The sequence below is a fragment of the Pseudomonas ceruminis genome (assembly GCF_021602025.1).
Lineage (GTDB): Bacteria > Pseudomonadota > Gammaproteobacteria > Pseudomonadales > Pseudomonadaceae > Aquipseudomonas > Aquipseudomonas ceruminis.
On record NZ_BQHW01000005.1, the window covers coordinates 1 to 55,679 of the forward strand.

Sequence of the window (55,679 nt, forward strand, 5' to 3'; positions counted from 1 at the left end):
CGATTACATCGAAATGTTCTATAACCCTAAACGCCGACACAGCAGTGCTATGCAGCTGTCTCCAATAGAGTATGAGAAACGCTATTTCCTGAGCTTGGAGAGTGTCTAGGAAACCAGGGGCGATTCACCTCTTGAAAATTTTTAAGCGAGACGGAGTTCTTATATTTGAGAGCAAGATAAAAGCGGCAGTGGCCCAGGCACCGCTTTTCTCACAGGATCCCACTGGCTTTTACGTCTGATATTTACGGCTTCTAGATCACACGGTTTGAGGGTCTGGTGTGAAGCTGAGGTTGGAGTGGGTGGGCCGGGGGCCAAGGAGAAATCGCTTTCCTTTGCAGCCGCAGGCTGCTGCTTACGCTTTGACGTCAAACCAATAGGGCTTTTTTGCTGGGATCAGTCCGTCTGAAATTACACCCGTGTCAGACAACAGGCGTCTGCAAGCGTGTGTCGCCGTGACTTTCCGAGCGCAAGGCGAGTAACCTGACTTACCCTCCGACAATCGACCTGTAAACCATATTTTTACACTGTAAACCCTTGCCATTTACACGTAAAAAAATTGGTTTACAGGTTTCAGAGATGGCCTGGCTAGTACTGGCCTCCAGGACGCTCAGGTAGGCTGGCCTAGGAGGCAGCGAGAAGCTCGCATCTTTCACATCCCGGAGTTCTCAATTAGCGATTAGAAATGGCTGATCAGCTCTTACAAGATTCCTCACGCGCCGAAGCCATGCTCCAGTCGCCCAATGAGCGACAACGCTTCTTCGAGGGGAACATCTATCGGACGTTGTAGGCCCAGTGCTGGCATTGGTTTCGAAAGCCACTCAATAGCGGTCGATTTAGCGCCGAACAACCTAATCGCCGCATCCAGCAGTTGATGATCTAAGGCCTCCTTCGCCTCCATGGGGTTCATGGCATCCTTGATCGCAATTGCAAGCGTTTCCATTGCTTCGCTTAGGCGAGCGTCTTCTCGAAAGTCCCCGCAGTTTGGCCGGTGCTCACTGCAGTGGCGCAAAAGCGCTTCTGCGTCGTTGGTGTTTAAATCAAGTTCGATCAGCATTCAGATTCCTTACAGAGGTAGTGCAGCCTTACGGGAATGTTGGATGAAGGTGGCCGCGAGTTTCTACGTGGGTTTCTGCAGTCGAAGCAAGGCCTGCACCGGTTGCAGATACGGTGACCAGGGCCCGTGGATCCCACTCGGTCGAACGCCAGAGCCTGCTAGCCGCAAAGCTGGCATGGCATTATGATGGCTAGCTTTGCCGCCACCATTTGTTCTTGGGCGTTATACACGCGCCTTCAGGCCTACGTTGCTCTGAGATGTGTGCTCTACCAGGCCCGTCCGACCTCTCACGAAATCAAGTTTTGAGCTCGACTGCTGGTGCTCCGCTGCCCTACGTCCGGCGTGAAGAAAGCTGCGCCAGTCATACTCATCTACCTGCACGGCGTATGGCGCGAGCTACTGGCGACCTTTTCAAAAATGGGCTTCGCCACGTCCTTCAGTCATGCTATATGGTGCCATCCTGCCGGCAGGGTCGGCCTGGATAAGGCGGTAGCAAGGCCCATTACACAAGGATAGTTTTGGTCATGACCTACATTAACCTGCCCAGTAATCAGCAAGCTGCAATCAGCGACGTCGACGAGACGGTGCTTCGGGCAGCAGTGCGCAAGTGCCTGGATGAAGAGCGCATGGGGCCGATTCATGGCCTTGGGCTTAGTGATTGTGGCCCTTACGTGGGTGCCAAGCTTAATGCGTTTCAACAAGCGATCGCCGAGTACAGCAAGGCCAGGGCCCATGCCAAGCGCGAACGCACTCGGCAAGATGCGCTGTATGCCGGCAATGACCTCATTCACGCTTTGCAGCAGATGAAAGGGCGGCTCGAAACTGAGCGTAAAGAGGGTGAGTTGTTCTTTATTGATGATCAGATTAGGCCGCCTTTCCATCTCAGTAAGCGACTATCGGTGCAAGTGTCGTTTCGCTGGCGAGAGTCGCCGTCTGCGGACTGGAAGCACGGGCATCTGACATTCGTCTACGACTTCTCTCCTCAGCCCAGCTACACCTTGCCAGTGCCCAAGCGCAAACCCAGCGCCGCTCAGGTAGAGAGCGAACTTGAAGACAGTCGGTACCGAGAATGGGAGCGTTTGAAGGCCCAGGCGCTCTTTTCTATGAGAGAGTTCTTCCGCGATGGCGGCGATGGGGATGCTGTACCAGAAGTGTTCGCGGTGAGGCCTAGTCCCTACGGCGGTGGCTTGAATAACTTCAGCTGCAATTTCTGGCAGTCCGAAAGGCCGGCCCCATAAATTTGGCAAGCCATCAGATTCGAGCCGGTGGCTGATACAAACGATCGCCCGCCCGCCATGTCTGCGTGGGCGCCCCGCAGCGTCGTGAACCAAAGACCAACACGATGACGTCGAGCCTTTATTGACCCAGGGCCAAGTGTCGGTGGTGGCCGGGCGATGCCATTGGTCATTTCAGGAGTGGATGATGGAAAAGGAACAATCGGCTAGCAAGATCGCTGGCCCTAAGCCGCAAGACTTCCTGCGAGCGAGGCGTCCGGAACAGTTCTCAGATTCTGTGAAGTTACAAGAGTCGACCATCGACCGCTCCATGCTGGAGTACCATTTTGAGACTCTGAATAATCGAAGCCAAGAGCTTGAGTTCGAGATCTTCGTACGGAAACTGTGCGAACGGGAAATTTGTCCGAACCTGGTTGCTCAGACTGGCCCGACTGCGGGTGGAGACGGAAAAACCGATACCGAGACCTACCCTGTTTCCAGCCAGATCGCCTTTTTCTGGGGGCTAAACGAGACCCCGGAGTCCGAGCGATGGGCATTCGGTGTCAGCACCCAGAAAGATTGGAGGGCAAAATGCAGGAAGGACGTCGAGAGCGTCATGTCGACAGGGCGTGGCTACGTCCAGATCTTCTGTGTCACCAGCCGTTTCATCAAGAACAGCTCCAGAGCGGAGCTGCAAGACGAGCTTTCCAAAAAGTATGACGTCAAGGTCACTATCCTTGATCGAACCTGGCTGCTTGATAAAACGCTACAACCCAAGAATCAGCATCTTGCCATCGATTACTTAGGTCTCACAGGCAATATTGAGAGCAAGATTCAGATTGGCCCGTTCGATGCTGACAAGCAAATCCAGCTAACTGCGATCGAGCGCCAGATCGAGCAGATCGAAGACCCTGGTCATTTGACGCTCTCTCAGGTCGATCTCTACACCAAGCGCGCCATCATCTACAAAGAGCTGGAACGGGATGCGGTTGCCGTCGAGCATCAGTTCAATATCGCTGTGCGGACGGCGAAAAAGTTTGGTACCCAGAGGCAGCATTTCGATGCCCTTTACCAACTGACCTGGGCCGCGTACTGGTGGCTGGAAAATGCGGAACTCTTTGAGGAAACGTTTGAGAAAGCACTCGGCGTGGCTCAAGAGACCGAAAACGTGGAGGTGTGGGAGAAAGTCGTAACGTTGTTCAATTTGATGGTCACTAGTCATCGAGACGGTAAGTGCACGCTCGATGTGGACTCCCTAGAAACCACTATTAGAGAGAGATTGAACTCGATAGCCGCTAACGCGGATATGGTCAGCGGGGCATTGCAAGCCAAGACCTCTTTGGCGCTTCTAGATCTGCTGATTGCGGAAAATGAGGAGCAAGCCAACAACACCTTCCGGTCTTTGAGCGAAATCGCTGATAGTGCTCATAAGCTGATTGGCTACCCTATGGCTCGTTTCGTCAATTTGCTCGAAGCACTCGATGTGGCCTTCGGAGATCTCAAGGCCTACGAAGATCTCATGGATAAGCTCATTGATGATGCCGGTGCGCGGGAAAACAGCCGGATTAAGGCAGATAAGTACCTGAGGCGAGGAGCGCTGAGTAGCGATAAAAAGGACTACTACAGGGCGATCAAGTGCTTCGGATTATCCCTGTATGGGCTGTATAGCAGTGAAAGCAAGGCAGAAGTCTTCGCTGCCCTGTATATGTTGTCGCATGCATACGACAAGCAGGGCCTGCTTTGGGCTGCGCGAGGAGCAGCGTTGATGGCAGCCTACGTGGTAACCACTGACGCACTGAAGGAACAGCGAAGCAGTGCTAAGCAAGCTGCTATTTACCAACGACTCATGTGGATTGAAGGTCAGCTAGGTCGCGTGGGCCAGTCTTTGACCTGGTATCACTTAGCTCAACTGATCTCTCAAACGCTGGATGAAAGTCCGTGGACAGAAAATCAGAAAATGAATTATGAGGTTCTGATTGGTAAGCTATTTCTCAACGCCAATTTTACAGACGTTGAAAGAATCGCCTGGCTGCCGGACAAATTGAATCAACTGGATCTAGGGCTCAGTGCAGATGCGCTATTAGTTTGCTTAGGTCATGAAGATAAAGCGGGGCCTGAGGATGAGCCAATTGATCTTAACTTTATGAACATGTGGCGCAGTATTGATATGGGAGCCCCGGTGGCCCCACTCGACCTGTATCTGGATCGCTGGACGACCATAAGCTCATATATCCTCGGTTGTAAGGTGTCTGTGTCTTTTCCGGTGAAATCTCCATGCATTGAGTTAGCGCAGCAATTGCTGGCTGTACTGGAGAGCTTCTGCGCACCGATGATGGCAGACCATGCAGCGGCTACAGTGCCCGCCGTGAATATTGATGTCCTGCTGGAAGATGAGGACGACTTCATACTGCGGCACAGCTTCGACACCGCTGCGCAGGTAACCTCTGCAGAAATCCTCTGCTCGCCTTTCAGCATCGCCAATTTGACCGATGAACAACGAGGCACGATCCGGCAATTTTACAGTGAATTCTGCCTTCACTTTGTGTCCACCATCTGTCCTCAAATTGGCTGGTCGAAATTCGAAGAGATGCTTCGAGACGACAAAGCCCTGGAACGAGCAGTCGTCTTCAACTGCAATATTGGATTGGACAGCTATTTCATGGGGCGTGATGCCGTCCCTGGCATCGGGTCTCATCAGGAAGCTACCCTTGAATTGCACAAGCCAACACGGCGTGTGACTTGGTTTGAGCACCACAATATAGAGCCCATGGATTGGCGGCCTAAGTCTGATGTGCCTGAAGAGCGTCCAAAACATCCGTTTCAGTTTTCAACAATGAAGCATCGAGAGCTAAAAGTTGTTTCTCTCATCCAAGAGAGCCTGTGGAATCAAGCCGGCTGGAAGGGGCTGGGCTTTCAAACATGCGAAGGCGAAATTCCAGTGTTGATGTTCGGCTTCGAGAATGCCGCTGTTGGGCATAAGATATTCGAAAATATCGCGAAAACCATCGGGGATAAAGATCCCAATAATGCACTGCGCATCGCATTGATACGAGGCATTAGCAGGCAGAACCCAGCGCATTATCGCGTGGCCGTCACAAGTAATCTTGATCGTTCTGATGATGGGTCTTCGAGGATCCAAACGGCACTCTCTAGGCTTCATACTATGACCCCGAACTCTTCTGAGAATATTGAAAGATTTTTGAAAGATTACGAAGTGCACAAGAAGTGTCATATTGCTACGGTGAACACGAAAGGGAAGCTTGTTAGCCATCTAATAACTTCTGGCGTAATTGTCATTCATGCCTGGGAGATCGATGAAAACGACCAGGAGATTTCGGCAATTCAGCCTGAGGACGATATCTTTGTGCCGGCAGGCGTGGAAAACGCTCCAATCAGCCGTGCGCTGGCGAAGATTCGTTCATTTGAGACCCGGTAAAGGTTGGTCACACTTTGAGTGTGGGGCGGGGTGTCTTCTAGGGCGACGACGTATTTGGCTGCCCCTCCAATCTCTAATTGGGGCCTAGCCAAGCGTGAAACCAGCGCAGGTAAGACTAGGGGCGTTCAGCAGGAAGGGCTGCCCCGCTACCGAGATATCCTACGTCGATGGGTGCGGCAGCGACCTAGTCGAGCCACGTCTACCCGGCCAACCTAGCGCTGCAGAGACCTGGGCGACTACCATGCATTTTTGGAAGCTGCCAGGCCAAAAACCCTCACTAGGGATAGACACCCAACTCACACGTTGTGTACTATGAGGGTGTAGGCGCTTGGGCTTAATCGTCAGCAGGTTAAGAGCACCACTGAAGATCCAAGGGCAATGAAGTACGTGAAAAGGCCACCCCTAAAGGGTGGCCTTTTCCTTTCTCAGCTATCAAGAAAAGCCAAGGCTACCGCTGCGTCAGCGCTGACGCGTGAAGCTCCACTCTTTTGGCTTCAAACCACCGCCTGCAGTGCATTTCTCCCTGCCGCCCCATTCTCGGTTCAAGCACCCAGATTCGATCCTGGCGGTTGTTCTGTGTGCGGTTGTTCTGGGGGGGGCGGTGAGTAAGCAGGACGGCCACACGCCTGTGAGGCCTCAGTGAGTGGGATAGAAATTTCCAATCACTTTTTGCTGGTGCGAGATCTGGATTGGTTTGCCACCCTTGAGTACCAGTTTCATGCCCCAGGATTTGGTCATGCTGCTGAGCTTGACGTCCGAGTGGGTGTACCCGCGCTTGAAGCCGTCCAAGGCCTCCTGGGTCATCAGGTACAAGGTCTTTTGATGAAATTCTGACTGAACATGGTCACTGGCTCTGTCGCTCGAAAGCCAATGGAGCGTCTGGGTGATTCGGCGATAGAGCATGTTCAGTCTGGCCAGCACTTCGACCTCAGTAGTGGGCGCCGGATACTCGACATTGACCGTTACCCCCTTGGCTTCTTTCTTCTCTTCTTTGATGTCCGGGATTTTCCACAGCGGCTCGAAATGGGCGACCCGGTTGCGCAGCGACCTGACGGTCTCAAGGCGGGCGTAGACGGTGCCTACGTTCGTCTTGTTGTTCCAGTGACCAGCGTTACTCGCGTAGCGATGGTGAGGAAAGATCGTCGGGATGATCGTGTCCCAAGACAGGTTGAGATCCAGCAGTGGTGCCCAGAAGCCGAACGTCATATTCGCAATCACTTGATTGGGGCTGACCGGGTGGAGTTTCGGGGTGTAGGTGTGTCGCTTTTGAGCCTTGTTCCAGTACCTGTCGTGAGACGGCCTGCACCTTCTCCCAGCTTTTGCCGCTCAATCTCAATACTTCGTACCAATTGTTGGCATCAGCGCTGCCGATGATTCTGGAAGAATGCTGGGCCATCGCATACTGGCTAAGAGCGAGGTGGAAGCGATTTCTCAACGCTACTTCGACGATGCCTGTTAAGCGCATGAAATTCGTGGATAGAACCTCGTTCCAGCAATACAGGCCGTACAGTTCTGAGTCGGACGCCGGGATGAAAAAACGTCTGTAGGAGGACAGCCTGGCAGCTGAAATGGAATCCAGCGAGCTGAGTAGGTTGAACGGCGTCGGGTTGTACATGGTTGCTTCCACTGCGGTTTCAGCGCGAGCTTAGCCGGCGTGCATTGCGTTGAGCGCCGGTGGTTGGCCGATAGGATGACTTGGCTATGGGTTTAAATGGCGCTTCAATATCATATCATCGCTGGTGATGTGGGTTGGGCGGCTGTGAAACGGGGCCTCTCAAGTCGAGACCCTAAGCCCGGAGGACTCCATTAGTGCGACACACCATCGTCCGCTCACCGCGAATGCGCGGACGTCGCCTGCCTTGCGAATCGACCACCGTTAGGGTCTGAGGTCGGCCAGGGAGATCGGCCAGAGGCAAGCTGATCAAACCAGGAATGACCAGGCTCACGCCTGGCCTTGCGTCATCATCTCCACCCCTTGCCGGACAGGTATCACACACATGCGAGCCCTTGGTGATCGACGACTGGGCGCTTTTTTAGCGTGAGAAGCCTCAACTGTCTGTCTATAATCCGCGCATGTTGAATCCTACCGAAATCCGCCCAATCCTCAAGCAGTGGGTCGCGAAAGCGATGTCCCATGAAGAGAGTGACGTCTTCATCGAGGAGCTGTGCTTCATCGATAAGGCCAGACGCGCCGATCTCGTTCATGCCAACGGCAAGCTGACCGCTTTCGAAATCAAGTCCCATGCTGACACGTTGACTCGCTGGGAGGGCCAGCAGCAGGCCTATATGGCGTGCTTTGACGAAGTCTGGCTATGCTGCCATTCAAAGCACTTGGTGAAGGCTCTTGAGTCATGTCTGCCGCATGTTGGCGTACTCGTCGTCGATGACTATTCCGGCATGGCGATGATTCGAAAGGCGAAGCCCAACAAGCTCCAGGATAAATTCCACCTTACGGGATTTTTGTGGCGTAGTGAGTTGGATGCACTCGCTAACCAGCATGGGGTGCCAACGAAAAGTCGCGACCTCATAAAAGAAGTGCGCCGCCAGCTCAGCGACGCCCTTCCCATGAATGTGATCAGGTCACATGTATTGGTCAGCCTGAAACAACGTTATCGTTAGAGTAAGTCATCGGCGTCGAGGTCATCGAAGCCGTCAGTATCTACGATGGACTGGATCATGGCGCAGATATGCTGATTGATCCTGTATCCATTCCATGTTCCGTTGTTCCCGTAGCCGGTAGATGTGGCGACAATTCTGCTGTACTCACGAGTGGCCCAGCAGAAGTCGTCGCCGTGATAACCCGGTAAGCCTCTGATCTCTTGGGCGATTTCAATGTATCGCACAAATTCCTTATCCGAGCCTTTGCGTCGCTGCCACCATTCCGTTGGGGTGTAATAGCAGGCGAAAGGAAGTACAGGCATGCCTCGTATGTATTCCATTGAGGCGGTTGGGTTGGTGGCCGCATAATCCCCGTAGACGATATCTGACTCTATGCCGGTGGTGTCGACCCTTCCTTGCCATGCAACGTCGTAACAGGCGGAGGAACGGGAGGTATTTGAGGTTGGCTTATCGATAGGAAAGGAGGTGCTCATCAGAACCAGATTCCGTATCTGATAGCTGTTGAGTTGGCGCAGGGATACATTGAAATCCGACCCTGAGGCAGTATTGGCCGGAGTTGTGGCGCCGAAGTCCAAAATCACCGTCGCAGTGTCCGGGCTGTCAAGAGCATCCAGGATTGATAGCAATCTGTTCCACGAAGTCGCGGTGGGGTTTTCCGGACAGGTAACCCTGATGGCTATATGTGGGAAATCGCCCTGAAGAGCGAGAGCACTTTGGATGACTGCTCGTTGAGGGTCGTCATCAACCCAGGAGACCACCGGTATAACGTTCTGGTTGATGCCTGCCACATCGGAGAAGAAGCGCCGTTTGTTCTCAAACGCGCCATGAGGATTGTGCAGGTCATTGGTAGTAATGAATTCTTCACCAACGTCCTTCGTTATTCTTGAAGCGTCTAGGAAAAAAGGATGCTCAGTCCAACTCGCTAGGAATGTTTGAAGGTGTCTGTCGTCGTCACCTCGCATGTCCAACAGCGGAGCCACGACTTCCCGCCTGTGGTCTTCCAGATTTATCAGCGCCTTAACGTCATTCTGACCAACTCGTAAACAAGCCACGTACTGCATCTTGCACTCCTTGCATGGTGTGAAAACCGGTTTCGCCGTAATGCTGAAGGCATGGCGAGTCACAGGCCCCGGCAATCAGCGAGCGTCGACATACGGAACATGTCGGTTTTGCCCACTGCCACTGGCCGACGTCATGCTCCCAGTGAGACGGCAGGTCGAGATTGGTACGATAGCACTTGGCCACTCAATAGAAGCCTTAATGCGTTGTTTTTCGGATATGGGGTGCGCGTATGTCCGATTAGTCTGTGGGTTACTCATAATGGAGTTCACCAAACAGTCCGATCATGAGGTCACCATCCAGGATCTCAAAAGGGAGGGTGACATACTGGTCAGGGTGCCGGGGCAGCGCCTTACCATCGTGCGGTGCATTCTTCGTGTGCCCTTGAACCTTTTCTCCGTTCTCCTTGATATAGGGGAGCACGACGATGCGGCCATGGTTCTTGGATAGGATCGTGCCCTCGTGCCACAAAGTGTTCCCCTCTTCGCTGCTGGACTCGCCACCCGTGTTTTTCAGCACCCACCGTGGCACCCCGTCGTCCTCATACCAGAACACGAAGCCACCACAGACCAGTACCCTCTGGCCGCGCATCCTCGCCTCTGCGAGCATTTGCTTGACGCTTGCTAATTGCAGCAGCTGGTTCGCTCGGGGGAGTAAAAGTGCGCGTATCTGCGCTTTGGTTCTTCCCCAGTGGTCGGCTCCCGAAAGACCAAACCCTTTGGCTGTCACTTCGCGCAGACAGATCTGCGAGCGTTTGGGAGGCAGGGCTCCGATCTGCTCCCATGTCTGATCATCGACACGGCGAAGGCACGTGTTGAATCTCGGCAAGGCAACTATTTCTAGATAAGGCGCACGCTTAAGTTCCTCGTGGAGCGGTTGCCGCAAGCTCTCCATCGTATTGTGCAATTTCAGCTCTTGCGCGGAGAGCCGGGGCAGATGGGCGTTCCGCTTGATTGCCTCGCGCTCCATGAGCTCCTCTTCTCCCTGGATGCGGCGCGCCGCCGTCAGTGCTTTCTCGACTTTCAGGGTGGTTGAGTTTTGAAGCACAGGATCCGGTACCGCCTGAGCCACCAGTTCATTGGTGCGGCTGTTGAATTCGTCTGCAGCTTCCATGGCCTCCTCGTAGGAGGTGAAAACAGCCGCCCTCGCATGGCCACTGCCGTTATCGTAGAAGTAACGCTTCCAGGACAGTTGGGACTCGGGAAAAAGCTTGAGTGCCCGCAGTTGCCACGTCCATCCGATCCCGAATTGTCGGAATGGAAGCACGGCCAGGGTGGGCCTTGAGTGGTATGGCATCTGATCTAGGCGCATCAATTCTCCCTGCTGTTTGCGTCATAGCGGCTGCGGAAGTGCTGAAGTTGTTCCTAGGGCGATTGATTCCCCCGACACCATGGATAGCACATTGCCAGAATGAGTCAATTTCTTGGCTACAGGCCACGTATTTCGGGCCTTCAGGAGAAAGGGGGCTGCGGGCGGGACTTTAAAAAACTGATGGTTTATCCAGTGTCGGGGGTTGCACAGGTAATGTGCAAACGCTATAATGCACATATACAAAGTTGCTTGGAAGGCATTACAAGTCAGCGTAATGTGCGGTAAAGGTGGGGGGTGAAGGGCCTGGGTACGCCGTTCAACCTCACCGAAGGCGCGGCGCTGCTGTCGCTGTTCGGCCGCCTGACCGGTTACACCCCGCGCTGGTTCACGTACTTCATTGGCGATGCGCATGTGTACGAAAACCATCTGGACATGCTCAACGAGCAGCTCAAGCGCGAGCCGCTGGAAGCGCCGAAGCTGGTGATCAGCGACCGTGTACCGGCGTTTGCAGAAACCGGCAAGTACGAGCCCGAATGGCTGGAGAAGATCGAACCGGGCGATTTCAGCCTGGAAGGGTATGAGCACCATGCGCCGATGACGGCGCCGATGGCGGTCTGATTCGCGATTGATCGGGGCTGCTTTGCAGCCCATCGCCGGCTTGCCGGCGATGGGGCCACTTCAGAGCGGAATGTTCGGCCCGCGAATGTCATTGGGGGGCGGGATATCCGGCACCCGCGGCAGGTGCGGTGGCGGCACGTCCGGCTTGATGGTCACCGGCGGGAACACCGGCATGATGGTCGCGTCATGGCCGCCAGCGACGAGCTCCAGTTCCTCGCTGCTGAGCGTCCGTGGCGTGTGCAGGTTTGCGCAAGGCATGGTTGTCACTCCTGTGTGGGTCAGAGGTCGCCTGCCGAACCGAACAGTTCGTCAGGCCATTCGGGAAACTGCAACGGTGGGTCGCTGGGGCGATGCTCGCCACCGCCCACCAGGCCGGTTTCGTCTTCTCTGAGTTCGCGAAGCGCCTCGAAGGCAGTATTCATCGGTAGTGCTCCCTGTTGAGAAAAGCCCCCCGATTATCTGCCTAACACCTCCACATGGCCCTAGGGCTGGTGTACTAGCTGCATATTGCCATCAGTGGCCGTGGCTGCGCCCCACGTGCGAAGGCTCAGCCTCAGGGATGGATACCGCCCCGTTGACTTCCAGTTGTTGCAAAATTGCGCACTCCGCCCCCTGGGCATTGCAACGCTGGCGCAGTTCCACCAGTTGCTCCTGCAACGCCACCAGCCCATCGATCCGCGCCTGCACATGCTCGATATGCTCGTCGATCAATGCATTGACGCTGCCGCACGAGCCTTCGGGGCTGTCGCGCAGGCGCAGCAGGCTGCGGATTTCGTCCAGGGTCATGTCCAGGGTGCGGCAGTTGCGGATGAAGGTCAGGCGCTCGACATGGGCCTGGGTATAGAGCCGATAGTTGCCCTCGGTGCGCGCCGGCTCCGGCAGCAATTGCTCGCGCTCGTAATAGCGGATGGTTTCCACGGCGCAATCGGTGGCTTTGGCCAGTTCTCCGATTTTCATCACGAATCTCCCCACGGGTTACTTGACCCTATAGTGGCTACAGGGTGTTCACTTGGCAACAGGCGCACATTAAGGATGACCCCATGAACCAGCCTGTCAGCCACGAACACGACCACGAACATTCCCATGACCACGCGCAGGATGGCCAACGTCAGTGCCACGACGCCCACGCCCACAGCTGTTGCGGCACCGCCGCCGCGCCGGCATTCGTGCAACTGAGCGAAACGGCCAGTGACTCAGCCCGGCTCAGCCGCTTCCGCATCCAGGCCATGGACTGCCCCACCGAACAGACCCTGATCCAGGACAAGCTGGGCAAGCTGGCCGGCATCGAGCAACTGGAGTTCAACCTGATCAACCGTGTGCTCGGCGTGCGCCACACCCTTTCCGGCACCGCCGAGATCGAGCGGGCCATCGACAGCCTGGGCATGAAGGCCGAACCTTTGGCCGAAGAGGATGATGGCGGTGCCTTGGCGCCTCAGCCAAGCAAGGCTCATTGGTGGCCCCTGGCGTTGTCGGGCGTTGCTGCGATTGCTGCCGAGATCGTGCATTTCAGTGGGCGAGCGCCTGAATGGGTGGTCGCCGCGCTAGCCCTGGCGGCAATCCTGGGGTGTGGCCTGGGTACCTACAAGAAGGGCTGGATTGCCCTGAAGAACCGCAACCTGAACATCAATGCGCTGATGAGCATCGCCGTGACGGGCGCAGTGCTGATCGGCCAGTGGCCGGAAGCGGCCATGGTGATGGTGCTGTTCACGGTGGCGGAATTGATCGAGGCCCGTTCCCTTGACCGGGCACGCAACGCCATCGGTGGCCTGATGCAGCTCACCCCGGACATGGCCACCGTCCAGCAGGCCGACGGCCAGTGGCATGAGGTCGAGGTGCGGCACGTGGCTATCGGTGCACAGGTGCGGGTGCGCCCGGGTGAACGCATCGGCCTCGACGGTGAGGTGACCAGTGGGCAATCCAGCGTCGATCAGGCGCCGATCACCGGTGAAAGCCTGCCTGTTGAAAAGGCCGCAGGCGACAAGCTGTTCGCCGGTACCATCAACCAGGCCGGTGCCTTGGAGTACCGTGTGACGGCTGCGGCCGGGCAATCCACCCTGGCGCGCATCATCAAGGCGGTGGAAGAGGCACAGGGCGCTCGTGCCCCCACCCAGCGCTTCGTCGACACGTTCTCGCGCATCTACACCCCGGCGGTATTCGCCTTTGCCCTGGCCGTGGCTGTCATCCCCCCGCTGTTCATGGGTGGCGCCTGGTACGACTGGGTGTATCGCGCCTTGGTGCTGCTGGTGGTGGCCTGCCCCTGCGCACTGGTGATTTCTACCCCGGTGACCATCGTCAGCGGCCTGGCAGCCGCCGCGCGCAAAGGCATCCTGATCAAGGGCGGGGTTTACCTCGAAGGGGGCCGCAAGCTGGACTTCCTGGCGTTGGACAAGACCGGCACCATCACTTATGGCAAGCCTGTGCAAACCGATGCCAAGGTGCTCGACCCGCGGTTCGAAGGCCGCGCCCAGGCCTTGGCGGCAAGCTTGGCCCATCGCTCCGACCACCCGGTGTCGGGCGCCGTTGCCCAGTTCGCCAAGGCGCAGAACCTGCCCTTGAGTGAGGTCAGCGAGTTCGCTGCCCTGGCAGGCCGAGGCGTGCGCGGCAACATTGAGGGTGAAACCTACCACCTGGGCAACCATCGTCTGGTCGAAGAACTGGGGCTGTGCTCGCCGCAGCTTGAGGCGCAGCTCGACGTGCTCGAGCGTCAGGGCAAGACCGTGGTGCTGCTGCTCGATCGCTCGGGCCCGTTGGCCCTGTTCGCGGTGGCCGACACGGTGAAGGACACCAGCCGTCAGGCAATCGCCGAGTTGCATGCGCTGGGGATCAAGACCGTCATGCTCACCGGCGACAATCCCCATACCGCGCAGGCCATTGCCGCTGAAGTGGGCATTGACCGCGCTGAAGGCAACCTGCTGCCGGCCGACAAATTGCAGAGCATCGAGCAGCTGTATGCCCAGGGCCATCGAGTCGGCATGGTTGGCGACGGCATCAACGATGCACCGGCACTGGCACGCGCCGAGATCGGTTTTGCCATGGCCGCGGCCGGTACCGACACGGCCATCGAGACCGCCGACGTGGCGCTGATGGATGATGACTTGCGCAAAATCCCGGCGTTCGTCTGGCTGTCGCGCCAAAGTGCGGCGATTCTGACGCAGAACATCGTTCTGGCGTTGGGCATCAAGGCCATTTTCCTGGCGATCACCTTTGCCGGCATGGCGACCATGTGGATGGCTGTGTTCGCCGACATGGGCGTGAGCTTGCTGGTGGTGTTCAACGGGCTGCGTCTGCTACGCAAGTAACAGCTCCAGGCAGCAAGCTGATCGAGGTGGATGTGAGCATCATGAAACGACACAGACCTGTTTTAGCTTGCAGCTTGCGGCCCCGCTACGGAGCCAGGCAATGCTGAGTGCCGAGCTCAAGGCCTTCTACATGGTAGCCCGCCTGGGCAGCATCACCCTGGCGGCAAAGAAGCTTGGGCTCAGCCAGCCCACCGTGACCACGCAGATCCGTAACCTGGAAAGCCAGTACGCCGTGGAGCTGTTCTACCGCGGTGGCCGGCGCCTGGTGCTGAGCGAAGAGGGCGTGCGCCTGCTGCCGATGGTCAAGGCACTGCTGCAGCAGGAGGCCGACATCGAGTTCGAACTGCGCAACAGTGGTCAGGCCCAGGGTAGCCTGCGTATCGCCGCTACCGCCCCGTATTACATCCTCGACCTGGTGAAGATCTTTCGCGAGCGCTTGCCGCAGGTGGGGGTGGCGGTGGAGATCGGCAACTCCCAACAGGTGCTGGAGATGCTTGAGGACTACCGCGTCGATATCGCCGCCTCGTCGCAGTTGGTCGAGGATGCTCGCCTGGTCCGACGCGTGCTGGGCACTGACCCGCTGGTGGTCGCAGTGCATCGCAACCACCCACTGGCCAACCGGCAGGCGATAGCCATCGATGTGGTAGCCGGGCATTGCCTGCTGATGCGCGAAAAGGGCTCGACCACCCGCAAACTCACTGAGCAGATGATGCAGGATGCCGGCGTGAAGGCCGGCGCACTGCTGGAGATCGGCAGCCGTGAGTCGATTCGCGAGGCGGTGCTGCGCAACATCGGCATCAGCGTGATCGCCCGGCACGAGGTGCCGCACAACCCTGAACTGCGGGTGTTGCAGCTGGAGGATGCGCCAGTGATGCATGAGTACCTGTATTGCCTGAAGGAGCGGCGCCAGGCCAGGTTGCCGGCGGCCTTCCTCGGGGTGGCGCAGGAAGTGGTGGGGTCGCAATTCTAGGTCGGCGGCGAACGCTTTGCGGGTGACCCCGAGAAGAAGCCAGCAAGGCCAGTACAAAATCTGCCTATACCACTATCACCTGCTTTTGCCTTAACGCCACAGAACCTTCGCATTGCCTTCCTAGCATGGCCCCATCTGTTCGATGAGGCCTAGCCATGAACCACGCCGCCCCAGGCGCACACATGAAAGTGCGCGGTATTCACAAGCGTTTCGGTGCCTTCACGGCGTTGAACAATGTTTCCCTGGACATTGCCGCTGGCGAACTGGTCTGCCTGCTTGGCCCTTCCGGCTGCGGCAAGACCACCCTGTTGCGCTGCATCGCCGGCCTGGAGCGCCAGGACCGTGGTGAGCTGTACATCGGCGAGCGGAACATCTCCGAGCTGCCACCCCAGGCCCGGGACTACGGCATCCTGTTCCAGTCCTATGCGCTGTTCCCCAACCTCACGGTCGAAGCCAACATTGCCTACGGGCTGGCCGGCAGCGGCCGTGATGCAAGCCGTCAGCGCGTGGCCGAGATGCTCGAGCTGGTGGGCCTGGCCGGGAGCGAAAGGAAATTCCCCGGCCAGCTGTCCGGCGGCCAGCAGCAGCGTGTGGCGCTGGCCCGCGCGTTGGCGCCATCGCCTTCACTGTTATTGCTCGACGAACCCATGTCGGCCCTGGATGCGCGGGTACGGGAGCACCTGTGCACCGAGCTGCGCCAATTGCAGCGCCAGTTGGGCATCACCACCCTGATGGTTACCCACAACCAGGACGAAGCCATGCTCATGGCCGACCGAATCGCGGTGATGAACAACGGCCAGGTCGAGCAGTACGCCACACCTCAGGACATTTACGACCAACCCGCCACGCCGTTCGTTGCCGAGTTCGTCGGGCAAGGCAACTGGCTGCCGTTCCAGCGCAGCGGTGACAGCCATGCCCAGGTGGGTGCCATGAGCATGCGCCTGGCCGCAGGCGCGCCTCGGGCCAGCAGCGGCCGGCTGTTCTGCCGCCCAGAGGCGATTACCGTCAACCCTGTGGTGCACGAGGAAAACCTGTTCCCGGCCAAGGTTCGCGAAATCACCTTCCTCGGCAACCGTTGCCGCATGAGTTTCGAGCTCAAGGCCCTGCCAGGCCACGCGCTGCTCGCTGAGCTGGCGCCTGAAGCGATGCCCCGCCTGGGCTCGCAGGATATCTGGGTGGCCCTGCCGCCGCAGAGCCTGCAGGTGTTTGCCTGAGATGGCCGCGCCCATGTCCCTGCCGCTCCGCCAGGCCAACAGCAGCACGCGCAGCGGCGTCGCCCTCGGCGATCGCCTGTTCGTGGTTGGCGGCAAGAGCCTGCTACTGATCCTTCTGCTGTTGGCGGTGCTGATGCCATTGCTGGCGATCTTCTGGCGCGGTTTCAGCGGTGAAGCCGCCCAGGGTGGCGGCCTGGTGGCGGCCCGTGAGCTGTTTGCCAGTGCCAACTTCCACTGGTTGCTGGGCAACAGCCTGTCGGTAGCCTTTACGGTCGCGGCGATCGTGGTGCCGCTGGCCTATCTGTTCGCCTATGCCCTGCAACGTACGCTGATCCCGGCCAAGGGTGTATGGCGGGGCATCTCGCTGCTGCCGCTGCTGGCGCCGTCGATGTTGCCGGCCATCGCCCTGGTCTACCTGTTCGGCAATCAGGGCCTGCTGCGCAGCCTGTTGAACGACAATATCTATGGCTTCTGGGGCATTGTCCTGGGTGAGGCCATCTACACCTTTCCCCATGCGTTGATGATCTTGCTGTCAGCCCTGTCGCTGGCCGATGCGCGGTTGTTCGACGCGGCCTCGAGCATGGGCGCCGGGCCCTGGCGAGCGTTTCGCAGCATTACCTGGCCGGCAACGCGCCAGGCGGTGTTCGCGGCGTTCTGCCTGGTGTTCACCCTGACCATCACTGATTTCGGCGTGCCGGTGGTTGTCGGTGGCGACTACCAGGTGCTGGCGCTGGAAGCCTACAAAGCGGTCGTAGGGCAGCAGCAGTTTGGCCGCGGTGCGTTGATCGGCATGGTACTGCTGGTACCGGCGCTGCTCAGCTTTGCCGTCGACGCCTGGCTGCGCCGTCGTCAGGGCGAGGCCATGAGTGGTCGCGCCCAGGTGTTCGAGCCGAAGCCCTCCCGCGCCCGGGATGCCAGCTTCCTGGCCATCGTGCTGCTGGTTTGCGCAGTGCTGCTGGTGGTGATCGGCATGGCGGTGTACTCGTCGCTGGTCACGTTCTGGCCCTACAACATGACCTTGTCGTTCAAGCACTACATGTTCGAGGACACCGCCGGTGGTGGCTGGCTGGCCTACCGCAACAGCGTGACCATGGCCATCGGCACAGCGCTGGTCGGCAGCAGCCTGATCTTTACCGGGGCCTACCTGATGGAGAAGACCCAGGGCCAACGCCTGCTCAATCAGGCCCTGCGGCTGCTCAGCTTCATTCCCATGGCGGTGCCGGGGCTGGTGCTGGGCCTGGGCTATGTCTTCTTCTTCAACCTCAGTGGCAACCCGCTGCACGTGTTCTATGGCGGCATGGGCCTGCTGGTGACGTGCACCATTGCCCACTACTTGACCACCGCGCAGATGACCGCAACCACTGCACTGCGCCAGCTCGATGGGGAGTTCGAAGCTGCGGCGTTGTCGCTCAAGGCTCCGCTGTACAAGCACTTTGTGCGGGTCACCGTGCCGATCTGCCTGCCCGCGCTGCTGGACATCATCCGCTACCTGTTCGTCTCGGCGATGACCACCGTCTCGGCGGCGATCTTCCTGTACAGCCCAGACACCCTCCTTGCTGCCGTCGCCGTGCTGAACATGGATGACGCCGGCAACGTCGGCGGTGCCGCCGCGATGTCGACCTTGATCCTGCTGACCAGCGCTGTTGCTTCGCTGCTGCTGGCCGGTGCTTCCCGCGGCCTGTTGCGCCGCTCCCAGGCATGGCGCCAGCGTGCGCCTGGCCAATGACCGACTGCCCACACTGATAGGAAACGCATCATGTTCAAGCCACTCGCACTTGCCGCTGCCGTATCCGCCGTATTCAGCCTGCAGGCCTCGGCCGCCGGTACGCAACTGACTGTCTACACTGCCCTGGAGGCTGAGCAGCTCAAGAGCTACAAGCAGGCGTTCGAAAAGGCCAACCCGGACATCGAGATCAAATGGGTGCGTGATTCCACCGGCATCATCACGGCCAAGCTGCTGGCCGAGAAGGACCGCCCGCAGGCGGACGCAGTGTGGGGCCTGGCCGCTTCCAGCCTGGCCATCCTCGACCAGAACGGCATGCTCCAAGCCTACGCACCAAAGGACCTGGGCAAGATCTCCGGCAACTATCGCGATGCCGCCAACCCGCCGGCGTGGGTGGGCATGGATGTGTGGGCTGCAACCATCTGCTTCAATACCATCGAGGCCGAGAAGCAGGGCCTGAGCAAGCCGGTCAGCTGGCAGGACCTGACCAAGCCTGAGTACAAAGGCAAGATTGTCATGCCTAACCCGGCGTCGTCCGGCACAGGCTTCCTGGATGTCAGTGCCTGGTTGCAGACCTTTGGCGAGCCACAGGGGTGGGCTTACATGGACGCCCTGCACCAGAACATCGGGCAGTACGTGCACTCTGGGTCCAAACCTTGCAAGCTGGCGGCCGCGGGGGAGTTCCCGATCGGTATTTCCTTCGAGTACCCGGCCGTGCAACTCAAGCGCCAGGGTGCGCCGCTGGATATCGTGCTGCCCAAAGAAGGCCTGGGCTGGGAGATCGAGGCAACTGCGGTGATCAAGGGCTCGCCAAACGCTGAGGCCGCCAAGCGCCTGGCTGATTTCTCGGCCAGCCCGGCAGCCATGGAACTCTACAAGGACAACTTCGCAGTGCTGGCTGCGCCAGGTATTGCCAAGCCCCAGACCGAGCTGCCAGCTGACTATGAACAGCGCCTGATCAAGAACGACTTCGCCTGGGCCTCGAAGCATCGTGACGACATCCTCTCCGAGTGGCGCAAGCGTTATGACGGCAAATCGGAGAACGTGGTGCAGCAGTAAACCCTGCCAGGCGACCGAGTGCCCTCACACCCCGCACGGAGAAAAAACCGATGCTTGCCCCCGACCAGATCGTCGAGCACACCTTCGCTCTCTACCAACACCATGGCAGTGACGATTACATCGGCGAAGCCATCACCCAGCTCGAGCACATGTCCCAAGCCGCGCAGTTGGCCATGGCCGAAGGCTTCGACGACGAAGTGGTGCTGGCGGCGTTCTTTCACGATATCGGCCACCTGTGTGGAGGGGAAGGCAACATGGGTGGGTACGGTGTTGCCAGCCATGAGCGCATTGGTGCCGAGTACTTGCGCCGTTGTGGTTTCAGCGAGCGAATGGCACTGCTGGTGCAGTACCACGTGGAGGCCAAGCGCTACCTGACGTTGCGCCAACCGGGGTATTACGCCCGGTTGAGCGAGGCCAGCCGGCGCACGCTGGAGTATCAGGGAGGCGTGATGACCGAGGCGCAAGCGGACGCGTTCGAACTGGACCCGCTGTTCAGCGTGAGTCTGCGCATGCGGGAGTGGGATGAACGGGCCAAGGAGGTTGGGGTACCGGTGATTGAACTGGCGGTGTTGAAGGCTAAGGCGTTGGCCCTGCTCTGAGTTGTCGGTGTTGCCGGCATCCTCAAATCTGCAGAACCAACGCCTCCAGTTGCTCCTGCCTTTGGGCCTGATCCACTCTGGCTCCAGGGTTGAGCGTCGACCACTGCGGGTGCGCACGCGCCTTGCTCAAGGCCTCGGGCAGCTTGCCCTCGCGCCAGGCCTTTTCCTCAAGCTGGCCCAGGCGAATGCTGTCCTGGGCTGCGTGCCCGCGGCTGTCCAGCGCCGCCATCAACTGTTGCTGACGCAAGGCCAGCAACCGCAACACGGTATCGTCCACGGTCAACTCACGCTGGCCTTTGAGCTTACCCATCAGCCGTGAGCCATAGTTGCGTGCTGTCTGCAATGCGCCTCCGGCAATGGCCCCTGCCAAGGCCGCTGCGCCGAGGGTAAGGCCGCCGACCAGCAGGTCGACCCCGGCGCCCGCCGCCGCACCGGCTGCCACACCACTGCCCAGGCGCACGCCGAGCAATTTCAGCGTCTCGGGGTTGAACAGGTCGTCCCCCCAGCGCCCATTCAGCAGCGGCAGATCTCCGGCATTGGCGTCCTCGCGGCGAAAGGCATAGAGCTTGAGCAGTGCCTCGACACAACGCTGCTCGCGCTGGCGCACCTCCTGGCGCAGCGCCTCGATGGCCCTGGCCTCGGCGGCAGGCTCGGCTTCGACGCTACGGCGGCAGGCGGCGCAGTCGAGCAGCAACTCGGCGATCAGGCGCTTGCCGCTGTGCTGGCGGGCCAAGCGTTGCGCCTGTTGATCATCGATCAGCCGTTGCAGGGCCGGGCGAGCCTCTTCCAGCAGTAGCGCCAGGCTTTCGTAAAGCCGCCGTTCGCCGTCTTCCGGCGGGGCCACGCTGTCGAAGCGTACGAGTGCATGCAAACCCAGGCGTGCCAGGGCTTCGCGCCATTGCGGCTCGCGGTGCTGGTGGCTGGCAACGAAATTGAGCACCGGCAGCAGCGGTTTGCCGCAACTGGCCAGCACTTCCAACTCATCGCGGTACTTGGCCAGCACCGGCTCGCGCGCATCGATGACATACAGGCCAGCATCGCTGGCCAGCAATTGGCGCAGCACCTTGGCCTCCTGTTCGAACCGCTGGCGTGCTTCGCTGCCCTGCAGAAAGCGCTCCAGCCGTGCCGGGCCATCCAGGCGCTCGCCCGGGCGCTCCAGGCGTTCCAGGTAGTCGAGCAGGGCAATGGCATCTTCCAGGCCGGGGGTGTCGTAGAGCTCAAGCAAAGGCTCGCCATCCACCGACAGGCGCGCACCTTCTACGTGGCGGGTGGTGCTTGGGCGGTGGGACACTTCGCCGAAGCCGACATCGCGGGTCAGGGTCCGCAGCAGCGAAGTCTTGCCCACGTTGGTGTGGCCGACCACGGCCAGTTTCAGCGGTTCAGTCATGGCCATGCTCCAGCCAGGTCAGGGGCGAGGTGTCGGCGTAGGGCAGGCCCAGGCGGTCCAGTGCGTCGTGCCAGTCGCCCAGGCGCTCGGCATCCACCGCGTGGCCCGGCGCGGCCTGCAGCAGCCAGATGCGCGTGGCACCGGCATTGCGTGCCAGTTCAGCCAGCAGGGCAAGGCTGCCGCGGTCGGGCGAGCGGCGGGGGTCACAGGCGATAGCCAGGCGCGCCGGGGGGAAGCGGCTCAGTTGTTCCAGCAGCCGGTTACGCGACTCACGGCTGTCGAGCACGCCGGCATCGGTCACGCCCTTGGCCAGGGCCGGTGGCCAAGGGCGCTGGTCGTCTAGCTCCAGCCCCACCAGCAAGGCGCCGCTGCTACCGGTCTCCAGTTGGCCCGCCTGAAACTGCGGCAGCGTGTCGGGGGCGGCTTCCTGCACGCCGATGCGCTCACTGCGGGGCATCAGTGCGTCACGCAGTTGCGCATAGCCGGGCAGGCTGAGATCCAGGGCCAGGCGTTGACGGCCCTGGCGCCAGCGCCACAGGCACAGGCCGGCCAACAGCAGACGCGGGAGCAGGCCATAGACCAGCACCACGCCGAGCAGCCAGCTGGCCCACGCCTGGCGGGTGATATCCAGGGCTGGCAGGGTGTCGCCACTGGTGCGGATCATGGTTTCGTCCGGCACGGCAAAGCCCAGCAGCGAAGGCAGGGCGCCAAGCGCTTGGGTAAGGTGGACGAATGGCTCGGCGGCGAGCAGGGTGGTTTCCCACACGAAGCCATAGCGCCGGGTGGTCAGCAATGCCACAAGCATCGCCAGCGCTGCGAGCATCGCCAGCAACCACAGGCTGTGTATCAGCAAGCCCAGCAACCAGCGGTTCAGGCGCTGGCGCTGCAACAGTACCAGCAGTGCCGGCGCCAGGTGGGCGGCCTTGGCATCGCGGGCAAAGCGTTCACTCAACCATAACCACAGACGCCCCAGGCTGGCGCCATGTTCGCCGCTCAAGGCCAGGCCTGCGGCCCAGCCCAAGAGCATCAGCAGGTTCAGCCCGAGCAGGCTGCCCAGGGCCCAGAACACGTTCACAGGGCGCTGCCCGTCGCCCAGCGCGGCGAACGCCAGGCCGGCGCCGCTGAGCACGGCCATCAACAGCAGCACCAGCAGTGCCAGGCGTGCGCCCTGTTTCCAGTGGTGCAGGGCGGTGTCCATGCCGTCGCGTTCGGCCAGCAATAGCGCACGGGCTTCTATGCGCGCGGCCAGGTCGCCGCCCTGCTGGCGGGCATGGCGGTTGGCTTCCTGGTCTTCCAGGGGGCCGGCGTGTTCCTCGCGCAGGCGTACAGCTTCGGTGAGCCAGCGCTTGTCCAGTGGAGTCGGTCCAGTCACAAGGTCTTCCATTGCACGGTTCAGGGCAGAAGCATAACCCACACGCCGGGTGCTATCCTCGCCAGCATGAATACATCACTCCCGCTCAGCCTGATCGCGGCGCATGCCGAAAACCGCGTGATTGGCATCGACAACTCCATGCCCTGGCATTTGCCGGGCGATTTCAAGTACTTCAAGGCCGCTACCCTGGGCAAGCCGATCATCATGGGCCGCAAGACCTGGGACTCGCTGGGGCGGCCGTTGCCGGGGCGCTTGAACATCGTCGTCAGTCGTCAACCGGAGCTGCAACTGGCAGGTGCCGAAGTGTTCGCTTCGTTGGAAGCGGCGCTGGTGCGCGCCGAGCAGTGGGCACGTGAGCAGGGCGTCGATGAGCTGATGCTGATTGGCGGGGCGCAGTTGTATGCGCAGGCGCTGGAGAAGGGCTTGGTTAGCCGTATGTACCTGACCCGTGTGGAGCTGTCGCCGCAGGGAGATGCGTGGTTCCCCGCGTTCGACAAGGGGCAGTGGCGGCTGGTCGCAAGTGAGGCGCAGGCGGAGGCGGACAAGCCTGCGTATCACTTCGAGGTGTGGGACAAGGTTTGAGGGCGTTGGGGCCGCGCCGCGGCCCCTGCGGTATCAGGAGTGGCTCAGCTCGGCATGTTCATCGCCGGCCAGCACTTCTTTGTCAGTCTCTTTCAGGAGTTGGCTGGTCACCACACCTGCGGTCATCGAGCCGTTCACGTTCAATGCCGTTCGCCCCATGTCGATCAGCGGCTCGACCGAGATCAGCAACGCCACCAGCTCGACCGGCAAACCCATTGCCGGCAGCACGATCAACGCCGCGAATGTCGCGCCACCACCCACGCCGGCAACCCCTGCCGAACTCAGGGTGACGATGGCCACCAGGGTGGCAATCCACAGCGGGTCGAAGGTATTGATGCCCACCGCTGGTGCCACCATCACCGCCAACATCGCCGGGTACAGGCCGGCGCAGCCGTTCTGGCCGATCGTGGTACCGAACGAGGCGCTGAAGCTGGCGATAGACTGGGGTACACCCAGGCGGCGGGTTTGCGCCTCGATGTTCAGGGGAATGCTGGCTGCACTGGAACGGCTGGTAAAGGCAAACGTCAGTACTGGCCATACCTTGCGGAAGAAGCGCAGCGGGCTGACGCCGGTCGCGGCAAGGATGATGCCGTGAACCACGAACATCAGTGCCAGGCCAATGTACGACACCACCACGAAGCTGCCCAGCTTGAGGATGTCCTCCATGTTGGAGCTGGCCACCACCTTGGTCATCAGCGCCAGCACGCCATAGGGGGTGAGTTTCATCACCACCCGCACCAGGCGCATCACCCAGGCTTGCAGGGTGTCGATGGCCGACAGGGCGCGTTGACCTTTTTCGGCATCGTCTTTGATCAGTTGCAAAGCGGCCAGGCCAACGAACACGGCGAAGATCACCACGCTGATGATCGAGGTCGGCTTGGCGCGGGCCAGGTCGCCCACCGGGTTGCTTGGGATGAACGACAGTAGCAGTTGCGGGATGTTGAGGTCGGCGACCTTGCCCGCGTAATCGCTGTGGATGACTTGCATACGCGCGCTTTCCTGAGCCCCGGCGACCAGGCCCTCGGCGCTCAGGCCGCACAGGTTGGTCAGCACGATGCCGATCAGCGCAGCGATAGCGGTGGTCAGCAACAGGGTGCCGATACTCAGCACGCTGATGCGTCCGAGCGAGGATGCATTATGCAGGCGGGCCACGGCGCTGAGGATCGACGCGAAGATCAGCGGCATGACGATCATCTGCAGCAGGCCGACATAGCCGTTGCCGACCAGGTCGAGCCAACTGATCGTGGCTTGCAGCACGGGGTGGCCGGCACCGTAAACAGTGTGCAACGCCAGGCCGAACACTACGCCCAGCACCAGGCCGGCCAGCACCTTCTTGGCCAGGCTCCAGTCGGTGCGGCGGGTTTGTGCCAGGCCCAGCAGTAATGCCAGGAACACCAGCAGGTTAAGAGACAGCGGCAGGTTCATTGAAGCTCCAGGAAAAAGCAGTAGAGGCATCGCCTCTGTGAGCGATTGCGAACGGAAATGCTAACAGCCTGAAAACAAACGAATTTATACCCAAGCGTTATTTGCTTAGTCGTTTATGGAATAACAGATTGTCGTAAATGGCAATGAACACGGCGTATACACGTGCATAAAGGTCGCTGTGGACGCCTTGTAGGCCGCATTGATGGTCTAGGTTTTTCCAAGTCATTTCAGGAGATTGGTGCATGACGTTCGCTCCGAAAACCCTCGCCCTCGGTTTGTGCCTGCTGTTGAGTGTCGAAACCTGGGCCACCGAGCTCAAGCACTGGCCGGCCGACGCGGCCCGGCAGCTCGACACGATGATCGCCGCCAACGCCAACAAGGGTAACTACGCGGTGTTCGATATGGATAACACCAGCTATCGCTACGACCTTGAAGAGGCGTTGCTGCCGTTCATGGAGAACAAGGGGCTGCTGACGCGTGACACGCTCGACCCCTCGCTCAAGCTGATCCCATTCAAGGATACCGCCGAGCACAAAGAGAGCTTGTTCAGTTACTACTACCGCCTGTGCGAAATCGACGACATGGTCTGCTACCCATGGGTAGCCCAGGTGTTTTCGGGGTTCACCCTCAAGGAGCTCAAAGTGCAGGTAGATGAGCTGATGGCCTCTGCCAAGCCCATTCCAAGTACCTATTACGAAGGGGACCAGCTCAAATCCATCGAGGTCCAGCCACCCAAGGTCTTCACCGGCCAGGCCGAGCTGTACAACAAACTGATGGAGAACGGCATCGAGGTGTACGTTATTTCCGCCGCCTCGGAAGAGCTGGTGCGGATGGTCGCTTCGGACCCCAGGTACGGTTACAACGTGAAGCCGGAGAATGTGATCGGGGTGAGCTTGCTGCTCAAAGATCGCGCCAGTGGCCGGTTGACCACGGCACGCAAGCAGATCACCGAAGGCAAGTACGACGCGAAGGCCAACGAAGGCCTGGAGCTCACTCCATACCTGTGGACCCCGGCGACCTGGATGGCGGGCAAGCAAGCAGCGATTCTTACCTATATCGACGAGTGGAAGAAGCCAGTACTGGTGGGCGGCGATACCCCGAACAGCGATGGCTACATGCAGTTCCACGGCGTGGATGTGGGCAAGGGCGGCATCCACCTGTGGATAAACCGCAAGGCCAAGTACATGGACCAGTTGAACGGCATGATTGCCAAGAATGCGGCGGCCCAGGCCAAGGAAGGGTTGCCGGTGACGGCGGACAAGAACTGGGTGATCGTGACGCCGGAGCAGATTCAGTAGACCTTGTGGTGCTCGTGCAGGCATAAAAAAACCGGCGCTGGGGAGCGCCGGTTTTCATTCACACCTTCAGCGCCTCACAGCCCTTCCAGCATCGCCTTGTTGCGTACAGCACCCTTGTCGGCACTGGTCGCCAGTAAGGCATAGGCCTTCAGCGCAGTGGTCACCTTGCGTGGGCGTACTTCAGCCGGCTTCCAGCCCTTCTTGTCCTGCTCCACACGGCGCGCTGCCAGCTCTTCATCGCTGACCTGCAGGTTGATCGAACGGTTGGGGATGTCGATCAGTACCTTGTCGCCGTCGCGCACCAGGCCGATGGCGCCGCCCGCAGCAGCCTCCGGCGAGGCGTGGCCGATCGACAGGCCCGAGGTGCCACCCGAGAAGCGGCCGTCGGTGAGCAGGGCGCAGGCTTTGCCCAGGCCCTTGGATTTCAGGTACGACGTCGGGTAGAGCATTTCTTGCATGCCCGGGCCGCCTTTCGGGCCTTCGTAGCGGATGATGACGATGTCGCCGGCCTTCACTTCATCGGCGAGGATGCCGCGCACGGCGCTGTCCTGGCTTTCGAAAATCTTCGCGGTGCCTTCGAACACGTGGATCGACTCGTCGACACCGGCGGTCTTCACCACGCAACCGTCAAGGGCGATGTTGCCGTACAACACGGCCAGGCCGCCTTCTTGCGAATAGGCATGCTCGACGCTGCGAATGCAGCCGTTTTCACGGTCGTCATCGAGGGTTTCCCAACGGGTTGACTGACTGAATGCGGTCTGGGTCGGGATGCCTGCCGGGCCGGCCTTGAAGAAGGTGTGCACGGCTTCGTCATCGGTCTGGGTGATGTCCCACTTGGCGATGGCTTCTTCCATGCTGCGGCTGTGCACGGTCGGCAGGTCGGTGTGGAGCAGGCCACCACGGGCCAGCGAACCGAGGATGCTGAAGATACCACCGGCGCGGTGCACGTCTTCCATGTGGTACTTCTGAATGTTCGGCGCCACCTTGCACAGCTGCGGCACCTTACGCGAGAGGCGGTCGATGTCACGCAGGTCGAACGCCACCTCGCCTTCCTGGGCAGCGGCCAGCAGGTGCAGGATGGTGTTGGTCGAGCCGCCCATGGCGATGTCGAGCATCATCGCGTTTTCGAACGCCTTGAAGTTGGCGATGCTGCGTGGCAGTACCGATTCGTCGTTCTCGCCATAGTAGCGCTTGCACAGCTCGACGATGGTGCGGCCAGCGGTGAGGAACAGCTGCTCGCGGTCGGCATGGGTGGCCAGGGTCGAACCGTTGCCCGGCAGGGCCAGGCCCAGGGCTTCGGTGAGGCAGTTCATCGAGTTGGCAGTGAACATGCCAGAGCATGAGCCGCAGGTTGGGCAGGCGCTGCGCTCGTACTCGGCGACTTTTTCGTCGGAGGCCGAGGAGTCGGCGGCGATCACCATGGCGTCAACCAGGTCCAGGCCATGGCTGGCCAGCTTGGTCTTGCCGGCTTCCATCGGGCCGCCCGACACGAAGATCACCGGGATGTTCAGGCGCAAAGCAGCCATCAGCATGCCGGGGGTGATCTTGTCGCAGTTGGAAATGCACACGATGGCGTCGGCGCAGTGGGCGTTGACCATGTATTCAACGGCGTCGGCGATGATCTCGCGGCTGGGCAGGGAGTAGAGCATGCCGTCATGGCCCATGGCGATGCCGTCATCGACCGCAATGGTGTTGAACTCTTTGGCCACGCCACCGGCGCGCTCGATCTCGCGGGCAACCAGCTGGCCCAGGTCCTTCAGGTGCACGTGCCCCGGGACGAACTGGGTGAACGAGTTGGCAATGGCGATGATCGGTTTCTTGAAGTCTTCGTCCTTCATCCCGGTGGCGCGCCACAGGGCACGGGCGCCGGCCATGTTGCGCCCTTGGGTGGAAGTCTTGGAACGGTAATCAGGCATGAAGCACTCCTGGCGGCTATATCAGGTCACAAAAAGGGGAGTGAGCTTCTCTTGTCCTATGCGCCTTAGGCCGGTTGCCACTGGCACGGATGGGGCCGAATACACCACGGGATCGCCGCGTGCTCGACCAGAGCTCATAAACCCGCCGGGGGATGACTGGCGATGAATAGCCCGATTCTACACCGCTGGCGCGGCGAGGGAATGGCGATGTGTCCGGGCGGTGGCTCGGGTGGCTCGCCCGGCGCGCCGCATGAGGTGCGGATGGGGCCGCCAAGCGGCCCCAGGCCGACTTAGCTATTAGGCAGCAACCGGCAGGTGATGCTCTTGATGTAGCGGGTTTCGGCAATTGCCGGGTGCACCGGATGGTCCGGGCCCTGGCCGCCGCGTTCGAGCAGTTGCAGGTTGCGGTCCAGGTGACGGGCGCTGGTCAGCAGAATGTTGTGCAGGTCGTCCTCGGGCAGGTGCATCGAGCACGAGGCGCTGACCAGAATGCCGTCCTTGGTCAGCATGCGCATGGCTTGTTCGTTGAGGCGGCGGTAGGCCGCTTCACCGTTTTTCAGGTCCTTCTTGCGCTTGATGAACGCGGGTGGGTCAGCAATGATCACGTCAAAGCGCTCTTCAGCGGCCTTCAGTTCGCGCAGTGCTTCGAACACATCGCCTTCGATGCAGGTCAGCTTTTCACTGATGCCGTTCAGTGCAGCGTTACGCTCGACGCCGTCCAGGGCAAAGCCCGATGCATCCACACAGAACACTTCGCTGGCGCCAAATGCGCCGGCCTGCACGCCCCAGCCACCGATGTAGCTGAACAGGTCGAGCACGCGCTTGCCTTTGACATAGGGTGCCAGGCGCGCGCGGTTCATGCGGTGGTCATAGAACCAGCCGGTCTTCTGGCCTTCGCGTACCGGGGCTTCGAATTTCACGCCGTTTTCTTCCAGAGGAACCCAGTCTGGCACTTCGCCGTAGACGGTTTCGACGTAGCGCTGCAGGCCTTCGGCATCACGGGCTGCGGAGTCGTTCTTGAACAGGATACCGCTTGGCTTGAGCACCTGGACGAGGGCAGCGATGACGTCGTCCTTGTGCAGTTCCATGGTGGCCGAGGCCAGTTGCACCACGAGAATGTCGAAGAAGCGGTCGACCACCAGGCCCGGCAGCAGGTCGGAGTCGCCATAGACCAGGCGGTAGCACGGCTGGTCGAACAGGCGCTGGCGCAGTGACAGGGCGACATTCAGGCGGTGCACCAGCAGCGACTTGTCCAGGGGCAACTTGGCGTCGCGCGACAGCAAGCGTGCGCAGATCAGGTTGTTCGGGCTCAGCGCCACGATACCCAGCGGCTTGCCGTTGGCGGCCTCCAGAATGGCCTGTTGGCCGGCCTGAAAGCCCTGCAGCGGAGTCGCGGTAACGTCGACTTCATTGCTGTAGACCCACAGGTGGCCGGCGCGCAGGCGGCGGTCGGCATTGGCTTTGAGGCGAAGGCTGGGCAGGGACATGACGTCGCTCCGGGAAAAAAGAGCGGGAGTATAACTGGTTGGCCCCTGAATCGGTGCAGGGCACGACAAAGTGCCGGCCCCTTCGCGCGGGGCCAGCAAGCCGCTTACCGAGCCAATGCCTTGATCAACTGCTCATTGAACGCGGGGATGTCATCCGGTTGGCGGCTGGTGATCAGGTTGCCATCGACCACCACCTGTTCGTCCACCCAGGTGCCACCGGCATTGCGAATGTCATCCTGCAGCGTCTTGTAGCTGGTCATGCGTTTGCCCTTGACCAGCCCACAGGACACCAGTAGCCAGCCTCCATGGCAGATCACTGCCAGGGGCTTGCCGGCCGCCTCATGGCTTTTCACCAGTTTCTGCGCGCCGGGGATCAGGCGAATCGTGTCAGAGTTTTGCACGCCGCCGGGTAGCACCAACGCATCGTAAAGGTTCAGGTGAGCGCCATCGAAGGTGGCGTCGACCTTGAAACCGTCGGCGGGTTTGTCGTGGTTCCAACCTCGTACTTCACCCTCTTTGTCGCTCATGATCTCCACCACTGCACCGCGCTGCTCCAAGGCTTCGCGAGGGCCGGTCAGCTCCACCTGCTCGAAACCGTCGGTGACCAGGAAGGCTACGCGCTTGCCATTCAATTCTGCACTCATGGGTTTTCTCCTTTTTCAGATTGGCGTGAAACAGGAGGCTGGCATGGCTCAAGTAAAGTTCCTGCGGAACGATCCAGTGGTTAGTGCCTTGGCGAATGACAAGGTTAGAATCGCCCGTCCTCTACGAGTGTGCCCGCATGTCCCAAGAACTCAGCGCCGAACAGATCCAGCAAGCCTTGCAAGGCATTACCATTCCGCCGCAGCCGCAGATCATGGTCGACCTGCAGTTCGAGCAGTACATGCCCGACCCGGACCTGGAAACCATCGCCAAGCTGATTTCCCAGGACCCGGGGTTGTCGGGCGCCTTGCTCAAGCTGGTCAATTCGCCGCATTTCGGCCTGGCCAACAAGATCGGCTCGATCCAGCGGGCGGTGAACCTGCTGGGTAGCCGTTCGATCATCAACCTGATCAACGCCCAGTCGATCAAGGGCGAGATGAGCGATGAAACCATCGTTACCCTCAACCGTTTCTGGGATACCGCCCAGGATGTCGCCATGACCTGCCTGACGTTGGCCAAGCGCACCGGCATCCAGGCGGCGGACGAGGCCTACACGCTCGGGCTGTTCCATGATTGTGGCGTGCCGCTGATGCTCAAGCGCTTCCCCAGCTACATGGATGTGCTTGAAGAAGCCTACGCCAAGGCCGATGCCCACACCCGGGTCGTCGACACCGAGAACCGTGCCTTCAACACCAACCACTCAGTGGTCGGCTACTTCACCGCCAAATCGTGGCGCCTGCCTGAGCACATCAGCGCGGCGATCGCCAACCATCACAACGCCCTGTCCGTGTTCCGTGAGGACTCCTCGCGCAATACCCAGAGCCAACTGAAAAACCTGCTGGCGGTGCTGAAGATGGCCGAGCACATCTGCGCGTCGTACCGGGTCTTGGGCAACCAGGGCGTCGACCACGAATGGCATGCGGTCGGCCCGCTGGTACTGGACTACATCGGTTTGTCGGAGTACGACTTCGAGAACCTCAAGCAGACCATTCGCGAACTGGGTGGGCACTGACCAATGCCAGAATTACCTGAAGTCGAGACCACACGGCGCGGTATCGCACCCCATCTGGAAGGCCAGCGCGTCAGCCGCGTGGTGGTGCGTGACCGGCGCCTGCGCTGGCCAATCCCCGAAGACCTCGACGTGCGCCTTTCCGGCCAGCGCATCGTCAGCGTCGAGCGGCGCGCCAAGTACCTGTTGATCAATGCCGAGGTCGGTACCTTGATCAGTCACCTGGGCATGTCGGGCAACCTGCGCCTGGTGGAGCTGGGGCTGCCGGCGGCCAAGCATGAGCACGTTGACATCGAACTGGAGTCGGGGTTGATGCTGCGCTACACCGACCCACGCCGGTTCGGAGCCATGCTCTGGAGCCACGACCCGCTGAACCATGAACTGTTGCTGCGCCTCGGGCCAGAGCCGCTGACCGACCTGTTCGACGGCGAGCGCCTGTTCCAGTTGTCCCGCGGGCGGACGATGGCGGTCAAGCCGTTCATCATGGATAACGCCGTGGTGGTAGGGGTGGGTAACATCTATGCGACGGAGGCGCTGTTTGCCGCTGGCATCGACCCGCGCCGGGAAGCAGGTGGGATTTCACGCGCCCGGTACCTGAAGTTGGCGATCGAGATCAAGCGTGTACTGGCGGCCGCCATCGAGCAGGGCGGAACCACGCTGCGCGATTTCATAGGCGGCGACGGGCAGCCGGGGTATTTCCAGCAGGAATTGTTCGTGTATGGCCGGGGCGGGATGCCGTGCAAGCTGTGCGGCACAACCTTGCGTGAGGTCAAGCTGGGGCAGCGGGCCAGTGTTTATTGCCCGCGCTGTCAGCGCTGAACCATTGGGCCCTTTCGCCGGCAAACCGGCGCAGGGGCATCACTGGGCAGTGATCAGGCCTTGCCAGTGATCCGGCGGTATTTGGCCATCAGCTGTTCTTCGGTTTCCGGGTGCGCTTCATCCAGCGGGATGCAGTCGACCGGGCAGACCTGCTGGCACTGCGGCTCGTCGTAGTGACCCACGCACTGGGTGCACAGGTTAGGGTCGATCACGTAGATCTCTTCGCCTTGGGAGATGGCCTCGTTCGGGCACTCGGGTTCGCAGACGTCGCAGTTGATGCAATCGTCGGTGATGATCAGGGACATGGGGACTCCGGCCGGGGCTCACCGCCCGGGCATGTTCAACGCAATGGGCACAATTGTGCCGCATTCGCGCCCGCAGTGCACGCGGGCGCGTTAATCAGGTGGTCAGGCTTACTTCTTGAAGCGTTCGGTAAGCGCCTCGGCCACCACCGGGTGGACGAACTTGGTGATGTCGCCTCCCAACGCAGCGATTTCCCGGACCAAGGTCGAAGAAATGAACGAGTAACGCTCCGAAGGCGTCAGGAACAGGCTTTCGACGTCGGGCGCCAATTGCCGGTTCATGTTCGCCAGCTGGAATTCGTACTCGAAGTCGGACACCGCGCGCAGGCCGCGCAGGAAGACGTTGGCGCCCTGTTCCTTGGCGAAGTGTGCCAACAGGGTGGAGAAGCCGATGACTTCGACATTGGGCAGGTGCTTGGTGACCTCACGCGCCAGCGCCACCCGCTGTTCCAGCGGGAACAGGGGGTTTTTCTTCGGGCTGGCCGCCACCGCGATGATCACGTGGTCGAAAAGCCGCGAGGCGCGTTCGACCAGGTCGCCATGGCCTTTTGTAATGGGGTCGAAAGTACCCGGGTACAACACTCGGTTCATCGCGTCATCCTGGCTGGAGTGCGTTGGGGAGTCGGATGGTAGCGCAGCGATTGCGCCCGGCCAAGTCATGCGGCCAGCTGATGGCACTATAGACAGCGCGGGCATTTGTTGTCATGCACTGCCTCAAAGCAGCCGATCGCGGCGCTGCCTCAACGGATGAACAGCCTGTACACCAGGCGCTGCAAGGCCTTGCCATACGGGGGGTAGATCAGGCGCGCAGCATTGAAGCGCTGCTTGGCCAACACTGCCTTGGCCTTGCTGAAGGTCAGGAAGCCTTCATGGCCATGGTAATGGCCCATGCCCGACGGGCCGATGCCCCCGAACGGCAGGTCGTCCTGGGCCACCTGCAGCAGGGTGTCGTTGAGGCAGACGCCGCCGGAGTGGCTGTGCTGGAGCACATACTCCTGCTCGGCACGGTCGTAGCCGAAGTAATACAGCGCGAGCGGGCGCGGGCGCTGGTTGATGTAGGCCAAGGCGTTCGCGAGGTTGTCATAGGGCACCAGTGGCAACAGCGGGCCGAATATTTCGTCCTGCATCACCTGCATGTCGTCGTTCACCTCCAGCAGCAGATGCGGCGGCAGGCGCCGACCCTGGCGGGCTTCGGCGGGGTACAGGTCGATGACGTGTGCGCCCTTGCGCCTGGCGTCGTCCAGCAAGTGCTGCAGGCGCTGAAGTTGCCTAGGGTTGATGATGGCGCTGTAGTCGCGGTTTTCGGCGATGCGTGGATAAAGCCGACGGACGGCGTCTTCATAGGCCTTGCTGAAGGCCGCCAGGCGTTCGCGGGGCACCAGTACGTAGTCGGGGGCGACGCAGGTCTGGCCCGCGTTGAGCGTTTTACCAAAGGCAATACGCTCGGCGGCCGTGGCGAGCGGCACGCTGGCCGAGACGATGGCCGGCGACTTGCCCCCCAACTCGAGGGTCACTGGGGTGAGGTTGTGTGCGGCGGCCAACATCACCTGGCGGCCGACGCTGGTGGCGCCGGTGAACAGCAGGTGATCGAAGGGTAGCCTGGCGAACGCCTGGCCGACCTCCTTCTCGCCCAGCACCACACTGACCAGGTCGTCGGGGAATACTCGCCCGAGCATTGCCTTCAGCGCCAAGGCACTGGCGGGCGCGGCCTCACTGAGCTTGAGCATGACCCGGTTGCCAGCGGCCAGTGCGCCGGTCAGGGGCCCGATGGCAAGAAACAGCGGGTAGTTCCAAGGCACGATGATGCCCACCACGCCCAGAGGCTGATACAACACTCGGGCACTGGCTGGCTGGAAAGCCAGCCCGACGGAGCGCTTGGCGGCGCGCATCCATTGCTGTAGGTGGCGCTCGGCATGGCGTATGCCCTGCACCGATGGCAACAGCTCGGCCAGCAAGGTTTCGTCGGTGCTGCGGCCGCCGAAATCCAGGTCGATCGCCTCGATCAACCGTTGTTTATCAGCCAGCAGGGCTTCACGCAGGCTTTTGAGCCACTGGCGCCGTTGCGCCGCCGGTGGCATAGGGTTGCCCGCAAAGGCCTGGCGCTGGGCAGCGAACGTGGCGGCCAGGGCGGTGTCGCAATACGTAGCAGGCAACGTGAGGGGCGAGGCCACGGTGGCGTCTCTACTGAACGGAGAATCACTAGAGCCTATACGCTAAGGCGTTCGAGGAGGCGACTTTTTACACGCCGCCCAACGGTGCATCATGGCGGCGTTACACCGTAAGATGGGCCATTATCGACAGCCTGTAGATTCGGAGCTCAGCATGGCCCCGCGGATGAAAACCCGAGAGCGCATCGTGCAGAGCAGCCTTGAGCTGTTCAACCAGCAGGGCGAGCGCAGCGTCAGTACCAACCACATCGCCGCGTACATGGAAATTTCGCCGGGCAACCTGTACTACCACTTCCCCAACAAGCAGGCGATCATCGCGCTACTGTTCAGCCAGTACGAAGAGCTGGTGGACAGCTTCCTGCGCCCGCCGAGGGGGCGGCCAGCCACGGTCGAGGACAAACGCTTTTACCTCAAGGCGCTGCTCGCAGCGATGTGGAACTACCGCTTTCTGCACCGCGACCTGGAGCACCTGCTCGACAGCGACCCCGAGCTGGCCGCTCGTTACCGGCGGTTCTCCGAACGTTGTCTGCGCCAGGGGCAGGCTATCTACCGTGGCTTCGTAGAGGCCGGGATTCTGCTTATGAACCCCGCGCAGATTGAATCGCTCACGATCAACGCCTGGATCGTTCTTACCTCATGGGTACGGTTTCTCAGTACCACTCGGGAACATTCCGCCCACCTGGGTGAAGAAGCCTTCAAACGTGGCGTCTATCAGGTATTGGTGCTTGAGCTGGGTTTTGTCACCGGCAATGCCCGCAACGCCGTGGATGCCCTGTGTCAGGAGTTTCACGTTCCGTTCAACCAGGCCCTGGAACAGTAGGCCAGGGCCTTCGTGCCATCGATCAGGAGATTGTCATGCCCCTTGCGCAATTGATCACCCCGCAGCAGCTGGCCGAGCGTCTGGACTCGCCTGGGTTGGTGATTCTCGATTGTCGTTTTGCTCTGGAGGATGTGGATTATGGCCAACGCAGCTACGCCGAAGGGCATATTGCCGGGGCGCATTTTGCCGACCTCGAGCGTGATCTGAGTGGGCCGGTAATCAAGGGCAGGACCGGGCGCCACCCCTTGCCCGATCCGCATCGGCTGGTCGAGCGCCTGCGTGAATGGGGGGTGGACAATGACAGCGAGGTAGTGCTTTACGACGATGGCCCCGGCGCCTTTGCCGCCCGCGCCTGGTGGTTGCTGGCCTGGCTGGGCAAGCGCAGTGGTGTGGCCATCCTCGATGGCGGCCTCAAGGCCTGGCACGCTGCGCATCTTCCCCTTAGCCTGGACCCCCCGGCCCGGCGTGACGGCTCGTTCAGCGGCGAGCCGGATGCGAAGCTGCTGATCGACGCCCAACACCTGGTCAAGCACCTGGGCAAGCCAGAGCTAACCCTGCTCGATGCACGGGCTTTGCCGCGCTTTCGCGCAGAGGTGGAGCCGATCGATCCGGTGGCTGGGCATATTCCTGGGGCGCAGTGCGCCGCTTTTACCGATAACCTGGGGGCCGACGGGCGTTTTCTTGCGCCGGAGCAGCTCAAGCAGCGCTTCGCAGAAAAGCTCGCGGGGCGTCCCCCGGAACAACTGGTGGCGTATTGCGGCTCCGGTGTGACGGCCTGCCATAACCTGTTTGCCCTGGTATTGGCGGGCTATCCGCTGGGCCGGTTGTATGCCGGCTCATGGAGCGAGTGGATCAACGACCCTCGGCATCAGGTCGCTACCGGCGACTGACCCGGCAGGTCAGCGCCTCTCTACCAGCCACTGCGGAATCCGCCGCTCCAGGTAATACCCCGGATTTCGCAGGCTGCCCTCTACGAACCCCACGTGGCCACCTCGGTGGTGCAGTTCGAATTGCGTCTGCGGCCCCAGCTCGCTGGCATCCGGCAGGCTATGGCCGGATACGAACGGGTCATCACTGGAATGGATGATCAGTGTCCGGGTGCGGTTTTCGCCCAAGTAGTAGTGGCTCGACGAACGACGGTAGTAGTCGTGTGCATCGCTGAAGCCATTGAGGGGCGCGGTCACTTTGCCGTCGAAATCCCAGAAAGTACGCAGGTTGCGCAACGGCCCAAGGCGGTCGAGAGCAGCCAGGCCTTCATGGTGGCCCTGGTCGCGAAAATGCCGCTGCTTGAGCTGTACATAGGCCATCATCTCGCGCATGAAATGCGCCTGATAGACCTTGGAGAAGCCTTGGCCGATGCGGTCAGCGCAGTGGTCCAGGCGAAACGGCACGGACACCGCCACGGCCGCCTCCAGCCCGCTGGCGGAGCCGCTTTCACCCAGGTACTTGAGCAGCACATTGCCACCCAGTGAGTAGCCAACCGCATACAGCGGTGCCGATGGCCGCTGGGCGCGCAGGTGGGCGACAACCTCGGCCAGGTCCTCACTGGCGCCGGAATGGTAACTGCGTGGCAGCAGGTTTGGCTCGCCCGAGCAGCCACGCCAGTTCACCGCGACGCTGGCCCAGCCGCGGGCCTGTAGCGCTTGCTGCAGGCCTTTGACGTAGGGGGAGTGAGATGAACCCGTGAGGCCGTGCAGGACCAGCACCAGAGGCGAATCGGGCTGATGCGGCCCATGCCAGTCGAGGTCAAGGAAGTCGCCATCGGCCAGCCATAGGCGTTCGCGGCTGCGCTCCAGTATCGGCAGCTTGCGCCACAACGGGCCCCACAAGGTTTGCAGGTGAGGGTTGGACAGGCCGGTAGCGGGGCGGAACGTGGCGATGGTCATGCTTGGCGACTCGTGATGTGCCTGCCTAGAGTGCCATGAAACACCGCCACTGTACCTGCGCTATTGGTCGGTAAGCGCGGGTGCCGGCAGTCCCTGCTGGTCAACCATCGGCCCGACGCTCACCAACAATCTGCGCAAGGGCGCCAGGCGCAATGTGAGTGCAACGCGGGCCATTTCTGGCGTTACCGCTGACAGGCGCTCGATGTAGGTCGCCAGGGCATCACTGGGCAGTCCTTGATGGCTGTGGCTGGCGATGAGTGTTGCCAGTGAACCGTTGGTGGCCACGGTCCGCCGCAGCTCGCCGAGCAAGGCCCGTCTGGCCAATGCGAGCTCGGCTTCGCTCGGCCCCTCTGCCACATAGGTTTGCAGCACGTCGGTTACCAACTGGGTCGAGGCGTCGAGAAATTCGCCAGCGACCTCCCATTCGATGTAGAGCAGGTTGTCTGCCGGTGCAAGGCCAGCGTTGACCGCATAGGTAAGCCCGTGGGTCTGGCGCAATGCTTTGAACAGCCGTGATTCGCTGCCCCCGCCCAGCACGTCGCAGGCCAGCACCAAGGCTGGGTAGTCCGGGTCAGCCGGGCGTGCGCTCATCGGCAGCAGCATCAGCACCGCATCGGAGGTGCCGGCCTGTTCCAGGTTCAGGGTCGCGGCCTCGAACATCGGCAAGGCAGGTGGCGCGGTTGCGGCCCAGTGTTGCGGCAGTGCTGCGCTGACCCTGCGGACAATCGCCTCGGCCTGTTCGCGCGACAGATCGCCCACCAGGGAAATGTTCAGGTTGTTGGCCGAGTACGCTTGCCGGTGGAATTCCCTGAGGTCCTCGGTGCTGATTGCCGCTATGCCTGTGGGCGTGCCGCGCACCGGCGTTGCGAAGGGGTGGCTGCCGAACGCTTGGGAGAAAGCAGCCTCACGGGCACGCAGCACGGCGAAAGATTGCCGTAGTTTGCTCGATTCCAGCAGTTGCGTCTTCAGAGGGGTGAGCTCAGCCGCGTTCAGGGAAGGCCGGGCCACCATGTCGATGATCAGGCGGACAGCTTCATCGAGCACATCGCCGGTCAGGCAGCGCACGGTGATCACGGCCTGATGACGGGTGATGTCCTTGCTGTACACCACGCCCAGCCGTTCGATCTGTTCGGCGAACTGCACAGCGTCCAGGCTGAGCGTGCCTTCGTCCAGCATGAACAGGGTCAGCGCAGCAAGCCCAGGTTTGTCGCCATCCAGCCTGCTGCCCGCGTTGAAACTCAGCACCAGGTCGACCATTGGCAGCTCATGTGCTTCGACCAACCTCGCGCGTGTACCTTCCGGGGTCTGCCAGGCCTGCACAAGCGGTGGCGTGATGTCGATTTCGTTCAGGTCCAGGCCTTGCAGCGAGCTCAGGTTAGGGTTTTGCTCGGCGTTGCTGCTGGGTGTCGGCGCCACCGCAGAGGGTGGCGGCGCTGCTTGCATGTAGGTGATCGTCAGGCGCTCGTGGGTGAGGTATTCGTGCGCGGTGGCGCGTACGTCTTCGGGGGTGATGCTTTCTATGCTTTGCCGTTCCTGATCGAGCAGGTTCGGGTCCAGCCCGCTGACTGCGTGCTTGCCAATGGCGTTGGCCTGCACCGCAATGTTGTCACGATCAAAGACCAGGCTGGCCAGCAAGCGGGTTTTTGCACGGTTGAGCTCGTCCACCGTGGGCGCGGTTTGGCGCAGCAATTCTATCTCCTGCATCACCGCATCGGTGGCCACCTGTGCCGTGGCATTGGCCGGGTTGGCATACAGCTCGACGGTCAGCAGGCTGTCGCCTCGCTGCAGGTGCTGATAGCGTGCCTGAGCCCGCAGCAGCACGGCTTCGCCACGTACCTTGCGCAATGACAGGCGCGAGCTGCTGCCATTGGCCAGTAATTGCGGAATGAGCCGCAGGGCCTGTGCCTGTGTCGGGTTGGTCGCGGTGGCAAGGCTGGGCGTATTGAAGGCCATTATTGCCCCGGGTAGCAGGCCCGCCAGGGCAATGGTCTGGCAGCGGTGCTTGAAGCGCCGGTTCGGTGCAGGTATCCAGCGTTCGGGCAGACGGCCCGCCGGGATGGTGGCGAAATGGCGCTCGACCAGTGGGCGTAGAGTCTGCATGTCGATATCACCAACCACCACCAGGGAGGCGTTGTTCGGGTGATACCAGTCTTGATACCAGCGGCGTACGTCGGTCTGGTGCAGGTGCTGCAAATCAGCCAGATGGCCAGCGGTGGGTGTGGCGTAGGGGGTATGGCTGTTGGCGAGAATCCAGGCGCGCTCATGAGCCTGGGCCAGGGGCATGTTGTCTATGTTTTCGCGGCGCTCCGCCTTGACCACTTCCAGCTCTCGGGCGAACACCGGGGGGCCTAGCGTGGCACTGGCCATCGAGTCTGCCAGGATTTCCAGCGCCGCTTCCAGGCGGCTGGGTGCAAGGGTGACGGGAAAACAGGTGGCATCGGGGGTGGTAATGGCATTGGGGTCACCGCCGAGTTGGGCCATGACCTTGTCATACTGCCCGGAGGCAAGCTTGCTGCTGCCCTCGAACATCAAGTGCTCGACCAGATGGCAAAGCCCGGATTGCCCGGTTGGCTCCTGGCTGGCGCCGACGTGGTACCACAGTTGGGCCGCAACCAACGGCGCACGGTGATCCTCACGCAGGTAGATCACCAGGCCGTTGTCGAGTGTGAATCGTTGCAGAGCCGTTGAACGGGCTGTGGACATGATCGATGTGCTCCTGTTGGCAATGTGCCGGAGCAGCTTCGGTCAAGCGTGGGCGCTACCTGCGTTACATAAGTCTAGGGCAGGGGGGCGCCCGATCAGCCGCGTTGCCAGAGCGCGTAATGCACCTGGCCGGTCTTCTTCTCACGGTGCAGGCGCCAGTTGCCAGGCATCTGCAGGGTCGAGGGGGCCGCTTCGCTCTCGGTGTAGACCCAGGCTTGTTCACGCAACCACTGGTTCTGCTCCAGCAGATTGCAGGTGTCGGCCAGCAGGTCCTGGTGGAAAGGGGGGTCGAGGAACACCACGTCGAACTGCAGCTTGGCCGGGCCTTGCAGGTAGCGCAGGGCGTCGGTCTGCAGGATCTGCCCGCGTGGGCAACGCAGGATCTCCAGGTTGTTCTTCAGGTTGCTGATCGCTGCCGGGTTGCTGTCCAGCGCCACGGCGTCCTCGGCACCGCGGGACAGCGCTTCGAGCACCAGGGCGCCGCTGCCGGTGAAGGCATCCAGCACCCGAGCACCCTCGATGTAGGGGGCAAGCCAGTTGAACAGGGTTTCGCGCACACGGTCCGGGGTAGGGCGCAGGCCCTCGCCCTCAGGGACCGCCAGGCGGCGGCTACGCCATTGGCCAGCGATGATGCGCAGGTGGCCCTGGCCCTTGCTCTGGCCCTGTGGTGCGCGGGCGTTAGGGGTGGCTCTAGGCATTAGTGCTCCGGTACCCCGAGCGGTTGCTCGGAGGGTTTGTTTGTAGGGGCTGGCAGCGGCTTTTGCGGCACGCTCGGGCCGGCGGTGACAATCACCAGTTTATCGGCTGCCAGGTGCTTGTTCATCGCTGCCTTGACGTGTTCCACCGTCAGCGCCTGGGACTGCTGCATGAAGTCTTCAAGCCAGGTCAATGGCAGGTTATAGAAGCCGATGGCACCCAGTTGGCCGACGATGCTCGCGTTACTGGCGTTGGCCAGCGGGAAGCTGCCAGCCAGTTCGCGCTTGGCATCGTCCAGCTCTTGCTGGGTTGGGCCGTTTTTCAGGTAGTCGGCGAGGATGTCCTGGACCAGCTTGAGGGTGCCTTCGCTGAGTTCGGCGCGGGTCTGCAGGTTGATCATGAACGGGCCGCGCACCTGCATGGGGCTGAAGACCGAGTAGACGCCGTAGGTAAGGCCGCGTTTTTCTCGCACTTCACTCATCAGGCGGGTGCCAAAGGCGCCGCCTCCGAGAATCTGGTTACCCAGCGACAACGCCGGCCAGTCTGGGTCCTGGCGGTCGATGCCGAGCTCGGCCAGCATCAGGTGGGTCTGCTTGGATGGGAAGTCAATGTGCGTGCTGCCTGGCTTGGGCTCCGCCGGTTGGGCGGGCGTGGCCAAGGCCGGGCCCTTGGGCAGGGCGGCGGAGACCTGGGCTGCGACGGCCTCGGCTTCGGCGCGGCTCAGGTCGCCAACCAGGGCGATCACCGCGTTGCCGGCGGCATAGGCCTTGGCGTGGAAGGTGCGTAGCTGGTCCAGGGTGATACCCGGGATGCTTTCGGCAGTACCATCACTTGGGTGGCCGTAGGGGTGCTCACCATAGAGCTTGGCGAACAGCGCCTTGCCAGCGATCTTCCCGGGGTTCTGCTTCTCGTATTCGAAACCGGCCAGCAGCTGGTTCTTGATGCGTTTGAGCGCATCCTCCGGGAAGGTTGGCTTGCCGGCGACCTCGGCGAACAGCTTCAGTGCTGGCTCGCGTTTGTCTTTCGCGCTCAGGCTGCGCAGCGAGGCCACGGCCATGTCACGGTAGGACCCATTGCCAAAGTCAGCGCCCAGCCCTTCGAAGCCTTCAGCGATGGCCGTCACGTCTTTGCCGGCCACGCCCTCATTGAGCATGGCATTGGTCAGGGTGGCCAGGCCTGGCGTGTTGCCGTCCTGGCTGCTGCCGGCAGCGAAGGTCACGCGCAGGTCGAACATCGGCAGCTCGCGTGCTTCGACGAACAGGACCCGTGCGCCTTCAGCGGTGGTCCAGTTCTGGATGTTCAACTGGCGGCGGCTGGGTGCCTTGCTGTCCAGCTCGGCCAGCGACTGCAGGGTGTTGGACGGGCGGGCGGCGCTGTTGGTCGCTTCGGCGTGAGCCGGGCGCGCCAGCACGGCGGCCACTGCCACCACCAGCACGATCAGGCCCGTACCGATCGAGGTGTAACGTGGGGCGCTGCGATCACTCATGAGCGGACTCCTCAGGCAGTACGTGGGCAACGCTCAGGCGTTCGCGGGTGAAATAGGTGCGGGCGGCGTTCTGGATGTCCTCGGGGGTGACTTGCTTGAGCTCGTCCAGCTCGCTGTCGATCAGCTTCCAGGACAGGCCGACCGTTTCCAGCTGGCCGATGGTGGTGGCCTGGCTGCTGATGGAGTCGCGATCGTAGACCAGCCCGGCGATCACCTGAGCGCGCACGCGCTCCAGCTCTTCGGCGCTGGGCGGGGTGGTCTTGAGCTCGTCGAGCAGTTGCCAGACGCCTTGCTCGACGTCGGCCAGGGTCTTTTTCTTCTGCACATTGGGTGTGGCTGAGATGAGGAACAGGCTGTCGCCGCGAGTGAACGCGTTGTAGCTGGACGAGGCGCCGGCTACCAGCTCCTGGCCGCGCTCCAGGCGTGCGGGAAGGCGCGCGCTGTAACCCCCATCAAGCAGGGCCGAGATCAATCGCAGTGCATGTACGGTGCGTGGCTCCTTGGCGGTAGCCAGGCCGGGTACGTTGAAGCCGTAGATCAGGCTGGGCAACTGCGTGCGTACGTGCAGGGTGAGCTGGCGCTGGCCCGGTTCGGCGAGCTCCAGTGGCAGCTTTGCCGGTGGCACGGCGCGTTTGGGGATGCTGCCGAAATACTTCTGCGCCAGGCCTTTGACCTCGTCGGCGGAGACATCGCCAACTACCACCAGCGTGGCGTTGTTCGGCGCATACCAGGACTCGTACCAGTGACGCAGTTCCTCGACCTTCATGCGTTCGAGGTCGGCCATCCAACCGATGGTCGGTGTGTGGTAGCCGCTGGCCGGGAAGGCCATGGCGCGGAACAGCTCGAAGGCTTTCGAGCTAGGCTGATCGTCGGTACGCAGGCGGCGCTCTTCCTTGATCACCTCGATCTCGCGGCTGAACTCGTCGGCCGGCAGGCGCAGGCTGGCCAGGCGGTCGGCTTCCAGCTCGAAGGCGACCGGCAGGCGGTCGCGGGCAAGCACCTGGTAATAGGCGGTGTAGTCGTCGCTGGTGAAGGCGTTTTCTTCTGCACCGAGATCGCGCAGGATGCGGGAAGCCTCGCCGGGGCCGACTTTGGCGCTGCCCTTGAACATCATGTGTTCCAGGGCGTGAGACAGGCCGGTCTGGCCCGGTGTCTCGTAGCTGGAGCCGACCTTGTACCAGATCTGCGAAACAACCACGGGCGCGCGGTGGTCCTCGCGCACGACCACTTTGAGGCCGTTGTCGAGGATGAACTCGTGGGTGGGTTGCACATCGGCAGCAAAGGCTGCGAGCGGCAGGCAGAGCGTGCTGAGCAACAGGCCAGCGGCGCGGCGGGCTAGAGCATTCATACGGTGATTAACCTGTTCGGCGGCCCGCTGGGTTTAGCGTCGGCGGGCCAGGAGGTGCTAGGATACTGATCCGGTTGCCTGGCGACCATGCCTGTCGCCGTTCTGGCCCGCAGGCCCATTAAGACAAAACATTGCGCATGAACCAGCCGGATTCAAAATAGTCTGTTCTGCGTTTAGAGAATTCCCGATGTGCCGCTGGTGGCTCATCGCTACCCTGAGATAGCCGTCTTCCATGTTTGGTTCCAACGACGACAAAAAAGCGCCGGCCGAGGCTGGCGAGAAAAAAGGCCTGTTCAGCTGGTTTCGCAAGAAGCCGCAGCAACCTGTCGCCGAACAGCCACAAGCCCCTGATGCTCAGGCTGCAGAGCCGCTAGCGTCGCAGCCCGCCGTCGAGCAGTCTGACGCGGCTCCGGTCGAGCCGGTGGTCGCCGAAGCTCCCGCAGCGGTCGCTGAGCCGGTGCTTGCTCCTGAGCCTGCACCTGTCGAACCTGCACCTGTCCACGAGACTTCGCCGGCGCCAGAGCCAGTACGGGCTCTTGAACCTGCGCCGGTCCCAGCGCCAGAGCCAGCGCTAGAGCCAGAGCCGGCACCGGCCCTTGAACCTGCCGTCGCGCGGGTCGCAAGCCCTGCTGCAGTTGCTGCCGTCGAGCCGCCTGTCAGCAACCTGGTGCTGCCCGTTGCGGAGGAGCCTGTGGCCCTGGTCCCAGACCTCGAGCCCAAAGCCCCGCCGGCGATTCCGGAGCGCCCGGCGGCCGAGCCCGAGCATGAGCCCGAGCATGAGCCGGCGCCTGTCGCTGTCGCCCCAACCGTCTCCGAACAGGCTAAACCTGGTTTCTTTGCTCGCCTCAAGCAGGGGCTGTCGAAGACCAGTGCCAGTATCGGCGAAGGCATGGCCAGCCTGTTCCTGGGCAAAAAGGCCATCGATGACGACCTGCTCGACGAAATCGAAACCCGCCTGCTGACCGCCGACGTCGGCGTGGAAGCCACATCGACCATCGTCCAGAACCTGACCCAGAAGGTTGCACGCAAACAGCTGGCTGACGCCGACGCGCTGTACAAGTCGCTGCAAGACGAGCTGGCCGCCCTGCTGCGTCCGGTCGAGCAGCCGCTGAAAGTCGAATCGCAGAACAAACCGTACGTGATCCTTGTGGTGGGCGTGAACGGTGCTGGCAAGACCACCACCATCGGCAAGCTGGCCAAGAAACTGCAGCTGGAAGGCAAGAAGGTCATGCTGGCGGCCGGCGACACCTTCCGTGCCGCCGCCGTCGAGCAGCTGCAGGTCTGGGGCGAGCGCAACCAGATCCCGGTGATTGCCCAGCACACGGGGGCCGACTCCGCTTCGGTGATCTTCGATGCCGTGCAGGCCGCCAAGGCCCGTGGCGCCGATGTGCTGATTGCCGACACCGCCGGCCGCCTGCATACCAAGGACAACCTGATGGAGGAGCTGAAAAAGGTCCGTCGGGTCATGGGCAAGCTCGACGCCGAGGCACCCCACGAGGTGCTGCTGGTACTCGATGCCGGCACCGGTCAGAACGCCATCAGCCAGGCCAAGTATTTCAACCAGAGCGTCGAACTGACGGGCCTGGCGCTGACCAAGCTGGACGGCACCGCCAAGGGCGGGGTGATCTTTGCCCTGGCCAAGCAGTTCAACATCCCGATCCGCTTCATCGGCGTCGGTGAAGGCATCGATGATCTGCGCACCTTTGAAGCCGAGCCGTTCGTCAAGGCCCTGTTCGCCGAGCGAGACCACCCATGATCCGATTCGAACAGGTTGCCAAGCGCTATCCCAATGGCCATGTCGGCTTGCATGAGCTGAGTTTCCGGGCGCGCCGGGGCGAATTCCTGTTCGTCACCGGCCACTCGGGCGCCGGCAAGAGCACCCTGCTGCGCCTGCTACTGGCCATGGAGCGCCCGACCAGCGGCAAACTGATGCTGGCCGGGCAGGACCTGGGCCAGATCAGCAATGCGCAGATCCCGTTCCTGCGTCGGCAGATTGGTGTGGTGTTCCAGAACCACCAGTTGCTGTTCGACCGTACGGTGTTCAATAACATCGCGTTGCCTTTGCAGATTCTCGGCCTGTCCAAGGCCGAGATCACCAAGCGCGTGGATTCGGCGCTGGAGCGCGTGTCACTGGTAGACAAGGGCGAGCTGTTTCCGGCCGACCTGTCCACCGGCCAGCAGCAGCGGGTCGGTATTGCCCGCGCCATCGTCCATCAGCCGGCCTTGCTGCTGGCGGACGAACCTACCGGTAACCTCGACCCGCGCCTGGCAGCGGAGATCATGGGCGTGTTCGAGGACATCAACCGCCTGGGCACCACGGTGTTGATCGCCAGCCATGACCTGGCACTGATTGCGCGCATGCGCCACCGCATGCTGACCCTGCAGCGTGGCCGTCTGATCGGCGATGGGGAGGCCGGGCAATGAGCACTACACGTACACCGAAAGTTTCCGAACGGGTCGCCCCGAAAGCCGCCGACCCGTCGCCTGCGAAGAAGAAGCGCGGCGACCATGACGATGATGGCCCGGATTTTCGCACGCTCCTGCACGCGTGGCTGGAAAGCCACCGGGCGAGCTTGGCCGACAGCCTGCGCCGTCTAGGCAAGCAGCCGATTGGCAGTTTTTTCACCTGCCTGGTCATGGCAGTGGCCTTGAGCATGCCCATGGGCTTGTCCCTGCTGTTGAAGAACGTCGAGAAACTCGGCGGCTCCTGGCAGCGCGCGGCACAGATCTCGCTGTACCTGAAGCTCGATGCGGGCAGCAAGGCAGGCGAAGCCCTGCGCGACGAAATCAAGGGCATGCCGGGCGTGGCCGACGCCCAGTACATAAGCCGTGAGCAGGCCCTGGAGGAATTCCAGCAGCAGTCGGGGTTGGGTGAAGCCCTGCGTGAGTTGCCCGATAACCCGTTGCCTGGCGTGGTGGTGGTAACCCCCAACGAAGTGGATAAACCGGCCCTGGAGGCCTTGCGTCAACGCCTGTCCGAGCTGCCGCGGGTGGAAAACGCACAGCTCGACCTGGTGTGGGTGGAGCGGCTTGCAGCAATCCTCAAGCTGGGCGACCGGTTCGTCTTTGGCCTGGCGGTCATGCTGATTTCTGCCCTGCTGTTAGTAATCGGTAACACAATTCGTCTACACATTGAAAACCGCCGTATCGAGATCGAAGTGATCAAGCTGGTTGGCGGCACCGACAGCTATGTGCGCAGGCCTTTCCTGTACATGGGCGCCTTGTACGGCCTGGGCGCAGGCCTGTTGGCCTGGGCGATCCTGGCCTTTGGCCTGAACTGGCTGAACGAGGCCGTGGTAGGGCTGTCCGGGTTGTATGGCAGTGACTTCGCCCTGGGGGGTGTGCCGGCGTCCGATGGTCTGTCGCTCTTGATCGGAGCGGTGCTGTTGGGGTATATCGGTGCATGGATCGCAGTCGCCCGCCACTTGAACGAGCTGGCGCCTCGATAGTTTTTCTGTGCCAGCATTGACAATTTTTCATCTTTGGAACTTGTACCTTGGTTCCAGGTCTATGTTGGCAGTGCCCACAAGGCGCGAGTCTGGTAAGTCGGAGGTTCTTGAATGACCACATCGTTGCAACCTGCCTATGCCCTGGTACCCGGTGCAAACCTGGAAGCCTACGTGCACACGGTCAACAGCATCCCGCTGCTGTCTGTCGAGCAGGAGCGTGATCTGGCCGAGCGTCTCTATTATGAGCAGGATCTTGAGGCCGCTCGGCAAATGGTGATGGCCCACCTGCGTTTCGTCGTACATATCGCCCGTAGCTACGCAGGCTACGGGTTGGCCCAGGCCGACCTGATCCAGGAAGGCAACGTCGGCCTGATGAAGGCAGTCAAGCGCTTCAACCCTGAAATGGGCGTGCGCCTGGTGTCCTTCGCCGTGCACTGGATCAAGGCGGAAATTCACGAATTCATCCTGCGCAACTGGCGCATCGTCAAGGTCGCCACCACCAAGGCTCAGCGCAAGCTGTTCTTCAACCTGCGCAGCCAGAAGAAGCGCCTGGCGTGGCTGAACAACGATGAAGTGCACCGGGTAGCCGAAAGCCTCGGCGTAGAGCCGCGTGAAGTGCGCGAAATGGAAAGCCGTCTGAGTGGCCAGGACATGGCCTTCGACCCAGCTGCAGAAGCTGACGATGACAGCGCCTTCCAGTCGCCTGCGCATTACCTGGAAGACCATCGCTACGATCCGGCTGTGCAGCTTGAAGATGCGGACTGGAGCGACAACTCCACCAGTAACCTGCATGAAGCACTGCAGGGCCTGGATGAGCGTAGCCGTGACATCCTCTACCAACGTTGGCTCGCCGAAGAGAAAGCGACCTTGCACGAGCTGGCGGACAAGTACAGCGTTTCGGCGGAGCGTATTCGCCAGCTGGAAAAAAACGCGATGAACAAGGTGAAGGCGCTGATTGCAGCCTGATCTACTTCTGGCTCCACAAGAAAGCCGCTGGCCCAAGAGGGACGGCGGCTTTTCATTTTCGGCGTTTCAATTTCTATCGGCTTACCGGCGATAACGCCACGGCAGCGAGCGTTGGCTCACAGCCTGGGCGTAGTCTTCAGTTGCATGAGGTAAGCAGGGCCCCCCAGCTGGCTCATCTGCCGGCGAATCCAGCTTGCCCTGCTGGCCACGTAAGCACTGGGCTGGCTGGCATTCCACTTGATCGGGCTGGGCAGCACCGCGGCCAATTGCGCTGCTTGCTGGCGGCTCAGCTGGCGGGCATCAATACCAAAGTGATAGCGCGCCGCCGCCTGGGCGCCAAACACCCCTTTGCCCCATTCGGCACTGTTCAGGTAGACCTCAAGGATGCGCTCTTTCGACCAGAAGAGCTCGATCAGTGCTGTGAACCAGGCCTCGAGACCCTTGCGGAACCAGCTGCGGCCGGACCAAAGGAACAAGTTCTTGGCCACTTGCTGGGTCAGCGTGCTGGCACCCCGAATGCTACCGCCCCGCTCATTGGACGCGAGCGCTGCCTGGATGGCCGGGATATCGAAACCCCAGTGATAGGCGAACTTCTGGTCTTCTCCGGCAATCACCGCAACCTTGAGCTCGTCGGAGATGTTCTCCCACGGTTCCCAGTCGCGCTGCAGCTCGATCGGCTCGCCACTGATCCATGACTGCACCTTGCGCTCGGCCATCAACGCAGTCCCGGGGGGTGGCACCCAGCGAAACACCAGTACCAGCACGATGCTCCCGGCAGCGAACCAGAGCAGGGCGCGGGCGAGTCGACGGATAAGGGATGACAGCATGGCGATGGCTTGGCCGGACCGTTGGAACGGGCCATTATACAGACCCGATACAAGGAGTCCTCCCATGCTTCGCAGCTTCCTGATGCTCGCCGCCTTTTTCGGCTTTACCGGTGTCGCCCTGGGTGCATTTGCCGCACATGGGTTGAAGAACCGCCTGACAGCCGACTACCTGGCAATCTTTCATACCGGTGTGACCTACCAGTTGGTCCACGCCCTGGCACTGTTCGGCGTTGCCTTGCTTGCGGCGCACTTGCCGGGGCGTCTGGTCGGCTGGGCCGGCGGTCTGTTCGCACTGGGTATCGTCCTGTTCTCCGGTAGCCTGTACCTGCTGACCCTGAGCGGGCTGGGCAAGCTGGGCATCATCACGCCCATCGGTGGCCTGTGCCTGCTTGCCGGTTGGCTGTGCCTGGGCATGGCAGCCTGGCGGCTGGGCTGACCAAGTGGTCCACAATCACGACTAATGGCCTCCATCGCCCTTGGGTTGAAGTGCTGATCGGCGCTAGAATGCGGGCCCCCAAAGCACAACGGTGGCCGTGCGCATGCGCATTCAACTGAACGGTGAACCCTACGAATTGCCCGCTGGCGAAAGCGTCGCAGCCCTGCTGAGCCGCCTGGAGCTGACCGGGCGCCGGGTGGCAGTGGAACTCAACCTGGATATCGTGCCACGCAGCCAGCACGACAGCACACTGCTGAATGACGGCGACCAGGTCGAAGTGGTCCACGCCATCGGTGGCGGCTGATTCCGGCCCGGCGATTCACCTGCAAGTCCAGCAACCTTTTCCAGAGGAACCACGATGAGCAACGTTCGTAGCGACAAGCCTTTTACCCTGGCCGGACGCACTTTCCAGTCGCGCCTGCTGGTCGGCACCGGCAAGTACCGTGACATGGAAGAAACCCGCCTGGCCATCGAGGCCTCGGGTGCCGAAATCGTCACCGTTGCCGTGCGCCGCACCAACATCGGCCAGAACCCGGGCGAGCCGAACCTGCTCGACGTGCTGCCGCCGGACCGTTACACCATTCTGCCGAACACCGCCGGTTGCTACGACGCGGTCGAAGCCGTGCGTACCTGCCGCCTGGCCCGTGAGCTGCTCGATGGTCATAACCTGGTCAAGCTGGAAGTGCTGGCAGACCAGAAAACCTTGTTCCCCAACGTGATCGAAACGCTCAAGGCCGCCGAAGTGCTGGTCAAGGACGGTTTCGACGTGATGGTCTACACCAGCGACGATCCGATCATCGCCCGCCAGCTGGCCGAAGCCGGCTGCATCGCGGTCATGCCCCTGGCTGGCCTGATCGGTACCGGCCTGGGCATCTGCAACCCCTATAACCTGCAGATCATCCTGGAAGAATCCAAGGTGCCGGTGCTGGTCGATGCCGGTGTGGGCACTGCTTCCGACGCCACCATCGCCATGGAAATGGGCTGTGAAGCCGTGCTGATGAACTCGGCCATCGCCCATGCCCAGCAGCCGGTGCTGATGGCCGAAGCCATGAAGCACGCTATTGTCGCCGGGCGCATGGCCTACCTCGCCGGGCGCATGCCGAAGAAACTCTATGCCAGCGCCTCTTCGCCGCTGGATGGTCTGATCAAGTAAGAGCTCCTGATGACTGAATCGCAAGATACGCCGATCACCCCCGACGGCGAAGCGCGCCCACACCGTCGCATCAAAAGTTTCGTGATGCGCGCCGGGCGCATGACCGAAGGCCAGCAGCGCGGCCTGGACCAGGGCGGCCCGTTGTACATCCTGCCATTGGCTGACGCCCCGGTGGATTACGACCAGGTATTCGGCCGTTCGGCGCCCCGCACCCTGGAGATCGGTTTTGGCATGGGCCATTCCCTGCTGGAAATGGCCGCTGCCGCGCCTGAGCAGGACTTCATCGGTGTCGAAGTGCACCGTCCGGGGGTAGGCGCGTTGCTCAACGGCGTGCTGACCCAGGGCCTGAAGAACCTGCGGGTGTACGATTGCGACGCCATCGAAGTGCTCAATCGCTGCGTGGCTGATAACAGCCTCGACCGTTTGATGCTGTTCTTCCCCGACCCGTGGCACAAGGCACGCCACCACAAGCGCCGTATCGTCCAGCTGGAGTTTGCCGAGCTGGTACGCCGCAAGCTCAAGCCGGGCGGCGTGTTCCATATGGCGACCGACTGGGAGCCGTATGCCGAGTACATGCTGGAAGTGATGAGCGCTGCGCCGGGTTACCGTAACCAGGCGGCGGATGGCGCCTATGTGCCGCGCCCGCCAGAGCGGCCGATCACCAAGTTCGAGCGCCGTGGTGAGCGCTTGGGGCATGGGGTGTGGGATTTGAAGTTCGAGAAGGTGGTCTGATTGGCTGCATGAGCCTTTCGCGCCGCACTTGCACAAAAGCAGACGAAAAAACCGCCTTGAGAGAGGCGGTTTTTTTGCACTGCAGCGGCACGCTGAAAGCGGATAAACCTGCCCTCACAGGCTATGCCCGATGCTGAATCGGTAGTTATCCTCGGCGATCAGCCACCACGCCAATCAACACCAGCACCACCAACAGCACCGGCGCCAACGCATAGTTGTTGAACTGGCTCAGCCCCTTCACCACCCACGGCGTGGCATAGATCAGCGCCGCACCACTGCCGATCATCACCAGCGCCGCCATGAACGGAACGCGCAGGGCACCCGCCAGGCCGCCCAGGCGTTGCTCTACCCAGGCTTTGATATCGGTGCCGAACAACACCAGCAGGCAGCCTACAAGGGCCAGGGAAATCTCAGACAGGTTGCTACGGCTCCAGCGGGAAACCGTCGCCAGCAGATCAAGTACCAGATCCATGGGTCATCCTTAGGTCAAGAAATACTGCAGCAGGTCATTGAGGAACAACTGGCCGCGTGGCGTTGCCACCAATCGATCCGGTTCGACCTGCAAAAGGCCCTTTTGTTCGGCTGCCCGGCGCGCCTCGGCCAGTTGCGCCAGCGGCAGTCCCGTGCGTTGGCTGAACAGCTCGGCTTCCACGCCATCGGTCAGGCGCAGCGCATTCATCAGGAATTCGAACGGCAACTCGTCTACCGGCAGCAGCTTTTCGCCCGCCTTGAACGGTTTGGCCAGGTTAAGGTAGTCCTTGGGCAGGCGGGTTTTCCACGTGCGCAAGATGCGGCCGTCGGCAAAGGTCAGCTTGCCATGGGCGCCGGCACCGATGCCGATGAAGTCGCCGAAGCGCCAATAGTTCAGGTTGTGCCTGGCGGCGCGGCCCGGCTGGGCATAGGCCGAAACCTCGTACTGCTTGAAGCCGTTCGTGGCCATCAGGGCCTGGCCGGCTTCCTGGATGTCCCAGAGAATATCGTCCTCGGGCAGCTCCGGTGGCTGGTTCCAGAACACCGTGTTGGGTTCCACGGTCAACTGGTACCAGGACAGGTGGGTCGGCCCCAGGTCGATGGCCTGACGCAGGTCGCCCAGTGCGTCGTCCAGCGACTGGTCGGGCAGGCCGTGCATCAGGTCCATGTTGAAGTTGTCGAAGCCTGCCGCGCGCGCCATGCTGGCGGCGCGGATCGCCTCATCGCCGTTGTGGATGCGGCCCAGCGCTTCGAGTTTGGCCGGCTGGAAACTTTGCACGCCGATGGACAGGCGGTTGATTCCCGTCTGCCGGTAGGCCTTGAACTTCTCTTGCTCGAAGGTCCCTGGGTTGGCCTCCAGGGTAATTTCGATGTCCGGCGCGAATGGGATGCGTTGTTCCACACCGCGCAGCAAGCGTCCTAGGGCATTGGCGCTGAACAGGCTTGGGGTACCGCCGCCAAAGAAGATCGAGGAAATCGGCCGACCTTGCACGGCAGCCAGTTCCTGATCCAGGTCCGTCAGCAGGGCATCGACATAGGCCTCTTCGGGCAGCTCGGGGCCAGCGGCGTGGGAATTGAAGTCGCAGTAAGGGCACTTGCGCACGCACCACGGGATGTGGATGTACAAGGCCAAGGGTGGCAGCGTGGCGAAACCCGCCACGCCAGGCTGGCGCGGCTGGGTGGACAGCGTCTCGATCATGCCAGGCCCAGACGTTGGCGCAGCAGGGCCATGGCGCGGGCGCGGTGGCTGAGCTGGTTCTTGTCGGCCGGGGCGAGGTCTGCGCTGGAGCAATTGCGCTCGGGCACCCAGAACAGCGGATCGTAGCCGAAACCATGCTCGCCACTGGCGGTAAACATGATGCGCCCGTGCCAGAGGCCTTCACAGAGGATCGGCAGCGGGTCATCGGCATGGCGCACCAGTGCCAGGACACAGACGAACTGAGCGCCGCGCTGCTCCTGCGGCACATCCTTGAGCGCTTCGAGCAACTTGGCGTTGTTCGCTGCATCGCCCTTGCCATCGGCATAGCGCGCTGAGTAGATGCCCGGCGCACCACCGAGGAAATCCACCGCCAGGCCCGAATCGTCGGCCAGGGCCGGCAGGCCAGAGATGCGTGCCGCATTACGCGCCTTGAGGATGGCATTTTCGACGAACGACAGGCCGGTCTCTTCCGGCTCTACCTGGCTGAACTCACCGATCGAGCGCAGTTGCACCGCCTGGCCGAGCATGGCCTGGAGTTCCTTGAGTTTGCCGGCGTTGTGGCTGGCCAATACGAGTTGCTGGAAATTCATCATTCGCCTGGGAACACTTCCTGATTGAAGCTGAGTTTATGGCTGACCCCGCCGGTTTCGACATTCAGGTCGAACGTCAGGGTCTCGGGCTGTTCGATTTTGAACTGGGCGATGTAGTACACCGCGCCCTGATCGGTAATCTGTTTGAACGACAGCGGGTTGCTGCGGCCGGTCAGGTCCTGCACCGTACCGCTGACCACCGCCGGGGCCGGCTTGCCTGCCTTGATCACGGCAATGTTGAGCACGCCCTGGTTCTTGCTGCGGGTGAGCCCGGTGGCCGCTGCGACATCCGGCTGCAACATGCTTGAGGTGAAGGCGCTGTAATGCACCGTCACGTCGCCGAAGACTTCCTTGCGCTCGGGTTTGGCGGCATCGGCAGCCAGTACCGGCAAGGCCAGGCACAGGCTGATCAGGAACAGGGCTAGGCGACGCATGGTGCGATTCCTCCGGTGGGCCTCAGACCGCGAGCTGGTGCTCCTGCAGGCCAGGGCTGCTGACGCGATAAATGCCGATTTCACCTAGAAGATTAGGCCATAGCCGCCCGCCCCACCCGTTACGGTGCAGGTGGTCGACCGCCAGACGGTCCAGGACCTTGGCATGGCGCTCGTGGCACAGCTCTTCGAAGTCAGCGAAGGTGCAGAAGTGGATGTTCGGGGTGTTGTACCAGGTATATGGCATGAAGTCCGATACCGGCATGCGGCCTTTGGTCGCCAGGTACCAGCGGCAACGCCAGTGGCCGAAGTTGGGGAAGGTGATGATGCACTGGCGGCCCACCCGCAGCATCTCATCGAGGATGCGATCGGGATACTCCACGGCCTGCAGGGCCTGGGTCATGATCACTACGTCGAAACTGTTGCTGGCAAAGTTGCCCAGGCCCTTGTCGAGGTCCTGCTCGATGACGTTGACGCCTTTGGCCACGCAGGCGGCGATGTTGTCGGCGTCGATCTCCAGGCCATAGCCGGTGACCTGCTTGCGATCGCGCAGCGACGCCAGCAGCTCGCCGCTGCCGCAGCCCAGGTCGAGTACCCGGCTACCGGCGGGAATCCAGTCGTGGATGATTTCCAGGTCGGCTCTCATGCTGTCCTCAGATGGCGATGCGGTTCATGTAGTTCGAGAAACCCTGCATGTAGCGAGGCGTGGGGATCAGGAAGGCATCGTGCCCGTAGGGCGAGTCGATCTCCAGGTAGCAGACGTTCTTGCGTGCTGCCATCAGGGCATCGACGATCTCGCGTGAGCGCGCCGGCGAGAATCGCCAGTCGGTGGTGAACGACATGATGCAATAGTCCGCCGTGACATGGGCCAGGGTCGCGGCAAGGTCACCGTCATTGGCCGCCGCCGGGTCGAAGTAGTCCAGCGCCTTGGTCATCAGCAGGTAGGTATTGGCGTCGAAACGGCCAGAAAACTCCTCGCCCTGATAGCGCAGGTAACTCTCGACCTGGAATTCGACGCTGTGAAAGTCGTAGTTGAGCTTGTCGCTCTTGAGCTCGCGGCCGAATTTTTCACCCATGGAGTCATCCGACAGGTAGGTGATGTGCCCGACCATGCGCGCCAGCATCAGGCCGCGCTTGGGGATCACGCCCTGGTCCTGGAACGAGCCGCCGTGGAATTCGGGGTCGGTGAGGATGGCCTGGCGCGCCACTTCGTTGAAGGCGATGTTTTGCGCCGACAGCTTGGGTGCAGAGGCGATATCGACGCAATGGCGCACGCGGTCGGGGTAGGTGATGGTCCACTGCAGCGCCTGCATACCGCCCAGGCTGCCGCCGACGACTGCAGCCCACTGCTGGATGCCGAGGCGATCGGCCAGACGCACCTGGCTATGTACCCAGTCTTCCACGGTCAGCACCGGGAAGTCGGCGCCATAGGGCTTGCCAGTTACCGGGTTGACGCTGCTTGGGCCGGTACTGCCGTTGCAGCCGCCGAGGTTGTTCAGGCTGACCACGAAGAAGCGGTTGGTGTCGATGGGTTTACCAGGACCGATGCAGCTGTCCCACCAGCCCGGCTTGCGGTCAGTGGCGGCATGGTAACCAGCGGCGTGGTGATGGCCAGACAGTGCATGGCAGATCAGCACGGCATTGCTCGCGCTGGCATTCAGGGTGCCATAGGTTTCGTAAACCAGCTCGTAGCTGGCCAGGGAGCGGCCACAGGCCAGCGCCAGCGGTTCATCGAACCGGGCTATTTGCGGTGTAACCAGACCGACGGAATCTTCGGGAAGGACAGTGGACATCGACCCTGCTCACGCTTGACGGAGGCGTAAGTCTAAAGAGCGCTACCCCCAGCGGCAAGCGAAGGCTTACCGCCAGGAGCAACCGGGTCAGATCATCCGCCACAGTTCCTGT

The 55,679-nt window shown here is 61.4% G+C and carries 54 protein-coding genes and 1 pseudogene (1 of these 55 running past the window's edge); 25 read left to right on the forward strand and 30 right to left on the reverse strand.

The annotated features are described in order from the left end of the window. Positions 1-109 (forward strand): IS3 family transposase (locus tag L6D80_RS07565; protein ID WP_135199453.1); only part of this gene is annotated, 109 nt, incomplete at its 5' end. A gap of 600 nt (positions 110-709) precedes the next feature. On the opposite strand, the gene L6D80_RS07570 is transcribed toward L6D80_RS07565, so the two are convergent. Continuing rightward, the gene (locus L6D80_RS07570; protein ID WP_020189848.1) at positions 710-1,054 is read right to left on the reverse strand and encodes an antitoxin Xre/MbcA/ParS toxin-binding domain-containing protein; all 345 of its coding nucleotides are present in this window, start codon (positions 1,052-1,054) and stop codon (positions 710-712) included. A gap of 524 nt (positions 1,055-1,578) precedes the next feature. Between L6D80_RS07570 and L6D80_RS07575 the strand changes: the two genes are divergently transcribed. Both L6D80_RS07575 and L6D80_RS07580 read left to right on the forward strand, forming a co-directional pair. Then, the gene (locus L6D80_RS07575) at positions 1,579-2,292 is read left to right on the forward strand and encodes a hypothetical protein (RefSeq protein ID WP_020189849.1); all 714 of its coding nucleotides are present in this window, start codon (positions 1,579-1,581) and stop codon (positions 2,290-2,292) included. A 184-nt stretch (positions 2,293-2,476) separates the two neighbouring features. Further along, complete coding sequence (locus L6D80_RS07580; RefSeq protein ID WP_020189850.1) at positions 2,477-5,704, forward strand: hypothetical protein; 3,228 nt, start codon at positions 2,477-2,479, stop codon at positions 5,702-5,704. Between the two features lie 636 nt (positions 5,705-6,340). On the opposite strand, the gene L6D80_RS07585 is transcribed toward L6D80_RS07580, so the two are convergent. Together L6D80_RS07585 and L6D80_RS07590 are read right to left on the reverse strand one after the other, a co-directional pair. Further along, positions 6,341-6,910, reverse strand: a complete 570-nt coding sequence (locus L6D80_RS07585) for a hypothetical protein (RefSeq protein ID WP_176514952.1) — start codon at positions 6,908-6,910, stop codon at positions 6,341-6,343. Then, positions 6,816-7,319 carry an Abi family protein gene (locus tag L6D80_RS07590; RefSeq protein ID WP_176514954.1) on the reverse strand — a complete coding sequence of 168 codons (504 nt, stop codon included), beginning with the start codon at positions 7,317-7,319 and terminating at the stop codon, positions 6,816-6,818. The genes L6D80_RS07585 and L6D80_RS07590 overlap by 95 nt, the downstream gene beginning before the upstream one ends. Before the next feature lie 458 nt (positions 7,320-7,777). Between L6D80_RS07590 and L6D80_RS07595 the strand changes: the two genes are divergently transcribed. Continuing rightward, positions 7,778-8,323, forward strand: a complete 546-nt coding sequence (locus tag L6D80_RS07595) for a sce7726 family protein (protein ID WP_020189852.1) — start codon at positions 7,778-7,780, stop codon at positions 8,321-8,323. Here the strand turns inward: L6D80_RS07595 and L6D80_RS07600 are convergent. Both L6D80_RS07600 and L6D80_RS07605 read right to left on the reverse strand, forming a co-directional pair. Beyond that, positions 8,320-9,384 carry a beta family protein gene (locus L6D80_RS07600; RefSeq protein WP_176514956.1) on the reverse strand — a complete coding sequence of 355 codons (1,065 nt, stop codon included), beginning with the start codon at positions 9,382-9,384 and terminating at the stop codon, positions 8,320-8,322. The two genes, L6D80_RS07595 and L6D80_RS07600, sit on opposite strands and share 4 nt — an antisense overlap. A 250-nt stretch (positions 9,385-9,634) precedes the next feature. Next, a complete protein-coding gene (locus tag L6D80_RS07605) occupies positions 9,635-10,693 on the reverse strand; it encodes a hypothetical protein (protein ID WP_020189854.1) in 1,059 nt (352 codons plus the stop codon). Between the two features lie 300 nt (positions 10,694-10,993). Between L6D80_RS07605 and L6D80_RS07610 the strand changes: the two are divergent. Further along, positions 10,994-11,311: pseudogene (locus tag L6D80_RS07610) on the forward strand (thymidylate synthase); the annotation flags it as partial. A gap of 60 nt (positions 11,312-11,371) precedes the next feature. Here L6D80_RS07610 and L6D80_RS07615 read toward each other — a convergent pair. The 3 genes from L6D80_RS07615 to cadR all read right to left on the reverse strand — a co-directional run bounded on the left by L6D80_RS07615 (position 11,372) and on the right by cadR (position 12,268). Beyond that, on the reverse strand, positions 11,372-11,569 hold the full coding sequence (locus tag L6D80_RS07615) for a hypothetical protein (protein ID WP_054901909.1): 198 nt from the start codon (positions 11,567-11,569) through the stop codon (positions 11,372-11,374). A 20-nt stretch (positions 11,570-11,589) separates the two neighbouring features. Further along, positions 11,590-11,733 (reverse strand): hypothetical protein, encoded by a 144-nt coding sequence (locus tag L6D80_RS07620; protein WP_156358088.1) that lies wholly within the window; start codon positions 11,731-11,733, stop codon positions 11,590-11,592. A 91-nt stretch (positions 11,734-11,824) separates the two neighbouring features. Next, positions 11,825-12,268, reverse strand: a complete 444-nt coding sequence (gene cadR, locus L6D80_RS07625; protein WP_054901908.1) for a cadmium resistance transcriptional regulator CadR — start codon at positions 12,266-12,268, stop codon at positions 11,825-11,827. A gap of 83 nt (positions 12,269-12,351) precedes the next feature. Between cadR and L6D80_RS07630 the strand changes: the two genes are divergently transcribed. The 6 genes from L6D80_RS07630 to L6D80_RS07655 all read left to right on the forward strand — a co-directional run bounded on the left by L6D80_RS07630 (position 12,352) and on the right by L6D80_RS07655 (position 20,175). Beyond that, complete coding sequence (locus L6D80_RS07630; protein WP_176514958.1) at positions 12,352-14,610, forward strand: heavy metal translocating P-type ATPase; 2,259 nt, start codon at positions 12,352-12,354, stop codon at positions 14,608-14,610. Between the two features lie 100 nt (positions 14,611-14,710). After that, positions 14,711-15,580 (forward strand): LysR family transcriptional regulator, encoded by an 870-nt coding sequence (locus L6D80_RS07635; protein ID WP_054901906.1) that lies wholly within the window; start codon positions 14,711-14,713, stop codon positions 15,578-15,580. Between the two features lie 155 nt (positions 15,581-15,735). After that, positions 15,736-16,794 (forward strand): putative 2-aminoethylphosphonate ABC transporter ATP-binding protein, encoded by a 1,059-nt coding sequence (locus tag L6D80_RS07640; RefSeq protein WP_176514960.1) that lies wholly within the window; start codon positions 15,736-15,738, stop codon positions 16,792-16,794. 1 nt (position 16,795) lies between these two features. Continuing rightward, entirely contained in the window at positions 16,796-18,520 is a 1,725-nt protein-coding gene (locus L6D80_RS07645; protein ID WP_176514962.1) for a putative 2-aminoethylphosphonate ABC transporter permease subunit, read from the forward strand. A gap of 30 nt (positions 18,521-18,550) precedes the next feature. Next, a complete protein-coding gene (locus L6D80_RS07650; RefSeq protein ID WP_054901903.1) occupies positions 18,551-19,576 on the forward strand; it encodes a putative 2-aminoethylphosphonate ABC transporter substrate-binding protein in 1,026 nt (341 codons plus the stop codon). Between the two features lie 50 nt (positions 19,577-19,626). After that, positions 19,627-20,175 carry a phosphonate degradation HD-domain oxygenase gene (locus L6D80_RS07655; RefSeq protein ID WP_054901902.1) on the forward strand — a complete coding sequence of 183 codons (549 nt, stop codon included), beginning with the start codon at positions 19,627-19,629 and terminating at the stop codon, positions 20,173-20,175. A 22-nt stretch (positions 20,176-20,197) separates the two neighbouring features. Here the strand turns inward: L6D80_RS07655 and L6D80_RS07660 are convergent, their stop codons facing one another. Next, positions 20,198-21,562, reverse strand: a complete 1,365-nt coding sequence (locus L6D80_RS07660) for a GTPase/DUF3482 domain-containing protein (RefSeq protein ID WP_054901901.1) — start codon at positions 21,560-21,562, stop codon at positions 20,198-20,200. Further along, a complete protein-coding gene (locus tag L6D80_RS07665) occupies positions 21,555-22,946 on the reverse strand; it encodes a DUF2868 domain-containing protein (protein WP_054901900.1) in 1,392 nt (463 codons plus the stop codon). Before L6D80_RS07665 ends, L6D80_RS07660 begins: the two co-directional genes overlap by 8 nt. A 54-nt stretch (positions 22,947-23,000) precedes the next feature. Between L6D80_RS07665 and L6D80_RS07670 the strand changes: the two genes are divergently transcribed. Next, a complete protein-coding gene (locus tag L6D80_RS07670; RefSeq protein ID WP_054901899.1) occupies positions 23,001-23,516 on the forward strand; it encodes a dihydrofolate reductase in 516 nt (171 codons plus the stop codon). Positions 23,517-23,549: 33 nt separating this feature from the next. On the opposite strand, the gene L6D80_RS07675 is transcribed toward L6D80_RS07670, so the two are convergent. After that, positions 23,550-24,941 (reverse strand): L-cystine transporter, encoded by a 1,392-nt coding sequence (locus L6D80_RS07675; RefSeq protein ID WP_176514964.1) that lies wholly within the window; start codon positions 24,939-24,941, stop codon positions 23,550-23,552. Between the two features lie 242 nt (positions 24,942-25,183). Here L6D80_RS07675 and L6D80_RS07680 point away from each other — a divergent pair, with 242 nt between their 5' ends. Beyond that, positions 25,184-26,239, forward strand: coding sequence for an HAD family hydrolase (locus L6D80_RS07680; RefSeq protein WP_176514965.1), 1,056 nt, complete (start codon positions 25,184-25,186; stop codon positions 26,237-26,239). A 74-nt stretch (positions 26,240-26,313) separates the two neighbouring features. Here the strand turns inward: L6D80_RS07680 and ilvD are convergent, their stop codons facing one another. The 3 genes from ilvD to L6D80_RS07695 form a co-directional block, all read right to left on the reverse strand. Continuing rightward, positions 26,314-28,155, reverse strand: coding sequence for a dihydroxy-acid dehydratase (gene ilvD / locus L6D80_RS07685; protein ID WP_054901896.1), 1,842 nt, complete (start codon positions 28,153-28,155; stop codon positions 26,314-26,316). A 290-nt stretch (positions 28,156-28,445) separates the two neighbouring features. Further along, positions 28,446-29,642 (reverse strand): class I SAM-dependent rRNA methyltransferase, encoded by a 1,197-nt coding sequence (locus L6D80_RS07690; RefSeq protein WP_054901895.1) that lies wholly within the window; start codon positions 29,640-29,642, stop codon positions 28,446-28,448. A gap of 104 nt (positions 29,643-29,746) precedes the next feature. Beyond that, positions 29,747-30,286: a type 1 glutamine amidotransferase domain-containing protein gene (locus tag L6D80_RS07695; RefSeq protein ID WP_176514967.1), complete on the reverse strand. Its 540-nt coding sequence runs from the start codon at positions 30,284-30,286 to the stop codon at positions 29,747-29,749. Between the two features lie 191 nt (positions 30,287-30,477). Here L6D80_RS07695 and L6D80_RS07700 point away from each other — a divergent pair, with 191 nt between their 5' ends. Further along, entirely contained in the window at positions 30,478-31,296 is an 819-nt protein-coding gene (locus L6D80_RS07700; protein ID WP_176514986.1) for an HDOD domain-containing protein, read from the forward strand. A gap of 3 nt (positions 31,297-31,299) precedes the next feature. After that, the gene (gene mutM / locus L6D80_RS07705) at positions 31,300-32,112 is read left to right on the forward strand and encodes a bifunctional DNA-formamidopyrimidine glycosylase/DNA-(apurinic or apyrimidinic site) lyase (protein ID WP_054901892.1); all 813 of its coding nucleotides are present in this window, start codon (positions 31,300-31,302) and stop codon (positions 32,110-32,112) included. A gap of 53 nt (positions 32,113-32,165) precedes the next feature. On the opposite strand, the gene L6D80_RS07710 is transcribed toward mutM, so the two are convergent. From L6D80_RS07710 to L6D80_RS07720, 3 genes are all read right to left on the reverse strand, one after another. After that, positions 32,166-32,417: a YfhL family 4Fe-4S dicluster ferredoxin gene (locus L6D80_RS07710; protein WP_009683359.1), complete on the reverse strand. Its 252-nt coding sequence runs from the start codon at positions 32,415-32,417 to the stop codon at positions 32,166-32,168. 108 nt (positions 32,418-32,525) lie between these two features. Then, positions 32,526-33,005: a pantetheine-phosphate adenylyltransferase gene (gene coaD / locus L6D80_RS07715; RefSeq protein ID WP_054901891.1), complete on the reverse strand. Its 480-nt coding sequence runs from the start codon at positions 33,003-33,005 to the stop codon at positions 32,526-32,528. A 149-nt stretch (positions 33,006-33,154) separates the two neighbouring features. Continuing rightward, positions 33,155-34,585, reverse strand: coding sequence for a coniferyl aldehyde dehydrogenase (locus L6D80_RS07720; protein WP_176514968.1), 1,431 nt, complete (start codon positions 34,583-34,585; stop codon positions 33,155-33,157). Positions 34,586-34,736: 151 nt separating this feature from the next. On the opposite strand from L6D80_RS07720, the gene L6D80_RS07725 reads away from it, so the two are divergent. Both L6D80_RS07725 and L6D80_RS07730 read left to right on the forward strand, forming a co-directional pair. Next, positions 34,737-35,402, forward strand: coding sequence for a TetR/AcrR family transcriptional regulator (locus tag L6D80_RS07725; protein WP_054901889.1), 666 nt, complete (start codon positions 34,737-34,739; stop codon positions 35,400-35,402). Positions 35,403-35,437: 35 nt separating this feature from the next. After that, a complete protein-coding gene (locus tag L6D80_RS07730) occupies positions 35,438-36,292 on the forward strand; it encodes a sulfurtransferase (protein WP_054901888.1) in 855 nt (284 codons plus the stop codon). 9 nt (positions 36,293-36,301) lie between these two features. Here L6D80_RS07730 and L6D80_RS07735 read toward each other — a convergent pair whose 3' ends face one another. From L6D80_RS07735 to L6D80_RS07760, 5 genes are all read right to left on the reverse strand, one after another. Beyond that, a complete protein-coding gene (locus L6D80_RS07735) occupies positions 36,302-37,288 on the reverse strand; it encodes a hydrolase (protein ID WP_176514971.1) in 987 nt (328 codons plus the stop codon). 60 nt (positions 37,289-37,348) lie between these two features. Next, positions 37,349-39,991 carry a M16 family metallopeptidase gene (locus L6D80_RS30165; protein ID WP_176514973.1) on the reverse strand — a complete coding sequence of 881 codons (2,643 nt, stop codon included), beginning with the start codon at positions 39,989-39,991 and terminating at the stop codon, positions 37,349-37,351. 95 nt (positions 39,992-40,086) lie between these two features. Continuing rightward, entirely contained in the window at positions 40,087-40,689 is a 603-nt protein-coding gene (gene rsmD / locus L6D80_RS07750; RefSeq protein ID WP_054901886.1) for a 16S rRNA (guanine(966)-N(2))-methyltransferase RsmD, read from the reverse strand. After that, entirely contained in the window at positions 40,689-42,173 is a 1,485-nt protein-coding gene (locus L6D80_RS07755) for a M16 family metallopeptidase (protein ID WP_176514975.1), read from the reverse strand. Before L6D80_RS07755 ends, rsmD begins: the two co-directional genes overlap by 1 nt. Continuing rightward, the gene (locus tag L6D80_RS07760; protein WP_054901884.1) at positions 42,166-43,521 is read right to left on the reverse strand and encodes a M16 family metallopeptidase; all 1,356 of its coding nucleotides are present in this window, start codon (positions 43,519-43,521) and stop codon (positions 42,166-42,168) included. The genes L6D80_RS07755 and L6D80_RS07760 overlap by 8 nt, the downstream gene beginning before the upstream one ends. A 232-nt stretch (positions 43,522-43,753) precedes the next feature. Between L6D80_RS07760 and ftsY the strand changes: the two genes are divergently transcribed. The 4 genes from ftsY to rpoH all read left to right on the forward strand — a co-directional run bounded on the left by ftsY (position 43,754) and on the right by rpoH (position 47,936). Further along, a complete protein-coding gene (gene ftsY, locus L6D80_RS07765; RefSeq protein WP_176514977.1) occupies positions 43,754-45,277 on the forward strand; it encodes a signal recognition particle-docking protein FtsY in 1,524 nt (507 codons plus the stop codon). After that, positions 45,274-45,945, forward strand: a complete 672-nt coding sequence (ftsE, locus tag L6D80_RS07770; RefSeq protein ID WP_012312300.1) for a cell division ATP-binding protein FtsE — start codon at positions 45,274-45,276, stop codon at positions 45,943-45,945. The genes ftsY and ftsE overlap by 4 nt, the downstream gene beginning before the upstream one ends. Further along, positions 45,942-46,970, forward strand: coding sequence for a permease-like cell division protein FtsX (gene ftsX / locus L6D80_RS07775; RefSeq protein ID WP_054901882.1), 1,029 nt, complete (start codon positions 45,942-45,944; stop codon positions 46,968-46,970). The genes ftsE and ftsX overlap by 4 nt, the downstream gene beginning before the upstream one ends. Positions 46,971-47,081: 111 nt before the next feature. Further along, positions 47,082-47,936, forward strand: a complete 855-nt coding sequence (gene rpoH / locus L6D80_RS07780; protein ID WP_054901881.1) for an RNA polymerase sigma factor RpoH — start codon at positions 47,082-47,084, stop codon at positions 47,934-47,936. 116 nt (positions 47,937-48,052) lie between these two features. Here the strand turns inward: rpoH and mtgA are convergent, their stop codons facing one another. Beyond that, on the reverse strand, positions 48,053-48,763 hold the full coding sequence (mtgA, locus tag L6D80_RS07785) for a monofunctional biosynthetic peptidoglycan transglycosylase (RefSeq protein WP_054901944.1): 711 nt from the start codon (positions 48,761-48,763) through the stop codon (positions 48,053-48,055). A gap of 64 nt (positions 48,764-48,827) precedes the next feature. On the opposite strand from mtgA, the gene L6D80_RS07790 reads away from it, so the two are divergent. The 4 genes from L6D80_RS07790 (at position 48,828) to trmB (ending at position 51,084) form a co-directional block, all read left to right on the forward strand. Further along, a complete protein-coding gene (locus tag L6D80_RS07790) occupies positions 48,828-49,199 on the forward strand; it encodes a DUF423 domain-containing protein (protein WP_054901880.1) in 372 nt (123 codons plus the stop codon). Positions 49,200-49,302: 103 nt separating this feature from the next. Continuing rightward, positions 49,303-49,503: a sulfur carrier protein ThiS gene (gene thiS, locus L6D80_RS07795; RefSeq protein ID WP_054901943.1), complete on the forward strand. Its 201-nt coding sequence runs from the start codon at positions 49,303-49,305 to the stop codon at positions 49,501-49,503. Between the two features lie 54 nt (positions 49,504-49,557). Then, complete coding sequence (locus L6D80_RS07800) at positions 49,558-50,352, forward strand: thiazole synthase (RefSeq protein WP_013974625.1); 795 nt, start codon at positions 49,558-49,560, stop codon at positions 50,350-50,352. 9 nt (positions 50,353-50,361) lie between these two features. Next, positions 50,362-51,084: a tRNA (guanosine(46)-N7)-methyltransferase TrmB gene (trmB, locus tag L6D80_RS07805; protein WP_176514979.1), complete on the forward strand. Its 723-nt coding sequence runs from the start codon at positions 50,362-50,364 to the stop codon at positions 51,082-51,084. Between the two features lie 145 nt (positions 51,085-51,229). Here the strand turns inward: trmB and L6D80_RS07810 are convergent, their stop codons facing one another. From L6D80_RS07810 to L6D80_RS07840, 7 genes are all read right to left on the reverse strand, one after another. Then, positions 51,230-51,556, reverse strand: a complete 327-nt coding sequence (locus L6D80_RS07810) for a DUF3392 family protein (protein WP_054901878.1) — start codon at positions 51,554-51,556, stop codon at positions 51,230-51,232. A gap of 9 nt (positions 51,557-51,565) precedes the next feature. Then, positions 51,566-52,753, reverse strand: coding sequence for a radical SAM family heme chaperone HemW (gene hemW, locus L6D80_RS07815; protein WP_054901877.1), 1,188 nt, complete (start codon positions 52,751-52,753; stop codon positions 51,566-51,568). Further along, complete coding sequence (gene rdgB / locus L6D80_RS07820) at positions 52,750-53,346, reverse strand: RdgB/HAM1 family non-canonical purine NTP pyrophosphatase (protein WP_054901876.1); 597 nt, start codon at positions 53,344-53,346, stop codon at positions 52,750-52,752. Before rdgB ends, hemW begins: the two co-directional genes overlap by 4 nt. Then, the gene (locus L6D80_RS07825; RefSeq protein WP_054901875.1) at positions 53,343-53,777 is read right to left on the reverse strand and encodes a DUF4426 domain-containing protein; all 435 of its coding nucleotides are present in this window, start codon (positions 53,775-53,777) and stop codon (positions 53,343-53,345) included. Before L6D80_RS07825 ends, rdgB begins: the two co-directional genes overlap by 4 nt. A 22-nt stretch (positions 53,778-53,799) precedes the next feature. Beyond that, complete coding sequence (metW, locus tag L6D80_RS07830; RefSeq protein WP_008092977.1) at positions 53,800-54,420, reverse strand: methionine biosynthesis protein MetW; 621 nt, start codon at positions 54,418-54,420, stop codon at positions 53,800-53,802. 7 nt (positions 54,421-54,427) lie between these two features. Then, the gene (metX, locus tag L6D80_RS07835; RefSeq protein ID WP_054901874.1) at positions 54,428-55,567 is read right to left on the reverse strand and encodes a homoserine O-succinyltransferase MetX; all 1,140 of its coding nucleotides are present in this window, start codon (positions 55,565-55,567) and stop codon (positions 54,428-54,430) included. A gap of 87 nt (positions 55,568-55,654) precedes the next feature. Further along, on the reverse strand, positions 55,655-55,679 hold the 3' portion of the coding sequence (locus L6D80_RS07840; RefSeq protein WP_054901873.1) for a YggT family protein. The gene runs 566 nt beyond the window's last position; the window shows 25 of its 591 coding nt (coding positions 567-591); the start codon falls outside the window, past its right edge; its stop codon occupies positions 55,655-55,657.

Coding starts and splice junctions, on each gene's coding strand:
- L6D80_RS07665 (WP_054901900.1), bottom strand. CDS start 22,946: ATGGAAGACCTTGTGACTGGACCGACTCCACTGGACAAGCGCTGGCTC.
- L6D80_RS07735 (WP_176514971.1), bottom strand. CDS start 37,288: ATGACCATCGCCACGTTCCGCCCCGCTACCGGCCTGTCCAACCCTCAC.
- L6D80_RS07585 (WP_176514952.1), bottom strand. CDS start 6,910: ATGACGTTCGGCTTCTGGGCACCACTGCTGGATCTCAACCTGTCTTGG.
- L6D80_RS07630 (WP_176514958.1), top strand. CDS start 12,352: ATGAACCAGCCTGTCAGCCACGAACACGACCACGAACATTCCCATGAC.
- L6D80_RS07810 (WP_054901878.1), bottom strand. CDS start 51,556: ATGGATCTGGTACTTGATCTGCTGGCGACGGTTTCCCGCTGGAGCCGT.
- L6D80_RS07760 (WP_054901884.1), bottom strand. CDS start 43,521: ATGAATGCTCTAGCCCGCCGCGCCGCTGGCCTGTTGCTCAGCACGCTC.
- ftsX (WP_054901882.1), top strand. CDS start 45,942: ATGAGCACTACACGTACACCGAAAGTTTCCGAACGGGTCGCCCCGAAA.
- L6D80_RS07650 (WP_054901903.1), top strand. CDS start 18,551: ATGTTCAAGCCACTCGCACTTGCCGCTGCCGTATCCGCCGTATTCAGC.
- L6D80_RS07595 (WP_020189852.1), top strand. CDS start 7,778: ATGTTGAATCCTACCGAAATCCGCCCAATCCTCAAGCAGTGGGTCGCG.
- mtgA (WP_054901944.1), bottom strand. CDS start 48,763: ATGCTGTCATCCCTTATCCGTCGACTCGCCCGCGCCCTGCTCTGGTTC.
- rpoH (WP_054901881.1), top strand. CDS start 47,082: ATGACCACATCGTTGCAACCTGCCTATGCCCTGGTACCCGGTGCAAAC.
- L6D80_RS07755 (WP_176514975.1), bottom strand. CDS start 42,173: ATGAGTGATCGCAGCGCCCCACGTTACACCTCGATCGGTACGGGCCTG.
- L6D80_RS07645 (WP_176514962.1), top strand. CDS start 16,796: ATGGCCGCGCCCATGTCCCTGCCGCTCCGCCAGGCCAACAGCAGCACG.
- L6D80_RS07600 (WP_176514956.1), bottom strand. CDS start 9,384: ATGCAGTACGTGGCTTGTTTACGAGTTGGTCAGAATGACGTTAAGGCG.
- metW (WP_008092977.1), bottom strand. CDS start 54,420: ATGAGAGCCGACCTGGAAATCATCCACGACTGGATTCCCGCCGGTAGC.
- L6D80_RS07575 (WP_020189849.1), top strand. CDS start 1,579: ATGACCTACATTAACCTGCCCAGTAATCAGCAAGCTGCAATCAGCGAC.
- L6D80_RS07640 (WP_176514960.1), top strand. CDS start 15,736: ATGAACCACGCCGCCCCAGGCGCACACATGAAAGTGCGCGGTATTCAC.
- trmB (WP_176514979.1), top strand. CDS start 50,362: ATGACTGAATCGCAAGATACGCCGATCACCCCCGACGGCGAAGCGCGC.
- ilvD (WP_054901896.1), bottom strand. CDS start 28,155: ATGCCTGATTACCGTTCCAAGACTTCCACCCAAGGGCGCAACATGGCC.
- cadR (WP_054901908.1), bottom strand. CDS start 12,268: ATGAAAATCGGAGAACTGGCCAAAGCCACCGATTGCGCCGTGGAAACC.
- L6D80_RS07580 (WP_020189850.1), top strand. CDS start 2,477: ATGGAAAAGGAACAATCGGCTAGCAAGATCGCTGGCCCTAAGCCGCAA.
- L6D80_RS07605 (WP_020189854.1), bottom strand. CDS start 10,693: ATGCGCCTAGATCAGATGCCATACCACTCAAGGCCCACCCTGGCCGTG.
- L6D80_RS07695 (WP_176514967.1), bottom strand. CDS start 30,286: ATGAGTGCAGAATTGAATGGCAAGCGCGTAGCCTTCCTGGTCACCGAC.
- metX (WP_054901874.1), bottom strand. CDS start 55,567: ATGTCCACTGTCCTTCCCGAAGATTCCGTCGGTCTGGTTACACCGCAA.
- thiS (WP_054901943.1), top strand. CDS start 49,303: ATGCGCATTCAACTGAACGGTGAACCCTACGAATTGCCCGCTGGCGAA.
- L6D80_RS07825 (WP_054901875.1), bottom strand. CDS start 53,777: ATGCGTCGCCTAGCCCTGTTCCTGATCAGCCTGTGCCTGGCCTTGCCG.
- L6D80_RS07660 (WP_054901901.1), bottom strand. CDS start 21,562: ATGACTGAACCGCTGAAACTGGCCGTGGTCGGCCACACCAACGTGGGC.
- L6D80_RS07730 (WP_054901888.1), top strand. CDS start 35,438: ATGCCCCTTGCGCAATTGATCACCCCGCAGCAGCTGGCCGAGCGTCTG.
- L6D80_RS07590 (WP_176514954.1), bottom strand. CDS start 7,319: ATGTACAACCCGACGCCGTTCAACCTACTCAGCTCGCTGGATTCCATT.
- L6D80_RS07635 (WP_054901906.1), top strand. CDS start 14,711: ATGCTGAGTGCCGAGCTCAAGGCCTTCTACATGGTAGCCCGCCTGGGC.
- L6D80_RS30165 (WP_176514973.1), bottom strand. CDS start 39,991: ATGTCCACAGCCCGTTCAACGGCTCTGCAACGATTCACACTCGACAAC.
- rsmD (WP_054901886.1), bottom strand. CDS start 40,689: ATGCCTAGAGCCACCCCTAACGCCCGCGCACCACAGGGCCAGAGCAAG.
- L6D80_RS07800 (WP_013974625.1), top strand. CDS start 49,558: ATGAGCAACGTTCGTAGCGACAAGCCTTTTACCCTGGCCGGACGCACT.
- L6D80_RS07675 (WP_176514964.1), bottom strand. CDS start 24,941: ATGAACCTGCCGCTGTCTCTTAACCTGCTGGTGTTCCTGGCATTACTG.
- ftsY (WP_176514977.1), top strand. CDS start 43,754: ATGTTTGGTTCCAACGACGACAAAAAAGCGCCGGCCGAGGCTGGCGAG.
- L6D80_RS07620 (WP_156358088.1), bottom strand. CDS start 11,733: ATGAATACTGCCTTCGAGGCGCTTCGCGAACTCAGAGAAGACGAAACC.
- L6D80_RS07710 (WP_009683359.1), bottom strand. CDS start 32,417: ATGTCCCTGATCATCACCGACGATTGCATCAACTGCGACGTCTGCGAA.
- hemW (WP_054901877.1), bottom strand. CDS start 52,753: ATGATCGAGACGCTGTCCACCCAGCCGCGCCAGCCTGGCGTGGCGGGT.
- L6D80_RS07670 (WP_054901899.1), top strand. CDS start 23,001: ATGAATACATCACTCCCGCTCAGCCTGATCGCGGCGCATGCCGAAAAC.
- L6D80_RS07615 (WP_054901909.1), bottom strand. CDS start 11,569: ATGCCTTGCGCAAACCTGCACACGCCACGGACGCTCAGCAGCGAGGAA.
- L6D80_RS07690 (WP_054901895.1), bottom strand. CDS start 29,642: ATGTCCCTGCCCAGCCTTCGCCTCAAAGCCAATGCCGACCGCCGCCTG.
- coaD (WP_054901891.1), bottom strand. CDS start 33,005: ATGAACCGAGTGTTGTACCCGGGTACTTTCGACCCCATTACAAAAGGC.
- rdgB (WP_054901876.1), bottom strand. CDS start 53,346: ATGATGAATTTCCAGCAACTCGTATTGGCCAGCCACAACGCCGGCAAA.
- ftsE (WP_012312300.1), top strand. CDS start 45,274: ATGATCCGATTCGAACAGGTTGCCAAGCGCTATCCCAATGGCCATGTC.
- L6D80_RS07570 (WP_020189848.1), bottom strand. CDS start 1,054: ATGCTGATCGAACTTGATTTAAACACCAACGACGCAGAAGCGCTTTTG.
- L6D80_RS07680 (WP_176514965.1), top strand. CDS start 25,184: ATGACGTTCGCTCCGAAAACCCTCGCCCTCGGTTTGTGCCTGCTGTTG.
- L6D80_RS07725 (WP_054901889.1), top strand. CDS start 34,737: ATGGCCCCGCGGATGAAAACCCGAGAGCGCATCGTGCAGAGCAGCCTT.
- mutM (WP_054901892.1), top strand. CDS start 31,300: ATGCCAGAATTACCTGAAGTCGAGACCACACGGCGCGGTATCGCACCC.
- L6D80_RS07790 (WP_054901880.1), top strand. CDS start 48,828: ATGCTTCGCAGCTTCCTGATGCTCGCCGCCTTTTTCGGCTTTACCGGT.
- L6D80_RS07655 (WP_054901902.1), top strand. CDS start 19,627: ATGCTTGCCCCCGACCAGATCGTCGAGCACACCTTCGCTCTCTACCAA.